The sequence below is a fragment of the Streptomyces sp. LaBMicrA B280 genome, assembly GCF_049222185.1.
GTDB lineage: Bacteria > Actinomycetota > Actinomycetes > Streptomycetales > Streptomycetaceae > Streptomyces > Streptomyces murinus.
Genome location: NZ_JBMJCT010000033.1, coordinates 283,422 through 339,818 on the forward strand (window position 1 = coordinate 283,422; position 56,397 = coordinate 339,818).

Consider the following 56,397-nt stretch of genomic DNA (forward strand, 5'->3'; position numbering starts at 1 on the left):
GCGGGGGCCTGCGCCGCCGCCCGGGTCGACACCGATCTCGATCTGCGCGCCGTGCGCGACCGCCACGGCACCGAACTCACCACCCGCCTGCGCGCGGACCTGCGCCGACTGGCCCCCGATCTGCTGCGCTGGCACATGCCCCGGATCGCCCCCGACGGACGCCTCCGCCCCGGCCTCACTCTCTCCCTCGCGCGGTACGGAGGTCACGGCGACGCCCCGCCCGTCCAGCTGGTGGTGCGGACGCCACCGGCCCGCGCGGCCGCCGGGCAGCGGATGTCCCTGGCCCTGTGGGAGGGGCCCGGCGACGGCGCCTTCGGGCACCACCCCCACCCGCATCCCGACCGGCGCTTCCGCCTCGATCTGCACCGGCACCTCTGGGACGGGGCGCGCAGCGGCGAACTGGCGCGGCGGTGCGGCCCGCCCGACCAGGACTCCCCTTGGGCGCACGCCACTTGGGCCGCCGAGGCGGAGCTGCTGCTGCGGGCCGAGGGACGCCCGCGCGGTGCCTTCACCGTACGGCTCGGTGCGCGCGGTCGCGCCGTACTCGAACTCGTCGCCCCCGACGACGCCCACGTCCCGGCGTTCCGGCCGCTGTCCTACGGCCTTCCGGCCCAGGAAGTCGCCGCGCTCCCGGTGCTCCCGGAGGCCGCGGCCCGGCTCCTGCCGGATCTGGAGCTGCTGCGGTCCGGGCTGATCACGGCCGGGCGGCTGCATCCGCTCGTCGCCGGGGCGCTGAGGGCCGTCGGCCCGCTCGCGCGTGATCCGGCCCGTGTCCCCGGCCCCGCCCCCGAATCCCACGATCCGCACCGCGTGGCGTGCCGGGGCGAGACGCATCGGATCCTGCTGCGGGACGGGGTGCTCACCGCGGTCGACCACCACCCCGCCGAACTGCGCCGCGAGGAACTGCTGGTGGCGCTCGGCGGCCCCGCGCTGCCGTGCCTGCGGGCGATCGACGCGGTGCACCGCGACCCGGAGGCGTTGCCCGCGGTACGGGAGCGGCTCGGCCACGGTGACATCGCCGGTGCGCTGGCCGTCGTCGAGGGGCTGCTCGGTCCCGCCGCGACGCTGCGCGACGGACCCCTGCGGCGGGAACTGGAGTCGGCGGCGGCCCGCCGTGTCGACCAGGGGGTCTTCCGCGCGGGGCTGGTCGCCGTGCACCCGGCGGCCCGGCGCGTCCCGGGAACCGGCCCCACCGAGCCGGACCACCGCCCCCGGCTCGACCGCCATACGCCGCGAGCGCTGCGCCGCAAGCGGGGCAGCCGCCCCCGGCCGCGCACCGGCCTGCTCTGACCCGCGCCGATCCTCCGTCCCGCTCCCCCCGCCGCCGCACCGCCCTGCCGACGGCGCACCCCGCGCACTCCCCGCACCACCACTCTCCGACCTCCGGGACGGCGGCCTCCCCCGTCCCCCTTCCCACCCAGGTGATGCCCATGACCTCCGCCACCCTCCTCCCCGCGCCGGTGTCCACCCCCACCGGCCCCCAACTCGCCGTGGCCGAGGACCTCTTGGCCCTCCTCCGTACGACCGCCACGGAGCCGCGCCCCGACGAGCAGCTCGAAGCGCTCACCCTGGCCGTCGCGGCCGATCTGCCCGTGCTGCTCTGGGGCGAGCCGGGCATCGGCAAGACCGCGGCGCTGACGCAGCTCGCCGCCACCCTCGATCTGCCGCTGACCACCGTGATCGCGAGCGTCCATGAGCCGTCCGACTTCTCGGGGCTGCCCATCGTGGGCGACGACCCGGAGGTGCGGGGCGTGCCGATGGCGCCGCCGCAGTGGGCCGTTCAGCTGGTACGGGCCGGACGGGGGCTGCTCTTCCTGGACGAGCTCTCCACCGCCACCCCGGCGGTCCAGGCCGCGCTGCTCCGGGTCGTCCTGGAGCGCAGGGTCGGCGCGCTCCAACTGCCGCCCGGGGTACGGATCGTGGCCGCAGCCAACCCGCGCGCCTCGGCGGCGGACGGCTGGGAGCTGAGCCCGCCGCTGGCCAACCGGTTCGTGCATCTGTACTGGGTGCACGACCGGGAGGTGGTGGTGCGGGGCCTCGGCGGGGTCTGGCCCCGGGCGGAGCTGCCCCGGCTGCTGCCGGAGCGGCTGCCGGAGGCGGTGGCGTACGCGCGGCGCGCGGTGTGCGGGTTCCTGGAGGCCAGGCCGACGCTGATCCACCGGCTGCCGAGCACCGAGACCCGGCGCGGCGGCGCCTGGCCCTCGCCGCGCAGCTGGGAGGCCGCGCTGACCCTGCTGGCCTTCGGCACGGCGGCCGATGTCTCCAAGGAGGTGCTGGCGCTGCTGGTGCGGGGCGCGGTCGGGGACGGCCCGGGGTTCGAACTCCTCGCCCATCTCGACCGGATGGACCTCCCCGACCCGGAATCGCTGCTCACGGATCCGGCGTCCGCCGAGCTGCCGGAGCGGGGCGATCTGCGGCAGGCGGCGCTGGAGGCGGTGGTGGCCGCCGTCGGCGCCCGGCCGCGGCGGGAGCGGTGGGAGGCGGGCTGGGCGGTACTCGTCCGCGCCCTGGAGACCGGCGCCCCGGACCTGCTGGTCGCCCCGGCGACGGCGCTGGCCACGCTGCGACGGGACGAGTGGGAGGTGCCGGAGGCGGTGGAACGCCTGGCCGGGGTGATCGGCCTCTCCCAACGGGTTGCCCGGTCAGTGGGGTTGGCCACCGGACCCGCCAAGTCGGCCACTCCTGCGGCGCCGTCGTTCACGTCGACCCCGCCGAGGCCGGCGCCCCCTTCGACCCCGCCCGCCAACTCCCCCCGAACGACGGGCACTCCTCGATGACGACGACACCCGCCGGTCACCCGCCCCGGAACCCCGTGCCGCGCCCGGTGCCCCCACCCCGCCCGGTACCCACCACCGCCCCGCGCCCCCCGGCCACCTCCGGCGCACCGGACGGCGGCGGCGCACCGTACAGCGGCGGCGCACCGTACAGCGGCGGCGGCCCCCGTCCCGGACTCCCCCTGGACATGGACAAGTTGCTCGCCGCCCGCCTGCACGCGGTGCGGGTGCGCCCCTACCTCGCCGCCGCCCTCTTCGCGCTGCACGTGGTCGAGGACCGCTCGGTGCCGACGATGGCGGTGGACGCGCACTGGCGCTGCTACGTCTCCCCCGGCTTCGTGGCCCGCACCCCGCTGGAGGAGCTGGCGGGTGTCTGGGTGCACGAGGTCTCCCACCTGCTGCGGGACCACCACGGACGCGGCGAGCGGTACGCCCGCGAGCACGAGGACCCCGGACCGGGGGAGCGCGGCGCCACGGCCGGGGGCCGGGCCTGGCTGCGGCTGCGGCAGAACATCGCCGCCGACTTCGAGATCAACGACGACATCTACGGCGACGGCCTCCCCCTCCCGGCCGGCGCGGTCCTGCCGTCCCTGCTGGGGCTGCCCGACGGGCTGCTGATGGAGGAGTACCTGCGGACGGCGTCGATGTCCGGCCTCACCGGGGACCTGGCCTGGCTGGACTGCGGCAGCGGCGCCGACGGGCAGCGGCGGCCCTGGGAGCTGGGGCCCGCCGGGGCGCACGGGCTGAGCGGACAGCAGCGGGACGCGATCCGCTTCCGGGTCGCGGAGGGCATCAAGGGCCGGCCGGGCGACGCACCGGAGGGATGGCGCCGGTGGGCGGACGAGGCGTTCCATCCGCCGCAGCCATGGCGGCAGTTGCTCGGCGCGGCGGTCCGTGCGGCGGCCGGTGCGCCGGGGGTGGGCGAGAACCACAGCTACCGGCGCCCCTCCCGCCGCTCGGCCGGTGTCCCCGGGGTGCTGCTGCCCAGCCTGCGCCGCAGCCCGCCCCGGGTGTGCGTGGTGATCGACACCTCCGGTTCGGTGAGCGACGCGGAGCTGGGCGGCGCGCTGCTGGAGGTGGCGGCGATCTCCCGGGCGGTGGGCGGGCGGCGGGACCTGGTCTCGGTGCTCTCCTGCGACGCGGCGGCCGGGATCGCCGTACCGCTGTGCCGCGCGGAGGACATCCCGCTGGTCGGCGGCGGGGGCACGGATCTGCGCTCCGGTTTCGCCCGGGCGCTGCTCTCCCGGCCTCGCCCCGATGTGATCGTCGCCCTCACCGACGGCCAGACCCCCTGGCCCGCCGCGCCCCCGCCCTGCCGTACCGTCGTCGGCCTCTTCCCCCGCCCGGCCCGCGCCACCGCAGAGGAGGACCCCGACTACGCCCCGGACACCCCGCCGCCCTGGGCCCGGGTCGTCACCATCGGCTGAGGGGGGCCCTCAGCTCACCACGTACGCGTTGTACACCGTGGTCGTGGAGCTGTCCCCGTGCGTGTCGGTGACCGTCGAACGCAGGCCGACACGGCCGGTGGCCGGGTTGTGCACGGCGATGGTCCACTTGCCGCCGGAGAGCTTCGCCGCGGTGGTGTGCCAGCTGCCGCCGCCGTCGGTGGTGTACCAGGCGCGCACGGACTTCACCCCGTCCGGCAACCGGGCCACCGAGCCGTCGCCGGTGCCGTCGCGCCGCATGCCGAGGTCGACGGACGTGGTCGAGCCGGGGACGGCCCGGTTGCGGGTGTCGAGCCCGTTCGGCCAGAACCGGGTGACGTAGTCACGGATCTCCTGGTTCTTGGCCGGGTCCGCGTAGAAGCGCAGGGTGAGGGTGGAGGTGGTCGACAGCGAACCGGAGGGCAGGCCGCGCCGGCCGACCTCGCTGAACGTGTACCAGCCCGCACCGGGGATCACCGGCTGCGCGCTCGGGGTGCTCGACGGGCTGAAGGCGTGCGAGTAGAGCGTCTTGCCCGAGTGGGTCAGCTTGACGGTGCCGGTGGCCAGCGTCCCGCCCGCGGGCAGGGTCGGGTCGGCGAACGGGTCGAAGACGTCGAGGTACAGCTGGTGGTACCAGGTGTACGGCATCGCCCCACCGGGCCCCCACACCGCGTGCCCGAGCGTCAGCGACGTCGTCTTTCCGGCCGCGTAGTTGTGAAACCCGTCGTAGACGAAATCGCGCGCCTGCTGGCTCACGCTCCACTGGCCGGGCGGGAGATGGGCGGTGAAGTAGTTCGGCAGGTCGCGCCGGAGGGACAGGTGGTTCGTGGACATCGGGCAGGAGTCACCGCTCGATATCTGGTTGTCGAACGAGAACCGCGCCGACCCGCTGTCCGGGCCCGAACGCGCGGACACCTTGAGCGCGGTCAGCCCGGACCGCTTCAGCGCCGCCGAAACCCCCGACGGCACACCGCCCTTGTGCGTGGCGGTCGCCAGCCAGACGTCACCGCCCGCCGCCGACGTCGGCTCGTACGTCGTGCCGTACGACAGCTCGTACGCCTTGCTGCTCGACGGGATGACGTACAGGTCGCCCGGCGCCGCCGACAGACCCATGACGGCCGGGCCGTTGTCGGCGGTGCAGACGTACGCGCTCACGCTGCGGTCGTACCCGCCGCCCGGACTCGGACTGAGGGAGACGCTGACCGGGCGCCCCTGACGTGCGTCGAACGTGGTCTTCGTGCTCCCGGAGACCGTCACGCTGTGCCCGCCGACCGTGCCCCGCCCACCGGTGGAGTCCGTGAAGGACGTGGCGAGTTCGTAGCTGCCGTCGGGCAGCGACGCCGCCTTGTTGCTGGTGATGTACCGGAAGTCGTACGTCTTGGTGTTGTAGACCGCCACCTGCGCGTACACCGGCTTGCCGCCGCTGTCCAACGTCGTGACGGTGAGCGACCCCTTGGCCGCCGCCGATGCCGTCGAGGCACCGGCGAGAAGAAGCGGCGCGAGTACGGTGACGACACTCGCGGCCGCGGTGATCCGCCGCATCTGACCCCCCAGTGGTACGCGACAAAAACGAGCCACGGTAACGCACGATGCCCACAGCCCGGACACCGGCCCGACCCGGCTCGGTCGGCCGGTTGCGAAGACCTGGAGACGGCCGGTTCGCCATGGGGCGGTGCGTTCACGAGGCGATGGCCGACATGGCCGACGGCCACATCGACAACGAAGAGCTGATCCGCGCCATGTTCAGCCGGGGTGGCCGCCGACAACGCGGCCCGGACGCTCATCGAGCACAACAGGGGCGCGGCCGTCTCCGCCTTCGCCGACCCGTTCTGGCGCCGCTACCACCGGCACGGGAACGGCTGGCTGACGGACCTCGCCGATGCCCGCAACCGTCTGTCGGCAGCTCGCTCTGGCTGCTGTAGGCGGGCCCGGGGCCGGCTCCCGCCACCGGGGAGCCGGGGCCGTGCCCCTGGTGCCGTCACCGCAGGATGCCCCAAGCTGGCCCGCATGGACTCGCTGCCGCTGCTCTCCACCCTGGCCGGTGCCGCGATCGGCATCGTCGCCACCGTCATCGCCGACCGGAACCGGTGGAAGCACGACGACGCCAAAGAGGCCCTGCGGCTGCGGCTCGACATCTACACGCAGTACACCACCACCGTGAAGGTCCTCGGCGAGACCCTGCGGGCCCTCGCCCAGCGCGAGCACCCGTCCGACGACGAGCGCGCCCTCGCGCTGCGCGAGGCGTTCCGGGACTCCGGCATCAGCATCGCCTCGGAACGGATGTGGCTCATCGCCCCCCAGCCCGTCGTCAAGGCGTCCAACGGCGTCTTCCACTGCCTGCGCCGCATCTGCGACGGCTACGCCACCGGCACCGCGGTCAGCAGCCCGGAGGACCGCGCCCGCTGGGGGGCCCGCGGCCAGGCGGCCGCCAGGATGCGCAAACTCATGCGCGAAGACCTCGGCGTCGGCCCGCTGGCGGAACGCCACAGCCCGCTCCTCGACGACGACTACGACGAGCCCCCTGGGCAGTGAGCGCGCGCCCAGGGGAATCCCCCACAAGCCCCCGCGCCCCCGGCCGATCGCGGCGCGCGGAGGCGTGCGGCGTCAGTGGGTGCCGGTGATCGGCCGGCGGTCGGGGCACAGGGAGTCCGGCTGCGCGTTCGCGGCCTGCCAGCCCTTGATGTCCACCCGCGTGCCGGGCCCGACGGCGTCGTACACCTCCTTGCCGGTCTCGTACGGCAGGACGAGGGAGCCGGAGGTGTTGCGGGCGACGCTGACGAAGCTCTCGGAGGGATCGAGGGCCCAGAACAGCAGCCGCTCGTGGTGATGGCGGTCGGTGAAGGTGACCACCCACCGCTTGAGCGGCGATGCCATGCCGCTGCCGGCCGGGCCGGGCGTGGTCAGCGTCGGGTACTTGGCGGTGACCGTGACCCTCGTCTCGCCGATCGGGCAGATGGGTACGGGCACGGCGATGCCGTACCCCTTGCCCTTGATGTCCAGGACTTCGGAGTTCAGGTCGACCGTCACCCGCTGGACGGGGGTACGGAACGGGGCGGCGGGCCGGGTGGTGCGGGTCACGGACGTCGCGGGAGGCGCGGCCGGCCCGGTGGGGGAGTCGAGGACACCGGTGGTGAGGACGGTGAGGGCCGCCGCCGCGAGGGCGGCGGTGGAGAGCGCGGCGCGCCGGTTGCGGCGCCGTCGTACCGCCTGGTCTCTGACCTGCGCGCCCGAGGTCGGGACCGGCGCCGTCCCCGCTTCGGCCAGGCGGCGGAAGCGGGCGTTCAGCTCCGACTCGGTCAGCGGCTGCGGGAGTTGCTGCTCAGGCACAGGCTTCCTCCGTCGGGTGCGGTGCTTCGCTCACGAGGTGAGCGGCGAGTGCGGTACGGCCGCGTGACAGGCGCGCCTTTATGGTGCCGGGAGCCGCGCCGGTCTCGGCGGCGATCTGCTCCACGCTCAGATCGCACAGGTGATGCAGTACGACCGCGGTCCGCTGGGCTTCCGGCAGGCGGCGCAGAGCGGTCACCAACGCCACGTGGTCCGGGCTCGGTTCGGACACCGCTCGCGGGGCGTGCTCGCCCCGGACCAGCTGCCACCAGTGGCGCGTTCGCCGCCACCGGCTCATCGCCAGACGGTGTGCCACCGTGCGCAGCCACGCCTCCGGATCCCGGTCGCCGTTCAGGACGGACGCACGCCTGTCCCAGGCACGGATGAACGCCTCCTGGACCACGTCCTGGGCCTCGGCCTGATCACCCGTCAGGGCGTACAACTGGCCGACCAGACGCGGGTAGGCAGCCGTGTAGAAGAGGTCGAACTCGTCTTCGGTCACCTGGTGGTGCTTTCTTCTTACGGCGCGGGGCGTGTGGGGTACCGCTGCCGTTGCGGCGGGGGTCATGCGGTCGTGGCGGCGCCCGCGGCGCTGTGGTCGAGCCACTGCTTCCAGGTCAGGTTCCAGTCGCCGTAGCCGTTCCCGGGGGCGACCGTGTCCTTGTTCGCGCCGGTGACCTTGATGACGTCGCCGACCATGACCCGGCCGTAGAAGCCCTTGGCGGTGCTGGTGGCGAGACCGACACAGCCGTGGGTGACGTTGCTGTGTCCGGCCGCCGTGTCGGCGTGCGGGTTCTGGTGCACGTAGGTACCGGACGCCGTCAGGTGCAGGGCCCAGTAGTAGTAGCCGCGGTACGTGTCGTTCGGGCCCATGCCCACGGTGCGGGAGTCCATGAACACCTTGGGCTGCTTGTCCATCACGACCATCGTCCCCTTCCAGGTGTCCAGCCCCGGCTTCCCCGCGGTGATCGGGACGCGGCTCGTCCTGCCGTCGGTGTCGACGGTCATCATGTCCGTCTTCGTGTCGACGGTGGCGACCAGCGACCGGCCGATGGTGAAGCGGCTCACGCCGTGCGAGCCGCGGCGCAGGGTGATCTTGGTGCCGGGCTTCCAGTACGTGCTGCTGGGCCGGAAGTCCACCCGCTGCCCGTCCAGCAGGTTCCGGTCCCGCACCCAGCTCCAGGCACCGGTCGTGCCGGACGAGGTCTGCACGCGCAGCCAGCTCTCCACGGCCTTGCGCTCGGCGGCGGGGACCGGCCGGGGGAAGGTGACGGAGATCGGCATGCCCACGCCGACCGTGTCCCCGTCGGATATGTGCACCTGCGCCCGCGCGAGCACGGCGGGTTCCGGTACGGACGGAGCCGGGCGGGCGCCGGACGCGCCGCCCCCACCGCCGTTTACGGCCTTCGCGGCGGACGACGCCTCGGCATCCGGTGTGCCGGCCGTCCGAACGCCGGTACCCGCGCTCGCCGAGCAGCCGACGGCCGAGAGCAGAGCGACACAGACCGCGACAGCGGCCCCGAGACGGCCGGCGGTCCGCCCCGTCGAACGGTTCGAGTACATGAGGGCTCCTGTGAGATGAGGTTGTCGACTCCTCTACGCACGGGCCCGGCACCGGGTTGCATCGCATCGGAACTTTTTCCACGAGGACAGCGAAAAGGCCCGGGTCTGCTGACCTGGGCCTTCTTTCATGGAGCGGGTGACGAGAATCGAACTCGCGCTCTCAGCTTGGGAAGCTGATGTTCTACCATTAAACTACACCCGCGTAAGTACGGACAAAGTTCCCGAGAACGGTCCCTGTCCGACGCTCGCTCACTGTACCTCATCGCAGGCTCCCGGTGCTCAAGGCCCGGGGGCCTGAGCGGGTTTCAGGGTGGGGATCCGGCTGCGGGGGGCGGGAGTTGGGGCGTACGGTGGGGGCGCTGGGAGAGGGTCCGGGTGGGGCCGGAGTGCCGCCTGGAGAGTCGTCTCTTTGATCCCGTAATGTGGCTTTTGTCGTCGGGTTGGTCGGCCCGACGAGGCTCTTGGGGAAGGGACTTAAGGGACTTGATGGAACGCACCGTCGTCCGCTGTGCCGATGGGCACGTCTTCAGCACCGCTTCGTTCCCGATGCAGCAGGCCGAGCGGCTCGGTCCCGGTCGGCTCATGCGGTGCCCTCGATGCGCGCGGCTCCGCAGCGTCGTACCGGTCGCCCTGCAGAAGCAAGGGTGAACGGCGAAGTCAGTACGCACGCGGGGTAGCCGCGTCGTCACCACCGGCGCGCGGAGTCGTCACGATTGTCATGGCTCCGCGCGCCTTGCGTATCCTCGCTACGTGCTTCTCTCAGACAAGGACATCCGGGCCGAGATCGACGCCGGGCGGGTACGGATCGATCCCTTTGACGAATCCATGGTTCAGCCGTCGAGCGTCGATGTTCGGCTGGACCGCTACTTCCGGGTGTTCGAGAACCACCGGTACCCGCACATCGACCCCTCCGTCGAGCAGACCGATCTGACGCGGCTGGTGGAGCCGGAGGGCGACGAGCCGTTCATCCTGCACCCCGGCGAGTTCGTGCTCGCGTCGACGTACGAGGTCATCTCGCTGCCCGACGACCTCGCCTCGCGGCTCGAGGGCAAGAGCTCGCTGGGCCGGCTCGGGCTGGTCACCCACTCCACCGCCGGGTTCATCGACCCGGGCTTCAGCGGTCACGTCACCCTTGAGCTGTCGAACCTCGCCACCCTGCCCATCAAGCTCTGGCCGGGGATGAAGATCGGCCAGCTGTGCCTGTTCCGGCTGTCCTCGCCCGCGGAGTTCCCGTACGGCAGTGAGCGCTACGGCTCGCGGTACCAGGGCCAGCGCGGGCCGACCGCCTCGCGGTCCTATGTCAATTTCCATCGGACCCAGGTGTGAGGGCATCCAGAACATGAGTGACGTGCGGGAGAATCTGACCTACGAGGCGTTCGGCGGCGCCATCCGCGAGCTGGCCCAGACCATCGCGGACGACGGGTACGAGCCGGACATCGTGCTCAGCATCGCCCGGGGCGGTGTGTTCGTGGCCGGTGGGCTCGCCTACGCCCTCGACTGCAAGAACATCCACCTGGTGAACGTCGAGTTCTACACCGGCGTGGGCACGACCCTCGAAATGCCGGTCATGCTCGCGCCGGTCCCGAACGTGATCGACTTCTCCGACAAGAAGGTCCTGATCACCGACGACGTCGCCGACACCGGCAAGACGCTCAAGCTGGTCCGCGACTTCTGCCTCGACACCGTCGCCGAGGTGCGCTCCGCGGTGGTCTACGAGAAGTCCCACTCCCTCGTGAAGTGCGAGTACGTCTGGAAGCGCACCGACGACTGGATCAACTTCCCGTGGAGCGTGCAGCCGCCCGTCGTGAAGCGGGACGACCAGGTGCTCGACGCCTGAGGAACCCCCAGGAACACGGGTACCCCTAGGAACACAGGCATGTGAGAGGGCCCCGGTGCCGTGACACCGGGGCCCTCTCACATGTCTGGCGAACCAGGGACTAGAACGTGCCCAGCTTCACGATCGACAGCAGCGCGATCAGCTGGATCGCCGACGCGCCCAGCGCCTTCGGCCACGGCAGGTCGTGGGAGCGGGACACCATCATGGTGAGCAGCGCGCCCGCGGCGAGCCAGGTGGCCCAGCCGAGTATCTGGACGAAGCCCGCGTCACCGCCGAAGAACATGGCGAAGACCAGGCGGGGCGCGTCCGTGAGGGCCGTGATCAGCATGGACAGGCCCACCGTGGGCTGCCAGGCGCCGTCGCCGCCGAGCTGGCGGGCCAGGGTGTGGGTGACCACGCCGAGGATGAACAGGCCGAGCACCATCACGACCGCGGTGATCAGCACGATCGGCACCGCGTTGGACAGCGTGGCGCCGATGGCCTCCTTGCGGGCCTCGTCGAAGCCGAAGACGGCGAGCAGGCCGTAGAGGAAGGTCACGATCAGGGCCGGGCCCCACATCGTGTAGTCCCGCATGCGCAGGAAGGTCGGGTCGGGGGAGAGGACGATCCCCCGCAGCAGTTCCTTCCAGTGCAGCGGCGGCCCCACCGGCGGGGCGGGCGCGGCGGCGGAGCCGGCCTGGTAGGTCGCGCCCTGGGTGTAGCCGGCGGCCTCGTCGATCGAGAAGGCCTGGGTGTGGCCCGGGGTGTTCGCCGCGTACGGGTCCGGCGTGCCGCTCCCGTAGCCGTCGTCGAAGTACTCCGGGCCGTCGTCCGCCGGACCCTGCTGGCCGTAGGGCCGGCCCTGCCGCGGGTGCGACTGCTGGCCGTACGGCTGTTGCCCGTACGACTGCTGGCCGTACGACTGCGGTGCGTGCGGGGGCTGCCCGTACGACTGCTGCCCGTACGAGGGCTGCGGCGGCTGCGGTGACGGGTAGCCGTACGACGGCCGTCCCGCGCCCTGTCCGGGCGCCTGGGGCCCCTGCTGCCCGTACGACGACGGGCCGCGTCGCCCGCCCGACGGGCCGGAGCGGCCGTACGACGGTCCCTGCGGCGCCTGCTGTCCCTGGGGGGTGCGGTCGTCCCGGCCCCCGCGTCCGATCCTGAATCCAGCCACGTCATCGAACGTACCTGGTCCCGGAGGGTGACGTGCCGGGCCCGGCGGTCCGGACCCGGCATTGCGGCCGACCTGTGACATCCCCTAAGGGGCCGTCAGCCGTTTCACCAGGGATGGTTCCGGGTTTGAACCGTCTCCGCCCGGTGAAGCGCCGCTCAGTCCGCGAAGACGGAGCCGAACTGCGGCGTCCCGGTCGTGGACACCCCGGCGTCGGCGGGCGACACCGCGCGGGAGCCGATCGCGGTGATCTTCTTGCCGTCGGAGGGCAGGTAGGTGACCGTGCCGTCGCCGCCGTTCTCGAACGAGCCCACCATCAGGTCGGCCTTGCCGTCGCCGGTGACGTCGTCCAGCTTGACGTCGGTGCCGAACAGGTCGTCCTTCTCGTCCTGACCGGGGACGTTCGTGGTGCTCTGGGCGAAGGACTGGGCGCCGGAGGCGGTGTTCACGCCGGACGCGGAGCCGTACAGGACGGTGACCATGCCGGTGTTCGTGACCCCGTTCAGGTCCTCCTCCGGGGCGCTGATCACGAGGTCCTGGTAGCCGTCGCCGTTGATGTCGCCGAGGTCCAGTTCCCAGCCGAAGGTGTCGCCCTTCTCGGAGGAGCCGGGGACGTTGCCGGTGTTCTGGGTGATGGCGGTGGTGGTGGCGGGCCCGGAGGCGGACCCGTAGGTGACGCTCACCTTGCCGCCGTCGGACGCGTCCGGGACGGCGGTGCCGTCGCTGTTCTTGGCGTCCCAGTCGGCGCCGGTGACGATGTCGCCGAAGCCGTCGCCGTTGACGTCGCCGATGGCGGTGATGATGCCGGGCTTGAGGGCCTTGGCGGCGGAGGCGTTCAGACCGGTCGAGGCGCCGGGCAGCCAGTAGTTGGTGTTCCAGTGGTGACTGGTCTTCGTCTCGAAGCCGTCGACCACGAGGTCGGTACGGCCGTCGCCGTTGACGTCGCCCGCGGTCAGGTTCAGCGGCCCGTAGGGGCTGCCGTTGGTCCCCGACCTGACCGGCGTCTTGACGGTCGTACGGCTGCCGGGCTTGCCGGCGGTGGTGAAGCCGCCCCGGTAGAGGTAGAGGCTGCTGTTGCTGCTGCCCACGACCAGGTCGGCCTTGCCGTCGCCGTCGAAGTCGCCGGCGGCCAGGGTCTCGCCCCAGTAGTCGTGGGAGGCGGGGGCCGGGTCGGCGACGTCGACGCCCTTGCCGGTCAGGCCGCTCTTGGAGCCCCACAGGATGGCGACGGCGCCGCCGTCGGTGTCGCTGCCGACCTTCTCGTGGGGGGTGCCGACGGCGAGGTCGTCGTAGCCGTCGCCGTTGAAGTCGGCGTACGCCAGGTCGCCGCCGAACTCGTCGCCGGCCTCGGCGCCACCGGGGACGCCGGCCGTGTTCTGGGTGAGCAGGGTGTGCTTGGCGCCGGATACGCCCGTCTTCGAGCCGTACATGACGACGACCGCGCCGGCGTCCTTGTGGCCGCTGACGTAGGCGGTGGCGGCGGAGGCGGCGAGGTCGCCGATGCCGTCGCCGTTGAAGTCGGCCTTGGCGACCCGGGTGGAGTCGGCGGCCGTGGCGGGGGCGGCGGCGAAGGTGAGCAGACCGCCCGTCAGCGCGGCCGCGGTGGCCGTCGCGAGGGCGAGTCTTCGGTGCAGGTGCATGCGTTCTCCTGCGGCGTGCGGAGGATGCCCGGCGGGCATCCGCAGTCGGTTGGGTGCGGATCGGCCGGGTACGTCCGGGGTTCGTGGTGCGTTGTCCCCGGGTTCACCGGCCGGTCGGCGATCAGGAGACGCGCGGTGGGGGGCAAGGGTTGTACGGGAGTTCGGTGAGCGCCGTTAAGTGTGTGATGTCCGTGGCGAGTTATCGGGTGCCCCTGCGGCGGGAGCGGGGCGGGTGGCGCAGGATGGACCCATGAGCGTAGTGAAGATCAATGTGCTGACCGTGCCCGCCGAGCAGCGGGAGGTCCTGGAGAAGCGGTTCGCCTCGCGGGCGCACGCGGTGGAGAACTCCGACGGTTTCGAGTGGTTCGAGCTGCTGCGCCCGGTCGAGGGCACCGACCAGTACCTCGTCTACACCCGCTGGCGCGACGAGGCGTCCTTCCAGGCGTGGATGGAGGGCCCGATGAAGGCCGCCCACCAGGGCGGCGGCGCCGCCGAGGGCGACCGCCCCAAGCCGGCCGCCTCCGGCTCCACCCTGTGGTCCTTCGACGTGGTCCAGCAGGCGGCCCCGAAGAACGCGTGACGCTCGGCGCTGGGCCTCGGCGGTTCTACGGGGCCCGGCGCCATGTCCTCCGAGCGTCGCGGCCGGTCTTGTACGGGCGGCCCGGTCGGCCGGGGTGCATGTGTTCCGGCCTGGCGGCCCAAGGGCGCGGCCACGGGCGCCTCGCGGCGTTCGTACGTGAGCGGACGGGTCGGTGGGGTGCGCGTGGTCCGGCCCGGTGGGACAAGAGCGCGCCACGGGGCGCCCCGTGGTGATCGCCGTGCGAGCGGATCGGCCGGGCGGCACAAGAGTGCGGACACGGGCGCCTCGCGGCGTTCGCGCCTGAGCGGGCCGGCCGGACTGGGCACCCGCCTCGGTCCGGCCGCACAAAGCCGACCGCGTACGGCGGCGGCGGTCGTGGTGCGGGTTCCCTCGGGTGGCCGACCCGTTCGATCGGCCGGTGCGCGCACCCGGCGCGCGGACGCCCCGATGCATCGGCTGACGGGGCCACGGGCGCACCCGGCCGGAGTTCCCGTCTCGGCCCCGTGCCTGCGGCCCGCGATCCCATCCCGGCTGGCCGCCGCCTCCGGTCTCGGGTCCCCTACCGGCCTGCGATCCCATCCCGGCCGCTCGCCCCTCGCCCCTCGCCGCTCCCGGTTCCGGCCATCGGTGGGCTTCCGGCCCGCGGTTCCGGCCGTCCGGACCGCCTCGGCTTTCGGCCCGCGACTCGTTTCCGGCCGTCCGGACCATCCCGGCTCCCGGTCTGCGGCCCCTTCCCGTGCGCCCGCCGCATCGGGTCTCCGGTCCCGGCCACCGGTCGGCTTCCGGCCCGCAGCTCACTTCCACCGTCCGGCCCGCCCACCCACCGGCCCGCGATCCTTTCCCGCCAGCCCGCCAGCGCGGCCCCCCCCGGCCAGCGCGTCCCTCCCCGCCCCGTGGGTTTACGAGCCCGGCACCCGCCAAGGGCGCACGGCAGCGACGCGGCCCCCCCGCCCCCCCCGAACACAACAACGCCCCCTGCCTGTGCGAAGCAGGGGGCGTTGTCGGGTTTCAGGGGGCCGCGGGGGCCGTCACTTGACCGGCTCGGGCTCCGGGGTGGTCTCGGACTCGGACTCGCCCGCCGGGTCCACCGGGGTCCGCACCGAGTCCAGCAGGAGCTGGGCGACGTCGACGACCTGGATGGATTCCTTGGCCTTGCCGTCGTTCTTCTTGCCGTTGACCGAGTCGGTCAGCATGACGAGGCAGAAGGGGCAGGCCGTGGAGACGATGTCCGGGTTGAGGGAGAGGGCCTCGTCCACGCGCTCGTTGTTGATGCGCTTGCCGATGCGCTCCTCCATCCACATCCGCGCGCCGCCCGCGCCGCAGCAGAAGCCCCGCTCCTTGTGGCGGTGCATCTCCTCGTTGCGCAGACCCGGGACCTTGCCGATGATCTCGCGCGGGGGCGTGTAGATCTTGTTGTGGCGGCCCAGGTAGCACGGGTCGTGGTAGGTGATGATGCCCTCGACCGGCGTGACCGGGACCAGCTTGCCCTCGTCCACCAGGTGCTGGAGCAGCTGGGTGTGGTGGATGACCTCGTAGTCGCCGCCGAGCTGCGGGTACTCGTTGCCGAGCGTGTTGAGGCAGTGCGGGCAGGTGGCGACGATCTTCTTCGCGGACTTCGGCTTGCGGGACTCCTCGGTGGCCTTGCCGTCGTCGTCCAGCTCCTCGCCGAACGCCGTGTTCAGGGCCATCACGTTCTCCATGCCGAGCTCCTGGAACAGAGGCTCGTTGCCCAGGCGGCGGGCGGAGTCACCGGTGCACTTCTCGTCGCCGCCCATGATCGCGAACTTGACGCCCGCGATGTGGAGCAGCTCGGCGAACGCCTTCGTCGTCTTCTTGGCGCGGTCTTCCAGCGCGCCCGCGCAGCCGACCCAGTAGAGGTACTCGACCTCGGTGAGGTCCTCGATGTCCTTGCCGACGACCGGGACCTCGAAGTCGACCTCCTTGGTCCACTCCAGGCGCTGCTTCTTGGCCAGGCCCCAGGGGTTGCCCTTCTTCTCCAGGTTCTTGAGCATCGTGCCCGCCTCGGAGGGGAAGGCCGACTCGATCATGACCTGGTAGCGGCGCATGTCCACGATGTGGTCGACGTGCTCGATGTCCACCGGGCACTGCTCGACACAGGCGCCGCAGGTGGTGCAGGACCACAGCACGTCCGGGTCGATGACGCCGTTCTCCTCGGCGGTGCCGATCAGCGGGCGCTCGGCCTCGGCCAGGGCCGCGGCCGGCACTCCGGCCAGCTGCTCCTCGGACGCCTTCTCCTCGCCCTCCACCGTCTTGCCGCCACCGGCCAGCAGGTACGGCGCCTTGGCGTGCGCGTTGTCCCGCAGCGACATGATCAGCAGCTTCGGGGACAGCGGCTTGCCGGTGTTCCAGGCGGGGCACTGCGACTGGCAGCGGCCGCACTCGGTGCAGGTGGAGAAGTCCAGCAGGCCCTTCCAGGAGAACTGCTCGACCTGGGAGACGCCGAAGACGTCGTCCTCGCCGGGGTCGGTGAAGTCGATCGCCTTGCCGCCCGAGGTCATCGGCAGCAGCGCGCCGAGCGAGGTACCGCCGTCGGCGTTGCGCTTGAACCAGATGTTCGGGAAGGCGAGGAAGCGGTGCCAGGCCACGCCCATGTCGGTCTTCAGGGCGACCGTGATCATCCAGATGAAGGAGGTCGCGATCTTCAGGGCGGCGAAGAAGTAGGTGAGGTTCTGGAGCGTGCCGACGCTCATGCCCTTGAACCAGGCGACGACCGGATACGAGATGAAGAACGACGCCTCGTAGCCGTCGACGTGGTGCTGGGCGCCCTCCAGGGCGTGCAGGGTGAAGATGCAGACGCCGACGATCAGGATGACGGCCTCGACGAAGTACGCCTGGCCGAAGTTCGAGCCGGCGAAGCGGGACTTGCGGCCCGGCTTGTCCGGCTTGCTCAGCTGGCGGATCGCGATCAGCACCAGGATGCCGAGCGTGGTCATGGTGCCGACGAACTCGACGAAGACGTTGTACGGCGCCCAGTCGCCGATGATCGGCAGGATCCAGTCGGCCTTGAAGAGCTGGCCGATCGCGTTGACGATCGTCAGCAGCAGCGAGAAGAAGCCCACCGCCACGAACCAGTGCGCCACGCCGACGATGCCCCAGCGGTTCATCCGGGTGTGGCCGAGGAACTCCTTGGCCACGGTGACGGTGCGCTGTGCGGGGTCATTGGTCCTGGTCCCGGCCGGTACGGGCTGGCCGAGACGCATGAAGTTGAAGATCTGGAGGAGGGCGCGGCCGAACAGTGCCACGCCGACCACGATCAGGACCAGCGACACGATGATCGCGGCGAGTTGCATGGGGGCTCCTGAGGGCGGCCTCGAATTGACCGAGCGGACATTACTAAGCGGTAACTTATGCGGTTCTCTGAGACTACCCCTATCTTCCGTCGCGCCGCAGGGGAGCGCGGGGTGATATGGGTCGCTGAGGGGCCGCCCATGGTGGCGTGCTGATCACCCTCAGGGCAATCTGATCGTGTTATTCATCCCGAATTGCTACTTTCACCCCTACCTTAGGGCTGTGCTCTACGGGATCGCCGCGGCCTCCGCCGCCCTGCTGCTCACCGCCGTCCTCGCGGCGCTGCTCCGGCTGCCCGCCCTGCGGGCGGGAGTCGTCGACCGGCGCCGGAGCCGTCCGCTGCCGCTGCTCGGCGGCCTCGCCGTCGTCACCGTCACCTCGCTGGTCGCCTGGACGGGTGAATGGACCCGGGTCGCCCCGCTGGGTGACGGGGTCGGCGGGCTGCTCCTGGCCGCCGTGGCGGTCGGACTGCTCGGCCTGGTCGCCGACGTCTGGCGGCTGCGCGGCCGGGTGATCGCCGCCGGTACGGCGGTGGCGGCGGCCTGCGTGGTGCCGTACGACGAGACGGGGGTGGCCGGGGGCGCGCTCGCCGTGGCCGGGATCGTCCTCGTCACGCTCGTCTTCCGGGGGCTCGACCACGCGGACGGTCTGGCCGGGACCGTGGGCGTGGTCACCGCCTTCGGGGCCGGGGTCTGCGCCGCCATCGAGGTGATGGACGGACTCGCCGTGCTGCTCAGCGTGTTCGCCGCCGCCCTCACCGGCTTCCTGATGCACAACTGGCATCCCGCCCGGGTCGGACTCGGCGCCTGCGGCTCGCTGTTCACCGGGTTCCTGCTGTCCTCCGGAGTCGTCTTCACCCGTGCGGGGTACGCGATCGGGCCGAGCGCGGCCGTGCTGTTCTGCCTCGGTGCCGTCGCCCTCGCGGACGCCGCCCTGGTGGTCCTCGTACGGCTGCTCGGGCGCCGCCCGTTGCTGCGGCGCGGCCCGGACCACCTGGTGCACCGGCTGCGGCGGTTCGGGCTCACCCAGCCGGGGGCCGTGGTGGTGCTCGGGGTGGGTGCCTTCGCCGCGGTGTTCGCGGGAGTGCTCGTGCATGCCGGGTGGGCGGGGGAGGAACTCGCGCTCTGGGTGGCGGGAGGAGCGGCCGTCCTGGTGCTCGTGCTGCTGCGGGCGCCCGTTCGGATTCCGGTCCAGCGACCTCGCCGTATGGCATCGACGCAGGTCAACGGGCGGTTGCGTGTAAGGAACGGATAAGACTTGAGTCTGGATGACTCAGGTCTGTTGACCCCAGCGGCCCGCTCGTGCACACTTGAGTCCGTTGCACTCAAGTCAGCTGGAGGAATCAACCATGGCACGTGCGGTCGGCATCGACCTGGGCACGACTAACTCCGTCGTCAGCGTTCTGGAGGGCGGCGAGCCCACCGTCATCACCAACGCCGAGGGTGCCAGGACCACGCCGTCCGTCGTCGCCTTCGCGAAGAACGGTGAGGTGCTGGTCGGCGAGGTCGCCAAGCGCCAGGCGGTCACGAACGTGGACCGGACCATCCGCTCCGTGAAGCGCCACATGGGCACGGACTGGAAGATCGAGCTCGACGGGAAGCAGTTCAACCCGCAGCAGATGAGCGCCTTCATCCTGCAGAAGCTGAAGCGGGACGCCGAGTCCTACCTGGGCGAGAAGGTGACCGACGCGGTCATCACCGTCCCGGCGTACTTCAACGACTCCGAGCGCCAGGCGACGAAGGAGGCCGGCGAGATCGCGGGCCTGAACGTCCTGCGCATCGTCAACGAGCCGACGGCCGCCGCGCTGGCCTACGGCCTCGACAAGGACGACCAGACGATCCTCGTCTTCGACCTCGGCGGCGGCACCTTCGACGTGTCCCTGCTGGAGATCGGCGACGGCGTCGTCGAGGTGAAGGCCACCAACGGTGACAACCACCTCGGTGGTGACGACTGGGACCAGCGCGTCGTCGACTACCTGGTCAAGCAGTTCCAGTCCGGTCACGGCGTGGACCTGTCCAAGGACAAGATGGCCCTCCAGCGCCTCCGCGAGGCCGCCGAGAAGGCCAAGATCGAGCTGTCCTCGTCCACCGAGACCTCGATCAACCTGCCCTACATCACGGCGTCCGCCGAGGGCCCGCTGCACCTGGACGAGAAGCTCACCCGCGCCCAGTTCCAGCAGCTGACGGCCGACCTGCTGGAGCGCTGCAAGACGCCGTTCCACAACGTCATCAAGGACGCCGGCATCTCCATCAACGAGATCGACCACGTCGTCCTCGTCGGTGGCTCCACCCGTATGCCCGCCGTGGCCGAGCTCGTCAAGGAGCTGACCGGCGGCAAGGAGGCCAACAAGGGCGTCAACCCGGACGAGGTCGTCGCCATCGGCGCCTCGCTCCAGGCCGGTGTCCTCAAGGGCGAGGTCAAGGACGTCCTGCTGCTCGACGTCACCCCGCTGTCCCTCGGTATCGAGACCAAGGGCGGCATCATGACCAAGCTGATCGAGCGCAACACCACGATCCCGACGAAGCGCTCCGAGATCTTCACCACGGCCGAGGACAACCAGCCGTCCGTGCAGATCCAGGTCTACCAGGGCGAGCGCGAGATCGCGGCGTACAACAAGAAGCTCGGCATGTTCGAGCTGACCGGTCTGCCGCCGGCGCCCCGCGGCGTCCCGCAGATCGAGGTCTCCTTCGACATCGACGCCAACGGCATCATGCACGTCACGGCGAAGGACCTCGGCACCGGCAAGGAGCAGAAGATGACCGTCACCGGCGGCTCCTCGCTGCCGAAGGACGAGGTCGACCGCATGCGCGAGGAGGCCGAGCGCTACGCGGAGGACGACCACAAGCGCCGCGAGGCCGCCGAGACCCGCAACCAGGGCGAGCAGCTCGTCTACCAGACCGAGAAGTTCCTCAAGGACAACGAGGACAAGGTCCCGGGCGAGGTCAAGACCGAGGTGGAGTCCGCCATCGCCGAGCTGAAGGAGAAGCTCAAGGGCGAGGACACCGCCGAGATCCGCACCGCCACCGAGAAGGTCGCGGCCGTCTCGCAGAAGCTCGGCCAGGCGATGTACGCCGACGCCCAGGGCGCGCAGGCCGCGGGCGACGGTGACGCCGGTGCCGGCCAGGCCAAGGCCGACGACGACGTCGTGGACGCCGAGATCGTGGACGACGAGCGCAAGGACGGTGCCGCGTGACGGAGGAGACCCCGGGCTTTGACGAGAAGCCCGACGTCCCCTCCGGCGCCACCCCTGACGACGCCGAGTCGAAGGCCGCCCCCAAGGAGGGGGCGGCCCCGGCCGGGGACGCGAACGCAGACGCCGGTCTGGTCGCCCAGCTGGACCAGGTACGCACCGCGCTGAACGAGCGCACCGCGGACCTCCAGCGGCTCCAGGCCGAGTACCAGAACTACCGCCGCCGGGTCGAGCGGGACCGGGTCACGGTCAAGGAGATCGCCATCGCGAACCTCCTGACCGAGCTGCTGCCCGTGCTCGACGACATCGGCCGCGCACGGGAACACGGCGAACTGGTCGGCGGCTTCAAGTCGGTGGCCGAGTCGACCGAGGCCACCGCGGCCAAGCTGGGCCTCCAGCAGTTCGGCAAGGAGGGCGAGCCCTTCGACCCGACCATCCACGAGGCCCTGATGCACAGCTACGCGCCGGACGTCACCGAGACGACCTGCGTGGCGATCCTGCAGCCCGGGTATCGCATCGGCGAGCGCACCATTCGCCCCGCGCGGGTGGCCGTCGCCGAGCCGCAGCCGGGCGCGCAGGCCGGGAAGCCGGAGAAGGCGGGCAAGGCCGAGGGCGCCGAGGAGAAGTCCGAGGCGGCCGACGACAAGGAGAACGGTGGCCCGGAGGAGGGCTGACGTAATCACAGCGGACGGGAAGGAGGGACGTCGGGGATGAGCACCAAGGACTTCATCGAGAAGGACTTCTACAAGGTCCTCGGCGTCCCCAAGGACGCCACCGAGGCCGAGATCAAGAAGGCGTACCGGAAGCTCGCGCGCGAGTTCCACCCGGACGCCAACAAGGGCAATGCCAAGGCCGAGGAGCGCTTCAAGGAGATCTCCGAGGCCAACGACATCCTCGGCGACCCCAAGAAGCGCAAGGAGTACGACGAGGCGCGCGCCCTGTTCGGCAACGGCGGCTTCGGCCCCGGGCCGGGCGCCGGCGGCGGCAACTTCAACTTCGATCTGGGCGACCTCTTCGGAGGCGGCGGCACCGCCCAGGGCGGCGGCTTCGGCGGCGGGCTCGGCGATGTCTTCGGGGGCCTGTTCAACCGGGGCGGCGCGGGCGGGGCGACCCGTACGCAGCCGCGCCGCGGCCAGGACGTGGACACCGAGGTCACCCTCAGCTTCACCGAGGCGATCGAGGGGGCCACGGTGCCGCTGCGGATGACCTCCCAGCAGCCCTGCAAGGCCTGTTCCGGCACCGGCGACAAGAACGGCACGCCCCGGGTGTGCCCGACCTGCGTCGGCACCGGCCAGATCGCCCGGGGCTCGGGCGGCGGCTTCTCGCTGACCGACCCCTGCCCCGACTGCAAGGGCCGCGGTCTGATCGCCGAGAACCCCTGCCCGGACTGCAAGGGCAGCGGCCGCGCCAAGTCCTCGCGCACCATGCAGGTCCGCATCCCGGCGGGTGTCACCGACGGGCAGCGGATCCGGCTGCGCGGCAAGGGCGCCCCCGGCGAGCGGGGCGGCCCGGCAGGCGATCTGTATGTGACCGTGCACGTGGGCGAGCACCCGGTGTTCGGCCGCAAGGGCGACAACCTCACGGTGACCGTCCCGGTCACCTTCGCCGAGGCCGCGCTCGGCGGCGAGGTGCGGGTGCCGACCCTCGGCGGCCCGCCGGTCACCCTGAAGCTGCCCCCGGGCACTCCGAACGGCAGGACCATGCGGGCCCGCGGCAAGGGCGCGGTCCGCAAGGACGGCACCCGCGGCGACCTCCTGGTCACCGTCGAGGTGAGTGTCCCGGAGGACCTGTCGGGGAAGGCTCGTGACGCACTGGAGGCGTATCGCGAGGCGACCGCGGGCGAGGACCCGCGGGCGGAGCTGTTCGAGGCCGCGAAGGGAGCTTGAGCGTGATGGAAGGCCGGCGGCGCAATCCGTACGAACTGACCGAGGAGACCCCGGTCTACGTCATCTCGGTGGCGGCCCAGCTCTCCGGACTCCACCCGCAGACGCTGCGCCAGTACGACCGCCTGGGCCTGGTCTCCCCGGACCGCACCGCGGGCCGGGGCCGGCGCTACTCGGCCCGTGACATCGAACTGCTCCGCCAGGTGCAGCAGTTGTCGCAGGACGAGGGCATCAACCTGGCCGGCATCAAGCGCATCATCGAACTGGAGAACCAGGTCGCCGCGCTCCAGTCCCGCGTCGTGGAGCTGGAGTCGGCCCTGGACGGCGCGGCGGCCACCATGCGCCAGCGCGAGGCCGCCGTGCACGCCTCCTACCGGCGGGACCTGGTCCCGTATCAGGAGGTCCAGCAGACCAGCGCGCTGGTCGTGTGGCGGCCCAAGCGGTCCCCGCAGCAGGGCGACTGAGCACCCGCCCCACCACGCACGGCGAAGGGCCCGCGGACGCATCCCGTCCGCGGGCCCTTCGCCGTCCCCGGACCCGGCGGGCCCGGCGGCGGGCACGTCACGGGGCCCGTCACGGGCACAACCCATTCTTTGCCGCCTCGTGAACTCCCCTTGGATGGACGGTCCGTAAAGGGTGTTTGGAGAGGTTTCCCCATTGCTTTCACATGTTGGACGGCGCGTAGTGTTGCCCACTCGTTAAGCAAGGCTTCTTGACGCCGGCTGTCGGCTCCGCGTTGTCTTTTCAGACACCTGGGTCCTCTAGCAGCACCCACGTCCGAAACACACGTGAAGTGAGCCCTCGTATGCGCCGTATCGCCCTGTCCGTGGCCGCCTCCGCGGCGACCCTCTCGCTGGCCGGCTGCGGCGTCCTGAACGCGACGGGGGACAGCACGAGCGCGAGCCCGGCCAAGGGCAACGACCTCACCGTGGGCCTGCTGCTGCCGGAGAAGACCAACACGCGCTACGACAAGTTCGACTACCCCATCATCAAGAGCAAGGTCGCCGACCTGACCGCCAAGCAGGGCAAGGTCGAGTACGCGAACGCGAACGCGGACGCGGCCAAGCAGTCCGGCCAGATGCAGAAGATGATCGACGACAAGGTCGATGTGATCCTGCTCGACGCCGTCGACGCGCACGGCATCGCGGGCGAGGTGAAGAAGGCCAAGGACGCGGGCATCCCGGTCATCGCCTACGACCGCCTGGCCGAGGGCCCGATCAGCGCGTACGTCTCCTTCGACAACGAGCTCGTCGGCGAGGTGCAGGGCCGCTCGCTGCTGGACGCGCTGGGCTCGAACGCGAGCACCGCCACGAAGATCGTGATGATGAACGGCTCGCCCACCGACCCGAACGCCAAGCAGTTCAAGGAGGGCGCGCTCTCCGAGCTGAACGGCAAGGTGACCATCGCGGCCAGCTACGACACCACGGACTGGAAGCCGGAGAACGCCCAGGCCAACATGGCGAAGGCGATCAGCCAGATCGGCGCGGGCAACATCGCGGGCGTCTACTCCGCCAACGACGGCATGGCGGGCGGTGTCATCAAGGCACTGAAGGCCGCGGGCGTCACCAGCCTGCCGCCGGTGACCGGCCAGGACGCCGAACTGGACGCCGTACAGCGGGTGGTGGCGGGCGAGCAGTACATGAGCGTCTACAAGTCCTACCCGGACGAGGCCGAGGCCGCCGCGCAGATGGCCGTCTCCAAGGTCCAGGGCAAGGACATCCAGTTCGACGCCCTCACCGAGGACAAGGTGGACAGCCCCACCACCAAGAACATCCCGTCCAAGCTGGTCCAGGTGAGCGCCCTCACGCGCAAGTCCATCAAGGACACGGTCATCGCGGACGGCATCTACACCGTGGACGACATCTGCACCGCCAAGTTCAAGGCGCAGTGCGCGGCGATCGGCCTGAAGTAGCAGGTCGCCGCACCGCGCCTCCCCGGCGGGCGCGGTGCGGCGGCGCGATCAACGATGCCCTCGTCCTGCGGGCGTCGCCACCGTCATCTTGTTGCAATGCGAGGGGCGGAGCCTGGGGGATACCCGGACGAAAGGGTCGCTAACGACCGCCGCGCCCTGGGGAGCCGTGTTGCGGACCCGGTCGGCGCCACGCATAGTTGCGCTGCGGAAGTGGCAGCACACCGGGGGTGGAATGCGCGATGGCCGGGCGGAGGGCGGAGCATCCCCACGGTGCCGACCAGCTGTGCGAGGCCGGGGACCGCGTGTACTCACGGGCGGTGCGCCGGGGCCGGGTGCCGCGCGTCGAGGCCGAGGCGGTGCCCTGCCTGCTGGAACTGGCCCTGCTGCACCCGGACCCCGACGACATGGACTGGCTGGTCCCCACCTCCCCGCAGGAGGTCATGACCCGGCTGCTGCGCGGGGTCTACGACGAGGTCAGTGAGAGCCAGCGCCGGGTGGGTTCGGCGGTGGCCGCCTTCGAGTGGTACGCCGGGCTCGGCCAGTTGCAGGCGCTCGCGGCGCCGGGCGGGGGCAGCGCGGTACGGGTGCTGGACGGGCTGTCCCGGATCCAGGCCGCGATGGACGAGGCGACGCAGGCGTGCACCACCGAGGTGCTCACCGTGCAGCCGGGCGGCATCCGCCGGGAGGCCGAGCTGACCGAGGGCCTGCACCGGGCGCTGGCCCTGCGCGGGCGGGGCGTGCGCATGCGGGACCTGTACACGCATGTGGCCCGGCACGGGCAGGGGCTGCTCAACTACCTGGAGCTGATGGGCGACACGGTGGAGGCCCGCACCCTGGACGAGGTCATCGACCGGCTCATCCTCTTCGACCGCACCGTGGCCTTCATCCCGGCGAACGCCGACCGCACCATGGCCCTGGAGCTGCGCCACCCGGCGCTGGTGGAGTACCTGGTGACCGTCTTCGAGCGGCTGTGGCGGCTCGCCATCCCGCTCACCGCGCCGCTGCCGGACACCGGTATCGAGGGCATCTCGCACCGCGAGCAGTCCATCGCGGCGCTGCTCGCCGAGGGCCATCAGGACGCGGTGATCGCCGAGCGGCTCGGCATCAGCGTGCGCACCTGCCGCGCGCACATCGCCCGCCTCTCGGAGACCCTGGGCGCGGCGAGCCGTACCCAGCTGGGGGTGCGCATCGCGCAGGCGGGCCTGGACGGCAGCGGCAGGGGCCTGCCGGCGGCCGCGCGCGACGCCTCGTTATGAGCCCGGCGCCTCGTCCGCCCGGCGCAGGATCTCCGACCGCGCGATGAGATAGCCCAGTTGGGCCCGGCTGACGCTGCCGAGGGCGGCGGAGAGCTTGGCGACATGCAGGCGTACGGTGCGCACGTTCATGCCCAGCCGGTCGCCGATGGCGGCATCGGTGTGGCCCTCCACCAGGAGGGCGGCGATGGCGCGTTGGCGCGGGGTGGCGCCGTCCGCGGCGGGGGCCGGCGGGCGCCGCGGGCCCATCGGCGTGGCCAGGTGCCAGAACCGGTCGAACATCGTGGCCAGGTGCTCCACGATCGCCGGCTGGCGGATCTCCAGGGCCATGGTGCGCTCGGCGTTGGCGGGTATGAAGGCCATCGTCCGGTCGAACACGAGCAGGCGCTCGGAGACCTCGTCCAGGGTGCGGGCCTCCAGGTCGCCGCGCAGATGCTCGTAGCGGGCCAGGACGGTTGGCGAGTGGCGCATGGTGTGCTGGTAGAGGACGCGGATCCGGGCGCCGCGGTCCAGCAGCGCCTGGTCGCGGTCGAAGGCGGCGGCGTCCAGTTCGGGGGTCATCCGGGTGTGGTCCACATGCGGCTGGATCGCCAGGAACTCCTCGCGGACCTCGGCCGCGGCGGCGGTGAGGATCTGGTTGATGCGGTCGACGCCGTTGTGCACCCGGACCACCGGGGTGCTGCCGGGCAGGCTGTGGGCCGTCCGCAGCAGGGGTTCGAGGCTCCGGGCGATACGGGTCTCCCGGCGGCGTTCGGCGGCGATGCGTTCGGCGGAGGCCCGCAGCAGCTCCTGAAGGGCCACCGAGGCGGCCACGGGCTCCAGCAGACGGGTGTCGGCGGCGGTCGGCTGGAGCAGCCCCAACCGCTGGAGGCAGGGCGCCGCCGCGGCGTCGGCGGCGTCGATCCTGCCCGCGCGCAGGGCGCGTTCGTACACCGTGCGGCCCTGCGCGCACAGCTCCTCGACGCCGTGTTCCTGGTGCGGTTCCGTCATCGTCGTCATCGTCGTCGTCATCAGCTCAGAGGTCTCGGTCCAGCATGCCCGACTGGGCGATGAGGAAGCCCAGTTGCGCCCGGCTGCCGCTGCCGAGCGCCTGCGCCAGCTTGGCGATGTGGGCGCGGCAGGTGCGCACGTTCATCCCGAGCCGGCGTGCGATGGCCTCGTCCACATGACCCTCCACCAGGAGCTTGGCGATGGAGTGCTGGACCTCGGTGATGCCGTCGGGCGCGGTCTCGTAGGGGGCGCCCGCGGTCAGCGGCACCGCGCGGTTCCACATGAACTCGAAGACCTTGATGAGGTAGCGGATGAGCCCGGGGTTGCGCAGCTCCAGGGCCACCTGCTGGTCGTCGCGGGTGGGGATGAAGGCGACCGACTCGTCGCAGATGATGAGCCGTTCGACCAGTTCGTCGATGGTGCGGTACTCCACCTTGCCGCTGGTGAGCTGGGAGACGTAGCCGATCTGCTTGAGGTTGTAGCGGACCGTGTGCTGATAGAGGGTGCGGATGTGCACGCCCCGCTCCACCAGGGCGGTGTCCCGCTCCAGGCCCTGGCGTACGTTGCGCTCGGTGAAGTGGTTGCTCGGTTGTACGGTGAGCACCGAGGAACGGCATTCGGTGGTGGCCAGGTCGAGCGCGGCGTTGATGCGGTCGCTGCCCTCCAGGACGGTGATCGAGTCGGTCACCGAGGCCGTCTGGGTGCTCAGCGCGAGGAACGGCTCGAAAATGTCGGAGAGTTCGACCGCCCAGCGCCGTCGATCTGCTATCTCGCGTTCGAGCGGCGAGAGCCGTTGGGCCAGCGCCACGGCCGGGGGCACCGGGCGCAGCCAGTCGGGGTCGTCCGGATCCGGGTGGAGCAGGGCGAACTCCATCAGGCAGGGAGCCGATGCCACGTCAGCACGGGAGACACGTCCGGTACGCAGGGCGTTGGCGTAAAGTCGGCCCCCTTCCTCGCACAGTTCGGTAACCGCATGGGGATGTACCGTATTGTGCCGATTTGAAGTCAAATCTCCACCCCCCAGGGTCCTGAACATGCAGGAACATGATGCACTGATTGTGTGGTCATGATGTGCCCGAATGAGCCATCGTCTTATCCGACGGGGGAAGAAGGGGACCTTCAAGTGAGGACGAAGTCGACCATGGGCAAGAAGATGATTCGCTCGGGGCTGGTCGCCACCTTCTCCGCCGTTGTGGCCCTTGGAGTGCTGAGTGGCCCCTTCGGTGCGAAGAGTGATCTGCGCGCAGACACGAAGTGGCCCTCGGTGGCGACGCTCGACGCGAACAGCGTGGTGCGCGCGGACACGAAGTGGCCCGGCGACACCAAGTGGCCCTCGGTGGCGGCGGCCGGCGTGACGAACGCCGTGCCCGCGGACAGCGAGTGGCCGACGGACACCAAGTGGCCTTCGGTAGCCGGGAGCTGATGTGACCACGCCACCCGACGACCGCTCCTTCCGCCGTGAGATGGCCACCGCCTACCGATCCGGCTGGCACTTCATCGATCTGGTGACCGCGATTCCCCACCCGGGGGACTCGCTGATGGTGACCGTCTTCGGTGAGCCGGTCGTCGTCACGCGCGACGACGAGGAGGACGTCAGGGCCTACCGGTGCCTGCGCAAGCCGCGTGGGGCGCCTCAGCCGGTGCGGTGTGCCATACGGTACGGAATGATCTTTGTGAACCTGGACCAGCGGGATCACCGGCTCACCGAGCCGGTGGAGTCCGACCTGAGAACAATCTCGGCCACCCCCCGCAGTGCCTGACGCGATTCCCCCGTCGTAAAAGATCGCTCAGGCGCTTCCCCCCGCAGCGGCGTCACCGTGACCTGAACACGGTGACGCCGCTGTTGTTCGTGCCGACATTTCGGGGTATGCCCCCACCCCGGCGGTGGCCGAAACGAATCGAACACGGCCGCCGTGACGTCGCTCGACCTCGACATCCCGGTCATCCCCGCCCCAGCGCCCGCTCCAGCGAGATCTCGATCACCACGCGGGCCGGGTTCGGCGTGGGCTCGCGGGTGTAGCGCTCGGCGTAGCGGCGCTCCGCCTCCCTGATCCGGTCCGGGTCCGCGGACAGCCGCGCCCGCCCCTCCAGCGTGGCCCAGCGGCGCCCGTCCACCTGGCAGACCGCGGCCGGGGCGCCCTCGGGCCCGGCGGCGCGGACATGGGCCGCCTTCGCGCTGGCCCCGTTGCAGATCACCCGGGCGAGGCGCGCCTCGGGGTCGTACGTCACCCCGACCGGCACCACGTGCGGACTGCCGTCCGGGCGGATGGTCGTCAGGGTGCACAGATGCCGCTCGCGCCAGAAGCCGAGATACGCCTCGTCCGGGGAACCCGGATCCACGGAATGGTTCGCCATGCCCGGAAACCTAGTCGCAGACCGGTGCGTGAGCAGCCTTGAGTGGAATAGACTCAACTTTATGTACGCTGGTTAAGTCAGCAGAGGGTTGCAGGGCTGAGGTTACGTCTAGGAGGAGAACGCACACGTGGACGCCGAGCTGACCAACAAGAGCCGGGACGCGATCAACGCGGCCAGCAGTCGGGCCGTGACCGAGGGACACCCGGACCTGACCCCCGCGCATCTGCTGCTGGCGCTGCTCGCGGGGCAGGAGAACGAGAACATCACCGACCTGCTCGCCGCCGTCGACGCCGACCAGGCCGCCGTGCGCGCGGGCGCGGAGAAGCTCCTGGCCGCGCTGCCCAGCGTGGCCGGTTCCACCGTCGCGCCCCCGCAGCCGAGCCGCGATCTGCTGGCCGTGATCGCGGACGCGGGCGAGCGGGCCAAGGACCTCGGCGACGAGTACCTGTCGACCGAACACCTGCTGATCGGCATCGCCGCCAAGGGCGGGGCCGCCGGTGAGCTGCTGCGGCGCGAGGGCGCCGAGGCGAAGAAGCTGCTGGAGGCCTTCAAGAAGGCCAGGGGAGGACGCCGCGTGACCACCGCCGACCCGGAGGGCCAGTACAAGGCCCTGGAGAAGTTCGGCACCGACTTCACCGCCGCCGCCCGCGAGGGCCGGCTCGACCCGGTCATCGGGCGGGACCAGGAGATCCGGCGGGTCGTGCAGGTGCTGAGCCGTCGTACGAAGAACAACCCGGTCCTGATCGGCGAGCCGGGCGTCGGCAAGACCGCCGTCGTGGAGGGGCTCGCGCAGCGGATCGTCAAGGGCGATGTGCCCGAGTCGCTGAAGGACAAGCGCCTGGTCTCGCTCGACCTCGGCGCGATGGTGGCGGGCGCCAAGTACCGCGGCGAGTTCGAGGAGCGCCTCAAGGCCGTCCTCGCCGAGATCAAGGACTCCGACGGGCAGATCATCACCTTCATCGACGAGCTGCACACGGTCGTCGGCGCGGGCGCGGGCGGCGACTCCGCCATGGACGCGGGCAACATGCTCAAGCCCATGCTCGCCCGCGGTGAGCTGCGCATGGTCGGCGCGACCACCCTGGACGAGTACCGGGAGCGGATCGAGAAGGACCCCGCCCTGGAGCGCCGCTTCCAGCAGGTGCTGGTCGCCGAGCCGACCGTCGAGGACACCATCGCGATCCTGCGCGGCCTCAAGGGCCGGTACGAGGCGCACCACAAGGTGCAGATCGCGGACAGCGCGCTGGTCGCCGCGGCCACCCTCTCCGACCGCTACATCACCTCACGCTTCCTGCCGGACAAGGCCATCGACCTGGTGGACGAGGCGGCCTCCCGGCTGCGCATGGAGATCGACTCCTCGCCGGTGGAGATCGACGAACTCCAGCGCTCCGTCGACCGGTTGAAGATGGAGGAGCTGGCGATCGGCAAGGAGACCGATCCCGCCTCGCTGGCCCGGCTGGAGAAGCTGCGCCGCGATCTCGCCGACCGGGAGGAGGAGTTGCGGGGCCTGACCGCCCGCTGGGAGAAGGAGAAGCAGTCCCTGAACCGGGTCGGCGAGCTCAAGGAGCGGCTGGACGACCTGCGCGGCCAGGCCGAACGCGCCCAGCGCGACGGCGACTTCGACAAGGCCGCCAAGCTGCTCTACGGCGAGATCCCGCAGCTGGAGAAGGAGCTGGAGGCCGCCTCCGAGGCCGAGGAGGAGGCCGCGCAGGACACCATGGTCAAGGAGGAGGTCGGCGCCGACGACATCGCCGACGTCGTCGGGGCCTGGACCGGCATCCCGGCCGGCCGGCTGCTGGAGGGCGAGACCCAGAAGCTGCTGCGCATGGAGGACGAGCTGGGCAAGCGGCTGATCGGCCAGGGCGAGGCCGTGCGCGCGGTCAGCGACGCGGTACGGCGCTCCCGGGCCGGCATCGCCGACCCCGACCGGCCCACCGGATCGTTCCTCTTCCTCGGCCCGACCGGCGTCGGCAAGACCGAACTCGCCAAGGCGCTCGCGGACTTCCTCTTCGACGACGAGCGGGCGATGGTCCGCATCGACATGTCGGAGTACGGCGAGAAGCACAGCGTGGCCCGGCTGGTCGGCGCGCCCCCCGGGTACGTCGGCTACGAGGAGGGCGGCCAGCTCACCGAGGCGGTGCGCAGGCGCCCGTACACCGTGGTCCTGCTGGACGAGGTGGAGAAGGCCCACCCGGAGGTCTTCGACATCCTGCTCCAGGTGCTGGACGACGGCCGCCTGACCGACGGCCAGGGCCGCACCGTCGACTTCCGCAACACCATCCTGGTGCTCACCTCCAACCTGGGCAGCCAGTTCCTGGTCGACCCGGTCGCGAGCGAGGAGGAGAAGAGGGAGCAGGTGCTGGAGGTCGTCCGGGCGTCCTTCAAGCCGGAGTTCCTCAACCGCCTGGACGACCTGGTGGTGTTCTCCGCGCTGACCAAGCCCGAGCTGGAGCGGATCGCGGGGCTGCAGATCGAGCGGCTGGGCCGGCGGCTCGCCGAGCGCCGGCTCGCCCTGGACGTCACGCCCGAGGCGCTGGCCTGGCTCGCGGAGGAGGGGATGGACCCGGCGTACGGCGCCCGGCCGCTGCGCCGCCTGGTGCAGACCGCCATCGGCGACCGGCTCGCCCGGGAGATCCTGTCCGGCGAGATCAAGGACGGCGACACGGTCCGGGTGGACCGCTTCGGCGAGGGCCTGCTGGTCGGCCCGGCGACGGGGAAGACGCTCTGACGCTCACACGGTGAACGCGCTGAACCGTACGAGGGCCCGGTTCGGGCCCTCGTACGTCACGTTCACCGTCACCGCGTCGGCGCCGCCTCGGAGTCCATGTTCGGACAGAGGCCGGCGCCGTCGTCGCACAGCCCGGTGCCGGGCGCGGGCCCGGACGGACAGGTCTTCGCCAGCCACGCCCCCACGTCCCGGCGGGGCATCCGGAACCCGGCCGCGTACGACGTGTCCAGCCAGCTCCGCACGGTGCACCGCGTGTCGTACGCGCCCTGCGGAAGCTGCCCGCCGCCGAACTCCAGCGCCTCGGCGCACGGCACCTTCTCCGGGCCGCCGCCCAGCGGACGGTCCGAGGTCGCCAGCCGCACCACCGCGCAGGCCACCCGGGCCGGCAGCGGCGCCGGGACCGCCGGCACCACCCCCGGCAGCACCCGTCTGCCGCGTCCCCGCCCCGCCGTATCGGCCCCCGTGTGTTCACCGGCCCGCCGCCCGGGCACTGGATCATGTCAGCCAAAGGCTGACAGGCCCCGTCAGGGCTTGCCACCCCCCTCCCCGCATGGGGGAGGATGGCGGGATCCGTACGAAGGGAAAAACACGGTGAGCATCGACCCGTCCTCGATTCCGAACTTCGGGGGCCAGCCCGAGCCGCAGCCCCAGGGACCGGGCGGCCCCGTCCTCCCGGACCAGGACCTTGTGAAGCAGCTCCTGGAGCAGATGGAGCTGAAGTACGTCATCGACGAGGAGGGCGACCTCGCGGCGCCCTGGGAGCAGTTCCGCACCTACTTCATGTTCCGCGGGGAGGACGAGCACGCCGTCTTCTCGGTGCGGACCTTCTACGACCGCCCGCACCAGATCGAGGACAAGGCCCAGCTCCTCGAGTCGGTCGACGACTGGAACCGCCGCACCCTGTGGCCCAAGGTCTACACCCACACGCACGACGACGGCACGGTCCGCCTCATCGGCGAGGCCCAGATGCTGATCGGCACCGGCGTCGACCTCAACCACTTCGTCTCGTCCACGGTCAGCTGGGTGCGCGCCGCGATCGAGTTCGACAAGTGGCTGGTCGAGCAGCTGGGCCTGGAGGAGGACGTCGACGGCACGGACAAGCCGGAGGACGGCGAGGCCGACTCCGGCGAGTGACCGGCCGTATCGGCTACAGCGGCGCGTTCCCCAGCACCAGCAGGTACGCGCCGTAGAGGTACGACAGCCCGGCCAGGGACGCGACCAGCACGGCCGCGTGCCAGGGCCGGGCTTTCGCCGTGCGGACCAGCGCGCGGGCCGCTGGCAGCAGCAGCGGGAAGGCCGGCAGCAGGAAGCGCGGCTTGGACTCGAAGGTGCCCGAACCGCCGAGCACGACCAGCAGCAGCACCCCGCTGTAGACCAGCAGCGGCAGCGGCGGCCGGTCGAGCGCCAGCAGCACGAACAGCACCACGCCCACGGCCACCAGCAGCAGCGCCATGGGGAACACCACCCGGCCGCCGTGCAGCAGCAGGGCGCGCACGAAGCGCAGCGAGCCGCGTCCGAGGTCGAACCGGGAGCCCCAGCGCGCCTGGACGTCGAAATAGCCGCCCAGCAGATCGCCCCGGCGCAGGCCCACCCACAGCAGGAACGCGGTCCAGCCCAGCGGGGCGAGCGCCGCGCCCGTCCACAGCCTGTGGGAAACCCGGCCGCGCCGCCGCCACACCTCGCGGGCGGCCGCGGCGAGCACGGCGGCGGCCACCGCGAACCCGTTCGGGCGGGCCAGCCCCGCGAGCGCCGCCAGGGATCCCGCCCACAGCCAGCGCCCGGTCAGCACCGCGTACAGCGACCAGACCGCGCACGCGGCGAGCACCGGCTCGGTGTACGCCATCGACAGCACCACCGAGTGCGGCAGCAGCCCCCACAGCAGCACCAGCGCGATGCCCACCGGCCGCCCGTACAGCAGCGTCCCCACCGCGTACAGGCCGGCCGCGGCCACCAGCGCCGCCGACCAGGACACCAGCAGCCCGGCCGCGCCCCCGCCGAGCGTGCTCAGCTCGCTCACCGCCCGCACCAGCGCCGGGTACAGCGGGAAGAACGCCAGATCGCTGTAGCCGTGCCGGCCCAGGGCATGGCCGTACCCGTGCGCCGCGATGCCCAGGTACCAGACCGAGTCCCAGGAGCGGTCCAGCAGGGCCAGCACCGGACGGCCCGCGGCCTCGGCGAGCAGGGCGAGGACGGCGGCACCGGCGAGCCGCGCGCCGAGGAACAGTCCTACGGCGACGCCGCTCGCCCTGAGCAGGGAGACGCGGGCGCGTTCCCCGGGCGCGGGTTCGGGAGCGGTGACGGGCGGCGCGAGAACGGTGCTGACGTGGGTCACACCTCCGCACCTTGCAAGGGCCGGACCCCGGATGCGAGCAGGGCGCGGCCAACCGGCGGCGAACCGTCCCTCACATGGCCCGCAGGCGCTCCGCCGCCTCGCGCAGCACGTCCTCGCGCTTGCAGAACGCGAACCGCACGAAGGGGGCGCCCGCCTCGCGGTCGTCGTAGAAGACCGCGTTGGGGATGGCCACGACACCGGCGCGCTCGGGCAGGGCGCGGCAGAAGGCGAAGCCGTCCTTCTCGCCGAGGGGGCGGATGTCGGTGGTGACGAAGTAGGTGCCCGCCGGCTTGAACACCTCGAAGCCCGCCGCCGTGAGCCCCGCCGACAGGATGTCCCGGCGCTCCCGCATCGAGCGCCGGAAGCCGTCGTAGTAGGACTCGGGCAGGGCGAGGGCCTCGGCCACCGCGTACTGGAAGGGGCCCGAGGAGACGTAGGTGAGGAACTGCTTGGCCGCGCGGACCGCGCTGACCAGGGCGGGCGCGGCCGTCACCCAGCCGACCTTCCAGCCGGTGAAGGAGAACGTCTTGCCCGCCGAGCCGATGGTCACCGTGCGCTCGCGCATGCCGGGGAAGGAGGCGAGGGGCAGATGCTCGGCGTCGTCGAACACAAGGTGCTCGTACACCTCGTCCGTCACCACCAGCAGGTCCCGCTCCACCGCGAGCTCGGCGATCGCGGCCAGCTCGGCGCGGGTGAGGACGGTGCCGGTGGGGTTGTGCGGGGTGTTGATCAGCAGCAGCCGGGTCCGGTCGGTGACGGCGGCGCGCAGCTCGTCCAGGTCGAGCCGGAAGCTGCCTTCGTGCGGGCGCAGGGTTACCGGCACCCGGCGGCCGCCCGCCAGCGCGATGCTCGCCGCGTAGGAGTCGTAGTACGGCTCCAGGGCCACCACCTCGTCGCCCGGCTCCAGCAGCGCGAGCAGCGCGGCCGCGATGGCCTCGGTGGCGCCCGCCGTCACCAGCACCTCGGTGTCGGGGTCGTACGACAGCCCGTACCGGCGCCGCTGGTGCGCGGCGATCGCGGTGCGCAGCTCGGGGACGCCGGGGCCCGGCGGGTACTGGTTGCCGCGCCCGTCGCGCAGCGCCCGTACGGCGGCCTCCCTGATCTCCTCGGGGCCGTCGGTGTCGGGGAAGCCCTGGCCCAGGTTGATCGACCCGGTGGCGACGGCGAGGGCGGACATCTCCGCGAAGATCGTCGTACCGAACTCGGCGAGCCTGCGGTTGAGGAGGGGGCGCGCGGTGGAGGTCATGCCGGCCATCCTGCGCCCAAGCTCTGGAGTTCCTCAACTCCGCTTTGGCGCTCGCCCCGGGTGGGCATCTCCGGGGCACCGCGCGCGGCGCGGGAAGGAACGAGGCGCCCACGGGGGGCGGCTTCGGGGGACCGGAAGAAGGTGGCGCCATGGATCCGTTCGTCATCGGGCTGGTGGGAGTGTTCGTCCTGTTCGTCGTCATCGCGCGGGTGTCCGGCAGGCGCGGCAGGGGCGGGGCGGGGCGGCGGGGCGGGCGCGCGGCGGGCTCGTCGGCGATGTTCGGCGGGGGCGGCGGCGACTCGGGCAACAGCTGGTGGGCCGGGGACGGCGGGTCGTCGTCGGGCGGACACCACGGGAGTCACGGCGGCCACCACGGGAGTCACGGCGGACACCACGGCGGCCACCACGGCGGCCACTCCTCCTGCGGCGGCGGGGGGCACTCGGGGCACTCCTGCGGCGGGGGTTCCTCGTGCGGCGGCGGGTCGTCCTGCGGTGGCGGCGGTGGCTGCGGGAGCAGCTGAGGCGGGCGGGCCGGGCGGCGGTGGGGAGAGGCCGGGGGCAGGAGTGCGGGTCGCTGGGACCGCGCCCGGCGTGCGCCGTGGTGGAACAGTTGAACTGTGAGCCCCCCGAGGGATGGAATGCCCCCGAAGTTGGGTAAAAACGCTGTGGCGGCCCCTCTGTTCATGATTCCCTCTAAAACGCCAATGCAGCCAACGCAGCCCCCAGGACGTCTCGCGGACGCCTCGTACCGGCCGGGCCGGCCGGGCTGACACGGCCATCTCCCCTCATTTGCGTGTTAGCGGAGCCGATCCATGCTCACGACCCTGAACACCACGTACAGCGATACGCGCGCTGCCGACCTCGCCTGGGCCCTGGGGCGCGAACCGCTTCCCGCCCTGGCCTCCCTCGACCTCGAACTGACCGGCGCCAAGCTTCAGTTGAGACTGCTCGGCGCCTCCCACCAGGTCCTGCTGGAGGAGGAGCGCGGCCTGTGCTCCGAGACCGTGGCCTGCATCCCCGGCTCCAGCACCCCGCTGCCGCTCGGCGTCGCCAAGCGCGTCGGCGACTGGGAGTACGAGTTCGCGGCGCGCGTCGAGATGCTCACCCCGGGCTCCTTCGCGGGCCGCGCCCAGGAGTTGCTCGCCCTCGTCGCCGAGCACCCGCACGGACTCGCGGGCGTCTTCCCGGGCAGCCCGCACGCGTTCACCGCGATGCTGGCCCAGCGGCACCAGGACCATGTGCACTGGCGCACCTGGCACGCCTACCCGCAGGACGGCCAACTCGTCGCCACCCGGACCCGGGTGGGGGCGCGGGCGCGCGGCGGGCGGCCCGGCCGGGACGCCGACGCGGCGTGGTCCGGGACGTCCGCCGCATAAACCCGGACGGGGCCGACCGCCCCCAGATCCACACCTGTGGGTGACGAAGCGTGCCCGTCAAGTGACGTAACGTCGCAGCGTGATCGAACCGCAGGCCCCCGCGCCCCCGGGCGCCCCGCCCTCCCGGACCGCCCCCGCCGGGCTGCCCGTCCGGCCCGGCACCGGGCGGTTCCTGGTCCTCGTGTGCGTCTTCGTCTGCGCGGCCTGCGGACTCGTGTACGAACTCGAACTCGTCGCGTTCGCCTCGTACTTGATCGGCGACTCGGTCACCCAGGCATCCGTCGTGCTGTCCGTGATGGTGTTCGCGATGGGCATCGGCTCGCTCGGCGCCAAACGGCTGCGCCGGCACACCGCCGTCGGCTTCGGCGCGGTCGAGACGCTGCTCGCCCTGGTCGGCGGGTGCAGCGCGATGGCCCTGTACGCGGTGTTCGCCTGGACCGGCGGCTGGGGCGGGCTGTGGGCCGAGGGCCCGCGCTGCCTGCTGGTCGCCTTCTCGCTCGCCATCGGCCTGCTCATCGGCGCCGAGGTCCCGCTGCTGATGGAGCTGATCCAGCGCATCCGGCGGCAGGACGCGCCCGCCGCCGTGGCCGACCTGTTCGCCGCGGACTACGTCGGCGCCCTCGTCGGCGGCCTCGCCTTCCCCTTCGTACTCCTGCCGTTCTTCGGCCAGTTGACCGGCGCGCTGCTCACCGGCACGGTCAACCTCGTCGCGGGCGGCGCCCTCGTCCTCGGCCTGTTCCGGCGCGATCTGACCCGCCGCGCCCGCTGGGCCCTGCTCCTCGTCGGCCTCACCGTCCTCGGCGTCCTCGCCTCGGCCGCCGCCCTCTCCGCCGACTTCGAACGCGCCGCGCGCCGGGCGGTGTACGGCACGGACGTCCGGGTCGCCGTGCAGACCGGGGTGCAGGAGGTCGTCCTCGCGGGCGGCACCGGCGGCCGCCCCCTCGACCTCTACCTCGACGGCCGGCTGCGCGTCGGCGGCCAGGACGCCCGCCGCTACCACGAGGCCCTGGTGCACCCCGCCCTCGCCGGACCGCACACCCGCGTCCTGATCCTCGGCGGCGGCGACGGCCTCGCCGCGCGCGAGGTGCTGCGCCATCCCGGCGTGCGCCGTGTCGACATCGTCGAACTCGACCCGGAACTCGCCCGGTTGGCCCGCCGCGACCCCGGCCTCGCCGCCGCCAACGGCCATGTCTACGCCGACCCCCGGGTCCGCCTCACCACCGCCGACGCCCTCAACTGGCTGCGCACCGCGCCCGGCGCCGCCTACGACGTGGTGATCTGCGACCTGCCCGACCCCGGCATCACCGCCAGCACCAAGCTGTACTCCGAGGAGTTCTACGGCCTCACCCGCCGCGTGCTCGCCCCCGGCGGCCGCCTCGTGGTGCACGCCGGGTCCGTCACCACCCGCCCCCGCGTCTTCTGGACGGTCGCCGCGACCCTGCGCGCGGCCGGACTCGCCGCCACCCCCTACCGCGTCCTCGGTCACGACCCCGGCTTCCCCGCGGGCCCCGACCGCTCGGCGGGCGCGCCCGAGGCACCGCACGACTGGGGCTTCCTGCTCGCCGCCCCCGGCCGTACCGCCCCGCCGCCGCGCCTGGATCCGGCGGTCCCCGCCGCCACCCTCACCCCGGCCGCCCTCGCGGCGGACCGGCGGGCGGCCGAGCGGGTCCGGACCGGGGGGCTGCCCGCCTCCACCCTGATCCACCCGCGGTACTGAGCGGGCGCCCCCTCCGGCGAGGGTACGAACCGGCCGCTCCTGGGTAGGCTCAGCCGACATGGAGCACCAGGTCTTCGTCCCGGTCTCGGCCGACCGCCTCGCCACGGCACTCGCCGACCCCGCGCGCGTCGCCCGGGCCGTCCCCGGGCTCCAGCAGGACGCCGGCGCCCCGCCCGTCGCCGGACGCCTCAAGCTGCGCGTCGGCGGGCACTCCGTCACCTATCGCGGCAGCGCGCGGGTGCTCGCCCGGGAGGACGGCGCCTACACCGTCGAGGGCGAGGCCACCGAGTCCCGCGGCACCGGCGTGGTCAAGCTCGCCCTCACCCTGCGCCTCGCGGACGCCGAGGGCGGTACGACGGTCACGGCCGAGGGCGGCGCGGATGCCTCGGGACGGATCGCGGAGCTTCCCGCGGACACGGTCGCCGCGGCGGCGGCCCGGCTGCTGACCCGGTTCCTTGAGGCGCTGGGGGAGCGGGCGGAGGAGCCCGGGAAGGAGGCGGAGGGGGCGGAGGAGGCGCCGGAGGCCGGGCGCGCGTCCGTCTTCGACACCGAGATTCCGCCATCCTCGCTCGACCCCGAGGCGGGCGACGCGGGCGACGCGGGCGCCGCGCGGGAGACGGCCGAGGGCGTGGAGAGCCCCGCGGACGACTTCACCGACACCGGTGTCCCGCCCGCCGAGGCGGCCCATGCCCGGCGCACGATGATCGGCCGCAGCGCGGAGGAGGTCGACCACGCCCCGCCCCGCGGCCGCTATGCCCCGGTACCCGCCCCGCAGACCGTCTCGGCGAACCAGGCACTCAAGTGGGCGGCCCCGGCGGCGGCGTTGGCGGTGGCGTCGGCGATCGTGGTGGGGCGGGCGCTGCGCAGACGCCGTTGACCGAACGCCCCGCGAGGGGGCGCGGGGCCGGGGCCGGTGTACGGCTCCGCCGCGTGGGCGCGATCAGCCACCGGCGACCCGAAGCCGTACATCCGACCGCGCCACCCCAGTACTGTCGTCCCGTGAGTAACGAAGACATCACGCTGACCGCGGGCGACGCGGAGGTGATCGTGCGGCCCGGGAGCGGCGGCCGCATCGGCGGACTGAGGATCGGCGGCACCCAACTGCTGCGGCAGGGCGACCGCTTCGGCTGCTTCCCGATGGTCCCCTGGGCCGGCCGCGTCCGCGACGGCCGGTTCCTGGACGGCGGCGTCGTCCGCCAGCTGCCCCTGAACTCCCCGCCGCACGCCATCCACGGCACGGCCCGCGACGGCGCCTGGCGCACCGCGCGCGTCACCGAGCACGAGGCGGTGATCACGCACGAGCTGACCGACCCCTGGCCGCACTCCGGCCGCGTCACCCAGATCGTGGCGCTCGCCGAGGACAGCCTGACGCTGACGATGGCCGTGGAGACGTACGACGACTCGTTCCCGGCGCAGATCGGCTGGCACCCCTGGTTCCACCGCACCCTCGACGGCGTGGACGTGGCCCTGGACTTCACGCCCGCCTGGCAGGAGGAGCGCGGCGCCGACCACCTGCCCACCGGCAACCGGATCGATCCGAAGCCGGGCCCCTGGGACGACTGCTTCGGGATGCCCGACGGCGTCGACGTCACCCTCACCTGGCCGGGCCTGCTGGAGCTGAAGGTGGCGAGCCGCGAGGAGTGGGTGGTGGTCTACGACGAGCAGGAGGAGGCCGTCTGCGTGGAGCCCCAGACCGGGCCGCCCAACGGGCTGAACACCTGCCCGCGCCTGGTCACGCCCCTGGAGCCGCTGGAGGCGACCACCACCTGGAGCTGGCGGCGCCTTTAAGCTGGGCGCCATGAGCGACGTACGGGCTGAGCTGCTTCAGCAGATCAAGGACAAGGCCGTGGTGCACGGCAAGGTGACCCTCTCCTCGGGTCTGGAGGCCGACTACTACGTCGACCTGCGCCGCGTGACCCTGGACGGCGAGGCCGCACCGCTGGTCGGCCAGGTGCTGCTGGACCTCACCGAGGACCTGGAGTTCGACGCGGTCGGCGGGCTCACCATGGGCGCCGACCCGGTCGCGGCCGCCATGCTGCACGCGGCCGCCGCGCGCGGACGCCGGCTGGACGCCTTCGTGGTCCGCAAGGCGGCCAAGGCGCACGGGATGCAGCGCAGGGTCGAGGGCCCGGAGATCAGGGGCCGCCGGGTCGTGGTGGTCGAGGACACCTCCACCACCGGCGGTTCCCCGCTGACCGCCGTGGAGGCGGTGCGCGAGGCCGGTGCCGAGGTCGTCGCCGTCGCGACCATCGTGGACCGGGCGACCGGCGCCGCCGAGAAGATCGAGGCCGGCGCGGGGGTGCCGTACCGTTTCGCCTTCTCGAAGGATGAACTGGGTCTGGACTGACACGCCCCTTTGACCTGGACTTGGGGGGCGACGTGCGTCACCCCCCGTCTGGAAGGATGGGGGACCGACGACGACGTCACCCACCAGGTCTAGGTCAGGGCCGTACGCAGAACCCACCCGCAACACAAGGAGCGGACAGATGCCCATCGCAACTCCCGAGGTCTACGCCGAGATGCTCGACCGGGCGAAGGCAGGCAAGTTCGCCTACCCGGCCATCAACGTCACCTCCAGCCAGACCCTGCACGCCGCGCTGCGCGGCTTCGCGGAGGCGGAGAGCGACGGCATCGTCCAGATCTCGACCGGTGGCGCCGAGTTCCTCGGCGGCCAGTACAGCAAGGACATGGTGACCGGCGCGGTCGCGCTCGCCGAATTCGCGCACATCGTCGCGGAGAAGTACCCGGTCAACATCGCGCTGCACACCGACCACTGCCCGAAGGACAAGCTCGACGGGTACGTCCGTCCGCTGATCGCCCTGTCCAAGAAGCGCGTCGACGCCGGTCTCGGCCCGCTGTTCCAGTCGCACATGTGGGACGGCTCCGCCGAGACCCTCGGTGACAACCTGGAGATCGCGCAGGAACTGCTGGAGCAGGCCCGCGCCGCCCGGATCATCCTGGAGGTGGAGATCACCCCGACCGGCGGTGAGGAGGACGGCGTCTCGCACGAGATCAACGACTCCCTGTACACCACGGTCGACGACGCGATCCGCACCGCGGAAGCGCTCGGCCTCGGCGAGAAGGGCCGCTATCTGCTGGCCGCCTCCTTCGGCAATGTGCACGGCGTGTACAAGCCGGGCAACGTCGTGCTCCGCCCCGAGCTGCTGAAGGAGCTCAACGAGGGCGTGGCCGCGCGGTTCGGCAAGGAGTCCCCGTTCGACTTCGTCTTCCACGGCGGCTCCGGCTCCAGTGAGGAGGAGATCCGCACCGCGCTGGAGAACGGCGTGGTGAAGATGAACCTGGACACCGACACCCAGTACGCCTTCACCCGCCCCGTCGCCGGGCACATGTTCGCCCACTACGACGGCGTCCTGAAGGTCGACGGCGAGGTCGGCGACAAGAAGTCCTACGACCCGCGCACCTGGGGCAAGCTGGCCGAGGCGGGCATGGCCGCGCGCGTCGTGGAGGCCACGCGGCACCTGCGCTCCGCGGGCAACAAGATCAAGTAAGCGCCCGGCGCCGTTCACGGCGTCCCTGGCGTACAAGGGCGTCCACGGCGTCCACGGCGGACTTGGCGGCTTTTCGAGCCGCCGGGTCCGCCGTATCGCTGTATATGTGGGGCATGCCCGAAGTCCGGCTCGGCTCCTCCCGCGGTACGTGGATCCTGCTCACCACGGTGCTCGGCTCCAGCATGGCCATGCTGGACTCGACCGTCGTCAATGTCGCGCTGCCCCGCATCGGCCGCGATCTGGACGCGAGCCTCGGCGCCCTCCAGTGGACCGTGAACGCGTACATGGTCACGCTGGCCGGGCTGATCCTGCTCGGCGGCTCCCTCGGCGACCGCTACGGCCGCCGGCGGATCTTCGTGCTCGGCGTGGTCTGGTTCGCCGCCGCCTCCCTGCTGTGCGGCATCGCGCCCACCTCCGGGCTGCTGATCGCGGCGCGCGCCCTCCAGGGCGTCGGCGGGGCACTGCTCACCCCCGGCTCGCTCGCGCTGATCCAGGCGTCCTTCCATCCCGACGACCGCAGCCGGGCCGTCGGCCTGTGGTCCGGGTTCGGCGGGATCGGCGCGGCGGTCGGCCCCTTCCTGGGCGGCTGGCTGGTCTCCGGGCCCGGCTGGCGCTGGGTGTTCCTGCTCAATGTGCCGCTCGCCCTGCTCTGCGTGCCGGTGGCCCTGCGCCATGTCCCCGAATCGGCCGACGAGAACGCGCACGGCCGTTTCGACGTGCTCGGCGCGGCGCTGGGCGCGCTGGCGCTTGCGCTGCTGACGTACGCGCTCATCGAGGCGCGGGAGGGCACGGCGGCGGTGGTGGTGAGCGCGCTGCTGGGCCTCGCCGCGGCGGCCGCGTTCGTGTACGTGGAGCGGCACCGGCCCGACCCCATGCTGCCGCCGGACGTCTTCGCCTCACGGCAGTTCACCGCGGTCAACCTGGTCACGCTGTGCGTGTACGCGGCCTTCGGCGGCTTCTTCTTCCTCACCGCGCTCCAGTTGCAGGTGGCGGTCGGCTGGTCGCCGCTGGTCGCGGGGACGGCGCTGCTGCCGACCACCATCCTGATGCTGCTGTTCTCCTCCGCCTCGGGCGCGCTCTCCGACCGCACGGGCCCCCGGCTGCCGCTCACCGTCGGACCGCTGCTGTGCGCGGCCGCGATGCTGCTGATGCTGCGGGTCGGGCCGGGGGCGGGCTATCTGACCGACGTGCTCCCCGCGCTGCTGGTCATGGGCGCCGGCATGGTCACCCTCGTCGCCCCCCTCACCGCCACCGTCCTCGCCTCCGTCGACACCGCCCGCGCGGGCGTCGCCAGCGGCATCAACAACGCGGCGGCCCGGGCGGCGGGCCTGGTGGCGGTGGCGGCGCTGCCCCTGCTGGCCGGGATGGGGGCGGACGCGTACCGCTCCGCGTCGGCCTTCGACGCCTCCTTCAACCGGGCGATGCCGATCTGCGCGGGCGTCCTGGTGCTGGGCTCGATCCTCGCGTTCTTCCTGGTCACCGGGCGCCCGACACCGGGATGCCAGCACCCGGAGCGGCATACGCACTGCTCGCTGACGGCTCCGCCGCTGGAGGGGGAGCGGGCCGATTCGTAGCCGCCCCCCAGGGGTTCTCCCGGACGCGGACGCCGGTACGCGAGACTGAACCCATGACCATTCACGAGAACCTGCTCGGCGGGCCGCCCCCGACCCACCTCCCCGATGACCCGGAACCCCGTGAGCAGCTGGCCCAGGGCACCGCGCCCGCGGACGTCGCCGCGCAGCACCCCACCTCCTCGCTCGCGTGGGCGCAGCTCGCCGACGACGCCTTCGAGCGCGGCTCCGTCGTGGAGTCGTACGCCTACGCCCGTACGGGCTACCACCGCGGCCTCGACTCGCTGCGCCGCAGCGGCTGGAAGGGCCACGGCCCGGTCCCCTGGGAGCACGAGCCCAACCGCGGCTTCCTGCGCGCCCTGCACGCCCTCGCCCGCGCCGCCCAGGCCATCGGCGAGCAGGAGGAGTACGAGCGCTGCAGCCAGTTCCTGAAGGACTCCTCGCCGACCGCCGCGTCGACCCTCGGCTGAGCACGGTCCGTCACCTGTGTGGCCCGTCTGGCAACAGGCGGGCCTTGCCGTACCCGGGGTGATTGCGGAGGATGCGAGTGGGGACCGGGGCCCCCGTGCCGGCATCGGCAGGGGCGGACCGCTACCCGTAGCAACAACAGGAGACAGCGATGTCCCAACAGGCTCACCCCCACGAGGCCGCTGAGCCCGAGACCCCGCATCTCGACTTCGCGGGCACGACGCCGTACGAGGACTACGTGCGCGCGGACCTGCTCACCCACCTCCAGCACACCCTCTCCGACGACCCCGGCGAGATGGTCTTCCTGGTCACCACCCAGGTGATGGAGCTGTGGTTCACGGTGCTGGTGCACGAGTGGGAGACCGCCGCGAAGGCGTTGCGCTCGGACGACGTCCCCACGGCGATCGCCGCGCTGAAGCGTTCCGTGCGCGAGCTGGAGGCCCTGAACGCCTCCTGGACCCCGCTCGCCGGTCTCACCCCCGCCCAGTTCAACTCCTACCGCGCCGCCCTCGGCGAGGGCTCCGGCTTCCAGTCGGCGATGTACCGGCGGATGGAGTTCCTGCTCGGCGAGAAGTCCGCGTCCATGCTGGTCCCGCACCGCGGCGCCCACCGCGCGCACGCGGAACTGGAGAAGGCGCTGCACGAGCCCAGCCTCTACGACGAGGTGCTGCGGCTGCTGGCCCGCCGGGGCCACGCGATCCCGGACGCGGTCCTGGACCGCGACGTCGCCCAGCGTCATGAGCCGGTCCCCGCTGTCGAGCAGGTCTGGGCGGAGGTCTACTCCGGCGACCAGGACGGCGAACTCGTCCGCCTCGGCGAGGCGTTGACCGATGTGGCCGAGCTGGTGTGGCGCTGGCGCAACGACCATCTGGTCGCCACCCGCCGCGCGATGGGCTCCAAGACCGGCACCGGCGGCTCCGCCGGGGTGGCCTGGCTGGAGAAGCGCGCCCGCAAGAACGTGTTCCCCGAGCTGTGGACGGCCAGGTCCTATGTCTGATCTCACCTTGCGGGCGAAGGAGTTGGACGCGGCGGACGCGCTGGCGCCGGTGCGGTCCCGCTTCGTCCTGGACGACGTCGTCTACCTCGACGGCAACTCGCTGGGCGCGCTGCCCGCACATGTCCCCGACCGGATCGCGGACGTCGTCCGCCGCGAGTGGGGTGAGCTGCGGATCCGCTCCTGGGAGGAGAGCGGCTGGTGGACCGCGCCCGAGCGGATCGGCGACCGGATCGCCCCGCTGGTCGGGGCGGCGCCGGGGCAGGTCGTGGTCGGCGACTCCACCAGCGTCAATGTGTTCAAGGCGGTCGTGGCCGCGGCACGGATGGCCGGCGAGGAGCGCACCGAGATCCTGGTGGACGCCGGCACGTTCCCCACAGACGGCTATATCGCCGAGTCGGCGGCACGCCTGACCGGGCGCACCCTGCGCGCGGTGACGCCCGCCGAGGTGCCGGACGCGCTCGGGCCCCGTACGGCGGCGGTGCTGCTCAACCACGTCGACTACCGCACCGGACGGCTGCACGACCTGCCCGCGCTCACCGCGGCCATCCACGCCGCGGGCGCGCTCGCGGTCTGGGACCTGTGCCACAGCGCGGGCGCGCTGCCGGTGGGGCTCGACGCGCACGGCGTCGACCTCGCGGTCGGCTGCACGTACAAGTACCTGAACGGCGGCCCCGGTTCACCGGCGTTCCTGTACGTCCGCCGCGCGCTCCAGGCCCGCTTCGACTCCCCGCTGCCCGGCTGGAACTCCCATGCGGAGCCCTTCGGGATGAAGCCGTCCTACGATCCGGCGCCGGGCGCGGTGCGCGGCCGGGTCGGTACGCCGGACATCCTCTCCATGCTGTCGCTGGAAGCGGCGCTCGACGTCTGGGAGGGCGTGGGCGTCGACGCGGTCCGCGCGAAGTCGCTCGCGCTGACCGACTTCTTCCTGGCGTGCGTGGCTCGGTACGCCGGGGACCGGGTCGAGTCCGTGACCCCGACCGCCCACGGCGAGCGCGGCAGCCAGGTCTCCCTGCGCTGCGAGAACGCCGGTGACGTCATGAAGCGGCTGATCCAAGCGGGCGTCGTGGGCGACTTCCGCCCGCCGGACGTGCTGCGCTTCGGCTTCACCCCGCTGTACACGAGCTTCGCGGAGGCGGAGCGGGCGGCGCGGGTGCTGGGAGCGGTGCTCGGCTGATTCCACCGGCCCGCACCCGCCCGCGGTCGTCGGCCGCGGGCGGGTGCGGACCGCGAGCGGGTGCGGGCCGGTCCCCACCCCACGTACGGGCACGTCAGGCGCCTGATACCGTTCCCCGCCAACGGCCGACGACCACCCCCACCTGGTCCGCCGCCCCCAAAAACGTTCCGTCGCTGAGAGGTTGGAGCATGCCGGACGACGCCGCCGCAGCCCGCGCCGCCGCCGAAGAGGAGTCGGCCTTCTCGCACGACCCGGTCGACCCCGACGCCACCGCCTCCTACGGCACCCACCCCGACCAGGTGATCGACTTCTACGCCCCCCGCACCCCAGGGGACACCCCGGCCCCGCTGGTCGTCGTCCTGCACGGCGGCGCCTGGCGCGCCCGCTACGACCGCCGGCATGTCACCCCCTTCGCCGACTTCCTGGCCCGCCGGGGCTTCGCGGTGGCCAACGTCGAGTACCGCCGCGGCGGCGACACCGAGCCCGCGGACGGCACCCCGCCCGCGGGCCGCTGGCCCGACACCTTCGAGGACGTCGCCGCCGCCCTGGACGCCCTCCCCGACCTGGCCCGTACGGCGCTCCCGGGGGCCGACGTCCGCCGTACCGTCCTCACCGGCCACTCCGCGGGCGGCCACCTCGCGCTGTGGGCCGCCGCCCGGCACGTCCTGCCCGCCGACTCCCCCTGGCGGCTGCCCGAGCCCGCCCCCCTGCGTGGCGTCGTCGCCCTCGCCCCGATCGCCGACTTCACGGTCGCGGAGCACCTGGCCGTCTGCGAGCACGCCTCCCTCCAACTCCTGGGCGGAACCGAGCACTTCGAGCGGCGCCTGCCCTACGCCGACCCCAGCCTCCTCCTCCCGACGGGCATCGCCACCACCCTCGTACAGGGCCGCGCCGACCTCGTCGTACCGGAAACGGTCAGCGAGGCGTACGCGGACGCCGCGGCGAACGCGGGGGAACCGGTGGGCCTGACCCTGCTGGCGGACGTGGGCCACTTCCCGCTGATCGACCCGGCGGCGGACGCGTGTGCCGCGGTCGCGGAGGAGATCGCGCAACTGGCCTGGTGAAGCGGATCGCACAGGCCGGACGGCGGCACCCGAGCAGGCGCGCCGGGGCCCCGGGTCATACCCGTAGTACCTGAGAACTACCCCCCAGGACAGCTCCCCGGCGGGACGCCGACGACGACTCCCGCTTTCTAACTTCCTTACCAGCGAAGCCCGATGGCCGGGCCCGCTGGAAGGAAGCCGTCATGGGGCGCCTCGCGCACCGTACCCGTCGTACCGTCGTCGCCGCCCTGCTCGCCGCGGCGCTCACCGTCCCCCTGTCCGCGGCCGCCCGTCCCGCCGTCCCGGCTCCGGCCCCCGCGGCCCTGCCGCCGCTCACCCCGGTGGTCGAGGAAGTCGACGATGCCGCGCAGCTTGGCGTTGTCCAGGCCGGTGGCGGCGAGCGCGTAGGCGCCGTCGATGGGCCCACGGCGACTCCCGGCGGGCCGCGGCGGACCGGGCCGTCGCCTCGACGCGGCGGCAGCTGCTGGCCTTCGACGGGCGGGGCGCGGGCCTGGCCACCGAGGTGTCCGGCGATCTCGTGCACGCCGGGCGCGTCGCGGTACTGGTCCCCGGCTCCGACACCTCCCTCGACACCTACCCCCGCTTCCACCGCGCGGCCGAGGCCCTGTACGAGGCGGCGAACCGGGGCCCCGGCCCCCGTACCGCCGTCGTCGCCTGGCTCGGCTACCGCACGCCCGGCACGGTCAGCACCACGGTCGCCACCACCACCCGCGCCGACGAGGCGGCACCGCAACTCCAGGCACTGGTAGGGAAGTTGCACGCACTCGCCCCGGCCGGCGCGCGCCTCTCCCTCGTCTGCCACTCCTACGGCTCCGTCGTCTGCGGGCGTGCCGCGCGCGGTCTCGACGATGTGGCCGACATCGCCCTGGTCGGCAGCCCCGGCACCGGCGCGGACGATGTGGCCGCACTCGGCACCCGCGCCCGCGTCTGGGCGGCGCGCGGCGGCGACGACTGGGTGGCGGACGTGCCGCACGTACGCGTCGACCTGCTCCTCGCCACCGTCGGCCTGGGCACCGACCCGGTCTCCAGGGCCTTCGGCGCCCGGGTCTTCGACGCGGGCCCCGCCGACCACAGCGGCTACTTCACCCCGGGCTCGGCCGCCCTCGCCAACCTGGCCCGGATCACCCGCGGCGAGACCTCGGAGGTCACCCGTGGCTGACAGCCCCGCGAACAAGGGGATCCGGCAGGCCGTACGGCAGGGCGCGCGGCGCGTCGACGAGGCCACGCCCGGCTCCCGCGACCGTGCCGTCGACGCCCTGCGGGCCTGCGCGATCCTCGGGGCCGTCCTCGGCCACTGGCTGGTCACCGCGCTGGTCGCGCACGACGGCGGGCTGCACACCGCCAGCCCGCTCGGGCGCATGCCCTGGCTGGCCCCGGTCTCCTGGATCTTCCAGACCCTCGCGGTGTTCTTCCTGGTGGTCGGGCATGTGGCCACCAAGAGCCTCGCCTGCGCGCGCGCCCGCGGGCTGACGTACGGCCAGTGGCTGCGCGCCCGGCTCGGCCGCCTCGCCCGTCCGGTCCTCGCCCTGCTCTGCCTGTGGACCGTGGTCGCCGCCGGTCTGCTGCTCGGCGGCGCGTCGGCGGACACCGTGCACACCCTCGTGAAACTCGCCCTGTCCCCGCTGTGGTTCCTGCTGGTCCTCGCCGCGCTGACCGCCGCGACCCCGCTCGTCGCCCGCCTCCACCCCCTGTGGCCGCTCGCCGTCGTCCTGCATGTGGACGTGCTGCGCTTCGGCCTGCACCTCGGCCCCTCCTGGCTCGGCTGGGCGAACCTGCCCGCCGGCTGGCTGGTCCCCTACACCCTGGGCGCCGCCTGGACCCGCGGCGAACTGGACACCCGCCGGGCGGGCCGGGTCCTGCTGGCCTTCGGTACGACGGCCACGGTGGGCCTCGTCTGCTGGGCGGGCTACCCCGCCAGCATGGTCGGCGTCCCCGGCGCGGCCATCTCCAACCTGGACCCGCCGACCCTCGCCGCCGTCACCTTCGGCCTCGCCCAGTGCGGCCTCGCGCTGCTGCTGCGCGACCGGCTGCGCCGCGCGATGCGCCGCCCGCTGCCGTGGGCGGCCGTGGCCGCGGTCAACCTCTCCGCGACGACGATCTTCCTGTGGCACCAGACCGCCCTGATGGCCACCACCGCCGCGACCCTCCCGGTCGGCCGCCTGCCCGGCCTGCACACCGCCCCCGACGGCCCCGCCTGGATCGCCGCCCGGCTCGGCTGGCTCCCGGTGTTCGCGCTGGTCCTGGCGGTGTGCTGGGGCGCGTTCCGGTCGTACGAACAGGGCGGCGCCGGTGCCGGTGCCGGCGCCGGTCGTCGGTGGGGGCGGGGGCGCGGGCGGCGCAGCAGGGTGGTCCGGGTGCACCGGGGTGCCGGGCACGCCAACGGGGCGGCGGGTGGCGGGGATACGGGGGCTGTCCCCCGTGTTCCGCGAGGTCACGGTGTCTAAGGTGGACGGCGTGACGGAATCGGGGGATCGTCAGGGGTCCGCACTGCTCGCGGACCGCGGGCGGCGGGGACTGTGGGTGCAGCGGGCGCTGGGGGCGCTGGCGGTGCTGCGCGACGATCTGTGGACGGCGCGCCGCGATCCGCTGCCCGTGTTCGTCTGGCTGCGCTGGCTGCCGCACGGACTGGTCTGCCTGGCCGCGTTCGGGGTCGCGGTCGGCGGCGTGGCACAGCTGGGGAACAACGGCGGGCTGAATCCGGGCGCCGCCTCCGCGATCGGCTTCGCACCGGCGGGCGCGGTCCTGCTCGCGCTGCGCCGCCCGGTCGCGGCCTGGTGGCTGTCCATAGCGGCGGCCGCGGTGTGCGCCGTCGTGGTGCGCGAACACCTGGGGAGCACACCGGGGGTCGTGTTCTCCTGGCCGTGGACGCCCGCCGGGATCATCGGTCACCTGCTGGTCCTGCTGCTGCTCGCGCTGCGGGTGCGCGCCCGGGTGGCGGTCGAGGCGCTGGTCCTGACCGCGCTGCTGACCTGGACCCTGGAAGGCGGCCTGGGCGCGGGCGGCTACCAGCCGACCGGGGTCGCCGCGGTGGTCCTGTCCGCGGTGGTCACGGTGCTCGGCATCGCCCTGCACGGCCGTCGGCAGGCACGTGACGAACTCGTCGAGCAGACCAGCCTCACCGCCGAGGAGCGGGCCCGGCGCACCCTCCTGGAGGAGCGCAGCCGCATCGCCCGGGAGCTGCACGACGTGGTCGCGCACCATATGTCGGTCATCTCCATCCAGGCCCAGGTGGCCCCCCACCTGGTGGAACGGCCCTCGCCCGAGCTGGTCGAGAACCTCACGGGCATCCGGCAGAACGCGCTGGAGGCACTGACCGAACTGCGCCGGGTCCTCGGGGTGCTGCGCTCCGCACACCCCGACGACCCCGAAAGCCCCTACGGGCTCGGCGCGCCCGGCACCGGCGCCGCCCCCGACGCCCCCCAGCCCACCCTGGCCCGGCTCGGCACCCTGATCGAGAACACCCGGGCCACGGGGCTGGACGTGAGCGCGGAGGTCCGGGGCGCGGTACGGCCGTACACCCCGGGCGTGGAGCTGTCGGCGTACCGGATCGTGCAGGAGGCGCTGAGCAACGCGCTGCGGCACGCGCCGGGATCCCGGGTGCGCGTCGAGGTCGTCCACGGCCCGGACGGGCTCCAGCTGGAGATAGCCAACTCCCGCCCCCGGCGCAAGGTCCCGCCCTCCCCGGGCGCCGGGCACGGACTGCTCGGCATGCGCGAGCGCGCGGCGATGCTCGGCGGCCGGGTCACCGCGACCGCGACCGCCCAGGGCGGCTTCACAGTCACGGCCTTCCTGCCCGGCGACGGCACCCCGTCCGACGGCCCGTCCGAGGACCCGTCCCCGGCCCCCTCGCCCCCGCCCCCGCTCCCGCCCATGTCCACCACAGGAGAGCAGACCCCATGACGAGCGGCGAAGGCCCCATCCGCGTACTCATCGCCGACGACCAGGAGATGGTCCGGCAGGGCTTCACCGTGCTGCTCAACGCCCAGCCCGGCATCGAGGTCGTCGGCCAGGCGGTGGACGGCCGCGAGGCGATCACGAAGTCCGCCGAACTGTCCCCGGACGTCGTCCTGATGGACATCCGCATGCCCGAACTGGGCGGCATCCAGGCCACGGAGCACATCGCCGTCACCCAACCCGCCGTCAAAGTACTGGTGCTGACCACCTTCGACCTGGACGAGTATGTGTACGACGCGTTGCGCGCCGGCGCCTCCGGGTTCCTGCTCAAGGACGCCTCCGCCGACAAACTCGCCGAGGCGGTACGGGTGGTGGCGGGCGGCGACGCGCTGCTCGCCCCCGGTGTCACCCGGCGCCTCATCGCCGAGTTCTCCCGCCTGCACGGCGGCCGCCGCACCCCCCGGCACCGGCGCGTCGGGGACCTCACCGAACGGGAGACGGAGGTACTGGCGCTGATCGCGCAGGGGCTGAGCAACGCGGAGATAGCGGGCCGGCTGGTGGTGGCCGAGCAGACGGTGAAGACCCATGTGGGCCGGATCCTGGTGAAGCTGGGGCTGCGGGACCGTACCCAGGCCGCGATCTTCGCGTACGAGTCGGGGCTGATCCGGCCGGGGGCGCGGTGAGGTCCGGATGCCCCGGGTAGTACCTGAGACGGAGGCCGGGGAACCCGACTCCAAGCGGACGACCGGACACCGTCCGCCGCTTACCGTTTCCCGTGTGACCGAGACGACGCCCCCGCACCCGACAGGACCGTTCGGGTCCGGCCGCCCGCGCAGCCCGGAGATCCGGCTGGCCGCGGATGCCCTCGCCGGGCTGCGGCAGGACCTGTTCCACGACGCCTTCGCCTACCGGCCGCTGCCCCCGCTGGGCCCCGACAGCCGCTTCGTGCGCCGCCGTTCGGGCCGGCCGCGGGAGTACGCGCCGTGGATCCCGCACGCCGTGGTGGTCCTCTTCGGCGTGCTGGCGATGTGGATCACCCTGTTCCACTCCGGCACCTCCACCGCGGCGGCCCTGATCTGCGGACTGCTGGTCCTGGCCCCGGTCCTGCTGACCCTGGTCCGCCCGGCCGGGGCGTTCTGGCTGTCCCTCGCGGCCTGCACGGTCACCGGGATGGTCACCGGGGGCGACTGGGTGAGCGGCATTTGGACGCCGGGCGGTTTCTTCTCCCACCTGGTGGTGCTCACCGTCGTGGCGATCCGCACCCGGCCGCGCACGGCGGCCTGGATGTGGGCGCTGACCGGCGCGTACAGCGTCTTCGACGCGAGCCTGTTCGGCCAGGCGTACGACCAGGGCGACATAGCCCAGATGATGTTCCTGTCCGCGCTGATCCTGCTGGTGGTCGCCGTGCGGCAGGTCCGCAAGGAGGCCGCGCGCGAGGTGACCGCGCAGCAGACGGTGACCGAGCACGAGCGCTCGCGGCGCACCCTGCTGGAGGAGCGCACCACCATCGCGCGGGAGCTGCACGACGTGGTCGCCCACCACATGTCGGTGGTCGCCATCCAGGCGGAGGCGGCGCCGTACCGGGTGGAGAACCCGCCGCCGGAGCTGGAGAAGGCGTTCGTCACCATCCGGGAGAACGCGGTGGCGGCCCTGACCGAGCTGCGCCGGGTCCTCGGGGTCGTCCGCGCGGAGGACTACGCGGCACCGGACGCCCCGCAGCCCACGCTCGCCGACCTGGACCGGCTGCTCGCCAATGTCCGCGAGGCCGGGCTCACCGTGGACAAGGCGGTGACCGGCGCGGTGCGCGAACTGCCGCAGGGGGTGGAGCTGTCCGCCTACCGGATCGTGCAGGAGGCGCTGAGCAACACCCTGCGGCACGCGCCGGGGGCGAGCGCCCGGGTGGAGGTCTCCTACGTCCTCGGCGGGCTCGGCCTGCGCGTGGTCAACGGCCCGCCGCCCGCGCCGAGCCTGCTGAAGCCGTCACCGGGCGCGGGGCACGGCATCACGGGCATGCGCGAGCGTGTCACCATGCTGGACGGCGAGATGACGACGGCCCGCACGACCGAGGGAGGCTACGAGGTGGCGGTGTTCCTCCCCGTGGCGACCCAGGCGGCCCCGGCGGCCCCGGCGGCCGAATCCGAGGGTGGCGCATGACGATCCGTGTCCTGATAGCGGACGACCAGATGATGGTCCGCGAGGGCTTCTCCGTCCTGCTGAACGCGATGCCGGACATCGAGGTCGTCGGCGAGGCCGTCAACGGCCGCGAGGCGGTGGAGCGGGTACGGCAACTCGCCCCGGACGTCGTCCTGATGGACATCCGCATGCCCGAGCTGAACGGCATCGAGGCGACCCGCGAGATCGTCGCGGCCGACGCCGCGGCGAAGGTCCTGGTGCTGACCACCTTCGACCTGGACGAGTACGTCTACCAGGCGCTGCGCGCGGGCGCCTCCGGCTTCCTCCTCAAGGACGCCTCGGCCCGCCGACTGGCCGACGGCGTACGGGTGGTGGCCGCCGGTGAGGCGCTGCTCGCGCCCTCCGTCACCAAGCGCCTGATCTCCGAGTTCTCCCGCCTCTCGGAGGTCCGCCGCCCCCTGCCCACCGCGCACGGGGCCTACGGCGACCTCACCGACCGCGAGACCGAGGTCCTCGTCCTGATCGCCCAGGGCCTGTCCAACGCGGAGATCGCCGAACGCCTGATGGTGGCCGAGTCCACGACCAAGACCCACGTCAGCCGCATCCTGGTCAAACTGGGTCTGCGCGACCGCACCCAGGCGGCGGTGTTCGCGTACGAGGCGCGGCTGGTGACGCCGGGCTGAGCCGGTGGCCTGGTCAGATCCGGTCCGGCGGGTTAGCGTCGGCGCATGTCAGGGCCTGTAGACCTCGCTTTCGATCCCTGGGACCCGGCGTTCGTGGCCGATCCGTACCCGGCGTACGCCGAGTTGCGGGCGCGCGGGCGGGTGGTCCGGTACGCGCCCACGGACCAGTGGCTGGTGCCGCACCACGCGGACGTCTCGGCGCTGCTGCGGGACCGGCGGCTCGGGCGGACGTACCAGCACCGCTTCTCGCACGAGGAGTTCGGGAAGAGCGCGCCGCCGGCCGCGCACGAGCCGTTCCGGACGCTCAACGATCACGGGATGCTGGACCTGGAGCCGCCGGACCACACCCGGATCCGGCGGCTGGTGTCGAAGGCGTTCACCCCGCGCACGGTGGAGCGGCTGAAGCCGTATGTGCGCGGCCTGGCCGACGAGCTGGTCGCGGGCCTGGTCCGGGACGGCGGCGGCGATCTGCTGACGGATGTCGCCGAGCCGCTGCCGGTGGCGGTGATCGCCGAGATGCTGGGGATCCCGGAGGCGGACCGGGGGCAGTTGCGGCCCTGGTCGGCGGCGATCTGCGGGATGTACGAGCTGAACCCGTCCGAGGACACGGCGGCGCGTGCGGTCCGCGCCTCGGTCGAATTCTCGGAGTATCTGCGGGAGTTGATCGCCGAGCGGCGCAGGCGTCCCGGGGACGACCTGATCTCCGGGCTGATCGCGGCGCACGACGAGGACGACCGGCTGACCGAGCAGGAGATGATCTCCACCGCGGTCCTGCTGCTCAACGCGGGCCACGAGGCCACCGTCAACGCCACGGTCAACGGCTGGTGGGCGCTCTTCCGCAACCCCGCCCAGCTGGCCGCCCTGCGCGCCGACCACCGCCTGGTCCCGACCGCGATCGAGGAGCTGATGCGCTACGACACCCCGCTCCAGCTCTTCGAGCGCTGGGTCCTGGACGACATCGAGATCGACGGCACGGTGATCCCGCGCGGCGCCGAGATCGCCATGCTCTTCGGCTCCGCCAACCACGACCCGGCCGTCTTCCCGGACCCCACCCGCCTCGACCTCGCCCGCGCCGACAACCCCCACATCTCCTTCAGCGCCGGCATCCACTACTGCATCGGCGCCCCCCTGGCCCGCCTCGAACTGACCGCCTCCATGACCGCCCTCCTGAACCAGACCCCCACCCTCACCCTGGCGAAGGAGCCGACCCGCAACCCGAACTTCGTGATCCGGGGGCTGGAGGGGCTGAGCGTGGAGGTGCGGTGACGGCACGCTGGTGCTCGCCTGACAAGGAGGGCACCATGACGGTTATGACGCACGCATCCCCGTTGACCGTGGAGGAATTCGAGAAGCTCGCGGCGCTCGCGGCGCGGGAGTTCGAGACCGTCAGGTTGGAGTTCATCAACGGACGGATCGGCATCAAGGGCATGACGGACGGCAGCCACGCCGAGATCATCAGGTGGCTGCAGGAGCGCTGCATGATGTCCGGCACCGATCTGTGGCTGTACGGGGGCGGGGAGGTGGGGCTGAAGGCGGAGAGCTGTCGCAAGGGCAGGGCGCTCCCCGACGCCGTGCTCGCGCCGCGCGGGACATTCGTCGGCAAAGGGAACTGGGCCGACACGGCGGACGTCGTGATGACGGTCGAGGTCACCTCGTACGACGCGGACACGCACCGTCGTGACCGGGAGGAGAAGCCCCTCGGGTACGCGGACGCCGGTATCCCCTCCTACCTGCTGATCGACCGGGACGACTGCTCGGTCACCCTCTACGGCGATCCGGTCCAGGGCATCGGATACCGCAGCGCCGAGAAGAAGCCCTTCGGTGCCAAGTTCTCCCTCCCGGAACCGCTGGGGATCGAGATCGACACCGAGGACCTCAAGCAGTACGTCGGCTGAGCGCCGCCCTCACCCCGCCACATCCCTCCTCCGCAGTCCCGCCAGCCCCACCCCCACCAGCACCACCGCGATCCCCGTGAGCGCCAGCAGCGGTGGCCAGTGCACCGGGCCGCCCGGCAGCTTGGGGAGGTGGGTGAAGGGGGAGAGGTCCAGCAGGGGCCGGGGGGCCTTCAGGGCGGGGCCGATCCAGCCGAGGAGGAGGACGGCACCGGCGACACCCCAGGCCGCAAACGCGCCGCGGGGCAGGACGCCGTAGAGCAGGACGGCGATGCCGCCGATGACCCAGATCGCCGGGAGCTGGACGAGGCAGGCGGCCAGCAGCGGGCCGGTGTCCTTGCCGTAGCCCGCCGCGAAGCCCAGACCGGTGAGCAGCATCAGCAGGGCCGCGCCGCCGAAGGCGATCACCAGATGCCCGGCGGCCCAGCGCAG

At 72.5% G+C, this 56,397-nt stretch carries 52 protein-coding genes and 1 tRNA gene (2 of these 53 running past the window's edge); 38 read left to right on the top strand and 15 right to left on the bottom strand.

The annotated features are described in order from the left end of the window. The 3 genes from ACLF5H_RS26245 to ACLF5H_RS26255 all read left to right on the top strand — a co-directional run. Window positions 1-1,290, top strand: the 3' portion of a protein-coding gene (locus ACLF5H_RS26245) for a hypothetical protein (RefSeq protein ID WP_421678474.1). 123 nt of this gene lie to the left of the window's left edge; 1,290 of the gene's 1,413 nt are visible here — the last part of the coding sequence; its start codon lies beyond the left edge, outside the window; its stop codon occupies window positions 1,288-1,290. Window positions 1,291-1,430: 140 nt separating this feature from the next. Beyond that, complete coding sequence (locus tag ACLF5H_RS26250; RefSeq protein ID WP_421678475.1) at window positions 1,431-2,777, top strand: AAA family ATPase; 1,347 nt, start codon at window positions 1,431-1,433, stop codon at window positions 2,775-2,777. Window positions 2,778-2,962: 185 nt separating this feature from the next. Beyond that, complete coding sequence (locus ACLF5H_RS26255; RefSeq protein ID WP_421678565.1) at window positions 2,963-4,201, top strand: DUF2201 family putative metallopeptidase; 1,239 nt, start codon at window positions 2,963-2,965, stop codon at window positions 4,199-4,201. A gap of 9 nt (window positions 4,202-4,210) precedes the next feature. Here the strand turns inward: ACLF5H_RS26255 and ACLF5H_RS26260 are convergent, their stop codons facing one another. Continuing rightward, window positions 4,211-5,740 (bottom strand): hypothetical protein, encoded by a 1,530-nt coding sequence (locus ACLF5H_RS26260; protein WP_421678476.1) that lies wholly within the window; start codon window positions 5,738-5,740, stop codon window positions 4,211-4,213. A gap of 210 nt (window positions 5,741-5,950) precedes the next feature. Between ACLF5H_RS26260 and ACLF5H_RS26265 the strand changes: the two genes are divergently transcribed. Beyond that, complete coding sequence (locus ACLF5H_RS26265) at window positions 5,951-6,730, top strand: hypothetical protein (protein WP_421678477.1); 780 nt, start codon at window positions 5,951-5,953, stop codon at window positions 6,728-6,730. A 72-nt stretch (window positions 6,731-6,802) separates the two neighbouring features. Here the strand turns inward: ACLF5H_RS26265 and ACLF5H_RS26270 are convergent, their stop codons facing one another. From ACLF5H_RS26270 to ACLF5H_RS26285, 4 genes are all read right to left on the bottom strand, one after another. Beyond that, a complete protein-coding gene (locus tag ACLF5H_RS26270) occupies window positions 6,803-7,525 on the bottom strand; it encodes a hypothetical protein (RefSeq protein WP_421678478.1) in 723 nt (240 codons plus the stop codon). Then, a complete protein-coding gene (locus ACLF5H_RS26275) occupies window positions 7,518-8,024 on the bottom strand; it encodes a SigE family RNA polymerase sigma factor (protein WP_421678479.1) in 507 nt (168 codons plus the stop codon). Before ACLF5H_RS26275 ends, ACLF5H_RS26270 begins: the two co-directional genes overlap by 8 nt. A gap of 62 nt (window positions 8,025-8,086) precedes the next feature. Beyond that, a complete protein-coding gene (locus ACLF5H_RS26280; RefSeq protein ID WP_421678480.1) occupies window positions 8,087-9,085 on the bottom strand; it encodes a L,D-transpeptidase in 999 nt (332 codons plus the stop codon). Between the two features lie 128 nt (window positions 9,086-9,213). Next, window positions 9,214-9,287, bottom strand: a tRNA-Gly gene (locus ACLF5H_RS26285). 548 nt (window positions 9,288-9,835) lie between these two features. Here ACLF5H_RS26285 and dcd point away from each other — a divergent pair. Continuing rightward, the gene (gene dcd / locus ACLF5H_RS26290) at window positions 9,836-10,411 is read left to right on the top strand and encodes a dCTP deaminase (protein WP_421678481.1); all 576 of its coding nucleotides are present in this window, start codon (window positions 9,836-9,838) and stop codon (window positions 10,409-10,411) included. 13 nt (window positions 10,412-10,424) lie between these two features. Then, entirely contained in the window at window positions 10,425-10,922 is a 498-nt protein-coding gene (locus ACLF5H_RS26295) for a phosphoribosyltransferase (RefSeq protein WP_421678482.1), read from the top strand. A gap of 100 nt (window positions 10,923-11,022) precedes the next feature. Here the strand turns inward: ACLF5H_RS26295 and ACLF5H_RS26300 are convergent, their stop codons facing one another. Both ACLF5H_RS26300 and ACLF5H_RS26305 read right to left on the bottom strand, forming a co-directional pair. Next, window positions 11,023-12,156, bottom strand: coding sequence for a YIP1 family protein (locus ACLF5H_RS26300; RefSeq protein ID WP_421678483.1), 1,134 nt, complete (start codon window positions 12,154-12,156; stop codon window positions 11,023-11,025). Window positions 12,157-12,230: 74 nt separating this feature from the next. Further along, a complete protein-coding gene (locus tag ACLF5H_RS26305; protein WP_421678484.1) occupies window positions 12,231-13,712 on the bottom strand; it encodes an FG-GAP and VCBS repeat-containing protein in 1,482 nt (493 codons plus the stop codon). Between the two features lie 250 nt (window positions 13,713-13,962). On the opposite strand from ACLF5H_RS26305, the gene ACLF5H_RS26310 reads away from it, so the two are divergent. After that, a complete protein-coding gene (locus ACLF5H_RS26310; protein WP_421678485.1) occupies window positions 13,963-14,292 on the top strand; it encodes an antibiotic biosynthesis monooxygenase family protein in 330 nt (109 codons plus the stop codon). Window positions 14,293-15,320: 1,028 nt separating this feature from the next. Here the strand turns inward: ACLF5H_RS26310 and ACLF5H_RS26315 are convergent. Further along, a complete protein-coding gene (locus ACLF5H_RS26315; RefSeq protein ID WP_421678486.1) occupies window positions 15,321-17,603 on the bottom strand; it encodes a (Fe-S)-binding protein in 2,283 nt (760 codons plus the stop codon). 220 nt (window positions 17,604-17,823) lie between these two features. On the opposite strand from ACLF5H_RS26315, the gene ACLF5H_RS26320 reads away from it, so the two are divergent. The 7 genes from ACLF5H_RS26320 to ACLF5H_RS26350 all read left to right on the top strand — a co-directional run bounded on the left by ACLF5H_RS26320 (window position 17,824) and on the right by ACLF5H_RS26350 (window position 25,842). Continuing rightward, window positions 17,824-18,855 carry an MraY family glycosyltransferase gene (locus ACLF5H_RS26320; protein WP_421678487.1) on the top strand — a complete coding sequence of 344 codons (1,032 nt, stop codon included), beginning with the start codon at window positions 17,824-17,826 and terminating at the stop codon, window positions 18,853-18,855. 94 nt (window positions 18,856-18,949) lie between these two features. Further along, window positions 18,950-20,794, top strand: a complete 1,845-nt coding sequence (gene dnaK, locus ACLF5H_RS26325; protein WP_421678488.1) for a molecular chaperone DnaK — start codon at window positions 18,950-18,952, stop codon at window positions 20,792-20,794. Then, window positions 20,791-21,465: a nucleotide exchange factor GrpE gene (gene grpE, locus ACLF5H_RS26330; protein WP_421678489.1), complete on the top strand. Its 675-nt coding sequence runs from the start codon at window positions 20,791-20,793 to the stop codon at window positions 21,463-21,465. Before dnaK ends, grpE begins: the two co-directional genes overlap by 4 nt. A gap of 36 nt (window positions 21,466-21,501) precedes the next feature. After that, entirely contained in the window at window positions 21,502-22,677 is a 1,176-nt protein-coding gene (gene dnaJ, locus ACLF5H_RS26335; protein ID WP_416484486.1) for a molecular chaperone DnaJ, read from the top strand. Window positions 22,678-22,682: 5 nt separating this feature from the next. Beyond that, the gene (locus tag ACLF5H_RS26340) at window positions 22,683-23,138 is read left to right on the top strand and encodes a heat shock protein transcriptional repressor HspR (protein WP_421678490.1); all 456 of its coding nucleotides are present in this window, start codon (window positions 22,683-22,685) and stop codon (window positions 23,136-23,138) included. A 341-nt stretch (window positions 23,139-23,479) separates the two neighbouring features. Then, window positions 23,480-24,586, top strand: a complete 1,107-nt coding sequence (locus ACLF5H_RS26345) for a sugar ABC transporter substrate-binding protein (protein ID WP_421678491.1) — start codon at window positions 23,480-23,482, stop codon at window positions 24,584-24,586. A 239-nt stretch (window positions 24,587-24,825) separates the two neighbouring features. Continuing rightward, entirely contained in the window at window positions 24,826-25,842 is a 1,017-nt protein-coding gene (locus ACLF5H_RS26350; RefSeq protein ID WP_421678492.1) for a LuxR C-terminal-related transcriptional regulator, read from the top strand. Here ACLF5H_RS26350 and ACLF5H_RS26355 read toward each other — a convergent pair. Beyond that, complete coding sequence (locus ACLF5H_RS26355) at window positions 25,837-26,829, bottom strand: LuxR C-terminal-related transcriptional regulator (RefSeq protein ID WP_421678493.1); 993 nt, start codon at window positions 26,827-26,829, stop codon at window positions 25,837-25,839. The genes ACLF5H_RS26350 and ACLF5H_RS26355 overlap by 6 nt on opposite strands. A 25-nt stretch (window positions 26,830-26,854) precedes the next feature. Then, window positions 26,855-27,865: a helix-turn-helix transcriptional regulator gene (locus tag ACLF5H_RS26360; RefSeq protein WP_421678494.1), complete on the bottom strand. Its 1,011-nt coding sequence runs from the start codon at window positions 27,863-27,865 to the stop codon at window positions 26,855-26,857. Window positions 27,866-27,970: 105 nt separating this feature from the next. On the opposite strand from ACLF5H_RS26360, the gene ACLF5H_RS26365 reads away from it, so the two are divergent. Continuing rightward, entirely contained in the window at window positions 27,971-28,252 is a 282-nt protein-coding gene (locus tag ACLF5H_RS26365) for a hypothetical protein (RefSeq protein ID WP_421678495.1), read from the top strand. A gap of 1 nt (window position 28,253) precedes the next feature. Next, entirely contained in the window at window positions 28,254-28,589 is a 336-nt protein-coding gene (locus tag ACLF5H_RS26370) for a hypothetical protein (RefSeq protein ID WP_085565785.1), read from the top strand. Between the two features lie 181 nt (window positions 28,590-28,770). On the opposite strand, the gene ACLF5H_RS26375 is transcribed toward ACLF5H_RS26370, so the two are convergent. Beyond that, on the bottom strand, window positions 28,771-29,184 hold the full coding sequence (locus ACLF5H_RS26375; protein WP_421678496.1) for a TIGR03618 family F420-dependent PPOX class oxidoreductase: 414 nt from the start codon (window positions 29,182-29,184) through the stop codon (window positions 28,771-28,773). 127 nt (window positions 29,185-29,311) lie between these two features. Here ACLF5H_RS26375 and clpB point away from each other — a divergent pair, with 127 nt between their 5' ends. After that, window positions 29,312-31,909 carry an ATP-dependent chaperone ClpB gene (gene clpB, locus ACLF5H_RS26380; protein ID WP_421678497.1) on the top strand — a complete coding sequence of 866 codons (2,598 nt, stop codon included), beginning with the start codon at window positions 29,312-29,314 and terminating at the stop codon, window positions 31,907-31,909. Window positions 31,910-31,977: 68 nt separating this feature from the next. On the opposite strand, the gene ACLF5H_RS26385 is transcribed toward clpB, so the two are convergent. After that, the gene (locus ACLF5H_RS26385) at window positions 31,978-32,322 is read right to left on the bottom strand and encodes a hypothetical protein (protein WP_421678498.1); all 345 of its coding nucleotides are present in this window, start codon (window positions 32,320-32,322) and stop codon (window positions 31,978-31,980) included. Between the two features lie 178 nt (window positions 32,323-32,500). On the opposite strand from ACLF5H_RS26385, the gene ACLF5H_RS26390 reads away from it, so the two are divergent. Then, entirely contained in the window at window positions 32,501-33,043 is a 543-nt protein-coding gene (locus tag ACLF5H_RS26390; RefSeq protein ID WP_086809020.1) for a YbjN domain-containing protein, read from the top strand. Window positions 33,044-33,056: 13 nt separating this feature from the next. On the opposite strand, the gene ACLF5H_RS26395 is transcribed toward ACLF5H_RS26390, so the two are convergent. Beyond that, the gene (locus ACLF5H_RS26395) at window positions 33,057-34,241 is read right to left on the bottom strand and encodes a hypothetical protein (protein WP_421678499.1); all 1,185 of its coding nucleotides are present in this window, start codon (window positions 34,239-34,241) and stop codon (window positions 33,057-33,059) included. Window positions 34,242-34,311: 70 nt separating this feature from the next. Beyond that, window positions 34,312-35,496 (bottom strand): pyridoxal phosphate-dependent aminotransferase, encoded by a 1,185-nt coding sequence (locus ACLF5H_RS26400; RefSeq protein WP_421678500.1) that lies wholly within the window; start codon window positions 35,494-35,496, stop codon window positions 34,312-34,314. Window positions 35,497-35,636: 140 nt separating this feature from the next. Here ACLF5H_RS26400 and ACLF5H_RS26405 point away from each other — a divergent pair, with 140 nt between their 5' ends. The 20 genes from ACLF5H_RS26405 (at window position 35,637) to ACLF5H_RS26500 (ending at window position 55,968) form a co-directional block, all read left to right on the top strand. Then, window positions 35,637-36,008, top strand: coding sequence for a hypothetical protein (locus ACLF5H_RS26405; RefSeq protein ID WP_421678501.1), 372 nt, complete (start codon window positions 35,637-35,639; stop codon window positions 36,006-36,008). A 291-nt stretch (window positions 36,009-36,299) separates the two neighbouring features. Continuing rightward, window positions 36,300-36,863, top strand: a complete 564-nt coding sequence (locus ACLF5H_RS26410) for a DUF2617 family protein (protein ID WP_421678502.1) — start codon at window positions 36,300-36,302, stop codon at window positions 36,861-36,863. Between the two features lie 79 nt (window positions 36,864-36,942). Beyond that, a complete protein-coding gene (locus ACLF5H_RS26415; RefSeq protein WP_421678503.1) occupies window positions 36,943-38,580 on the top strand; it encodes a polyamine aminopropyltransferase in 1,638 nt (545 codons plus the stop codon). A gap of 58 nt (window positions 38,581-38,638) precedes the next feature. Next, entirely contained in the window at window positions 38,639-39,457 is an 819-nt protein-coding gene (locus ACLF5H_RS26420; RefSeq protein WP_421678504.1) for an SRPBCC family protein, read from the top strand. A gap of 122 nt (window positions 39,458-39,579) precedes the next feature. Next, window positions 39,580-40,368, top strand: coding sequence for an aldose 1-epimerase (locus ACLF5H_RS26425; RefSeq protein WP_421678505.1), 789 nt, complete (start codon window positions 39,580-39,582; stop codon window positions 40,366-40,368). A gap of 10 nt (window positions 40,369-40,378) precedes the next feature. After that, window positions 40,379-40,927 carry an orotate phosphoribosyltransferase gene (pyrE, locus tag ACLF5H_RS26430; protein WP_037658405.1) on the top strand — a complete coding sequence of 183 codons (549 nt, stop codon included), beginning with the start codon at window positions 40,379-40,381 and terminating at the stop codon, window positions 40,925-40,927. A gap of 139 nt (window positions 40,928-41,066) precedes the next feature. Then, window positions 41,067-42,089 carry a class II fructose-bisphosphate aldolase gene (fbaA, locus tag ACLF5H_RS26435; protein WP_421678506.1) on the top strand — a complete coding sequence of 341 codons (1,023 nt, stop codon included), beginning with the start codon at window positions 41,067-41,069 and terminating at the stop codon, window positions 42,087-42,089. A 113-nt stretch (window positions 42,090-42,202) separates the two neighbouring features. Next, window positions 42,203-43,663, top strand: coding sequence for an MFS transporter (locus tag ACLF5H_RS26440; RefSeq protein ID WP_421678507.1), 1,461 nt, complete (start codon window positions 42,203-42,205; stop codon window positions 43,661-43,663). Window positions 43,664-43,716: 53 nt separating this feature from the next. Further along, window positions 43,717-44,130 (top strand): DUF3151 domain-containing protein, encoded by a 414-nt coding sequence (locus ACLF5H_RS26445; RefSeq protein WP_111583180.1) that lies wholly within the window; start codon window positions 43,717-43,719, stop codon window positions 44,128-44,130. 149 nt (window positions 44,131-44,279) lie between these two features. Beyond that, window positions 44,280-45,125, top strand: a complete 846-nt coding sequence (locus ACLF5H_RS26450; protein ID WP_421678508.1) for a tryptophan 2,3-dioxygenase family protein — start codon at window positions 44,280-44,282, stop codon at window positions 45,123-45,125. Beyond that, window positions 45,118-46,299, top strand: a complete 1,182-nt coding sequence (gene kynU, locus ACLF5H_RS26455) for a kynureninase (protein ID WP_421678509.1) — start codon at window positions 45,118-45,120, stop codon at window positions 46,297-46,299. Before ACLF5H_RS26450 ends, kynU begins: the two co-directional genes overlap by 8 nt. Before the next feature lie 188 nt (window positions 46,300-46,487). Continuing rightward, window positions 46,488-47,363 carry an alpha/beta hydrolase gene (locus ACLF5H_RS26460; RefSeq protein WP_421678510.1) on the top strand — a complete coding sequence of 292 codons (876 nt, stop codon included), beginning with the start codon at window positions 46,488-46,490 and terminating at the stop codon, window positions 47,361-47,363. 517 nt (window positions 47,364-47,880) lie between these two features. Further along, entirely contained in the window at window positions 47,881-48,522 is a 642-nt protein-coding gene (locus ACLF5H_RS26465) for an alpha/beta hydrolase (RefSeq protein WP_421678511.1), read from the top strand. Further along, window positions 48,515-49,807: an acyltransferase family protein gene (locus tag ACLF5H_RS26470; RefSeq protein WP_421678512.1), complete on the top strand. Its 1,293-nt coding sequence runs from the start codon at window positions 48,515-48,517 to the stop codon at window positions 49,805-49,807. The genes ACLF5H_RS26465 and ACLF5H_RS26470 overlap by 8 nt, the downstream gene beginning before the upstream one ends. 43 nt (window positions 49,808-49,850) lie before the next feature. Continuing rightward, window positions 49,851-51,263 carry a sensor histidine kinase gene (locus tag ACLF5H_RS26475; protein WP_421678566.1) on the top strand — a complete coding sequence of 471 codons (1,413 nt, stop codon included), beginning with the start codon at window positions 49,851-49,853 and terminating at the stop codon, window positions 51,261-51,263. Then, window positions 51,260-51,940, top strand: coding sequence for a response regulator (locus tag ACLF5H_RS26480; RefSeq protein ID WP_421678513.1), 681 nt, complete (start codon window positions 51,260-51,262; stop codon window positions 51,938-51,940). The genes ACLF5H_RS26475 and ACLF5H_RS26480 overlap by 4 nt, the downstream gene beginning before the upstream one ends. Window positions 51,941-52,034: 94 nt before the next feature. Then, the gene (locus ACLF5H_RS26485) at window positions 52,035-53,411 is read left to right on the top strand and encodes a sensor histidine kinase (RefSeq protein ID WP_421678514.1); all 1,377 of its coding nucleotides are present in this window, start codon (window positions 52,035-52,037) and stop codon (window positions 53,409-53,411) included. Further along, complete coding sequence (locus tag ACLF5H_RS26490) at window positions 53,408-54,073, top strand: response regulator (protein ID WP_421678515.1); 666 nt, start codon at window positions 53,408-53,410, stop codon at window positions 54,071-54,073. Before ACLF5H_RS26485 ends, ACLF5H_RS26490 begins: the two co-directional genes overlap by 4 nt. A gap of 45 nt (window positions 54,074-54,118) precedes the next feature. Next, complete coding sequence (locus ACLF5H_RS26495; protein ID WP_421678516.1) at window positions 54,119-55,339, top strand: cytochrome P450; 1,221 nt, start codon at window positions 54,119-54,121, stop codon at window positions 55,337-55,339. Window positions 55,340-55,374: 35 nt separating this feature from the next. Continuing rightward, the gene (locus ACLF5H_RS26500) at window positions 55,375-55,968 is read left to right on the top strand and encodes a Uma2 family endonuclease (RefSeq protein ID WP_421678517.1); all 594 of its coding nucleotides are present in this window, start codon (window positions 55,375-55,377) and stop codon (window positions 55,966-55,968) included. 9 nt (window positions 55,969-55,977) lie between these two features. On the opposite strand, the gene ACLF5H_RS26505 is transcribed toward ACLF5H_RS26500, so the two are convergent. Further along, window positions 55,978-56,397, bottom strand: the 3' portion of a protein-coding gene (locus ACLF5H_RS26505) for an ABC transporter permease (protein ID WP_421678518.1). It continues 1,185 nt past the right edge of the window; the window shows 420 of its 1,605 coding nt (coding positions 1,186-1,605); its start codon lies off the right edge, out of view — the gene reads right to left on this strand; it ends in the stop codon at window positions 55,978-55,980.

Bases quoted from the DNA above. Each gene is read 5' to 3' on its own strand.
- ACLF5H_RS26405 (WP_421678501.1), top strand. From the start codon at position 35,637: ATGGATCCGTTCGTCATCGGGCTGGTGGGAGTGTTCGTCCTGTTCGTC.
- ACLF5H_RS26350 (WP_421678492.1), top strand. From the start codon at position 24,826: ATGGCCGGGCGGAGGGCGGAGCATCCCCACGGTGCCGACCAGCTGTGC.
- fbaA (WP_421678506.1), top strand. From the start codon at position 41,067: ATGCCCATCGCAACTCCCGAGGTCTACGCCGAGATGCTCGACCGGGCG.
- ACLF5H_RS26460 (WP_421678510.1), top strand. From the start codon at position 46,488: ATGCCGGACGACGCCGCCGCAGCCCGCGCCGCCGCCGAAGAGGAGTCG.
- ACLF5H_RS26445 (WP_111583180.1), top strand. From the start codon at position 43,717: ATGACCATTCACGAGAACCTGCTCGGCGGGCCGCCCCCGACCCACCTC.
- ACLF5H_RS26450 (WP_421678508.1), top strand. From the start codon at position 44,280: ATGTCCCAACAGGCTCACCCCCACGAGGCCGCTGAGCCCGAGACCCCG.
- ACLF5H_RS26300 (WP_421678483.1), bottom strand. From the start codon at position 12,156: ATGTCACAGGTCGGCCGCAATGCCGGGTCCGGACCGCCGGGCCCGGCA.
- ACLF5H_RS26340 (WP_421678490.1), top strand. From the start codon at position 22,683: ATGGAAGGCCGGCGGCGCAATCCGTACGAACTGACCGAGGAGACCCCG.
- dnaJ (WP_416484486.1), top strand. From the start codon at position 21,502: ATGAGCACCAAGGACTTCATCGAGAAGGACTTCTACAAGGTCCTCGGC.
- kynU (WP_421678509.1), top strand. From the start codon at position 45,118: ATGTCTGATCTCACCTTGCGGGCGAAGGAGTTGGACGCGGCGGACGCG.
- ACLF5H_RS26345 (WP_421678491.1), top strand. From the start codon at position 23,480: ATGCGCCGTATCGCCCTGTCCGTGGCCGCCTCCGCGGCGACCCTCTCG.
- ACLF5H_RS26440 (WP_421678507.1), top strand. From the start codon at position 42,203: ATGCCCGAAGTCCGGCTCGGCTCCTCCCGCGGTACGTGGATCCTGCTC.
- ACLF5H_RS26260 (WP_421678476.1), bottom strand. From the start codon at position 5,740: ATGCGGCGGATCACCGCGGCCGCGAGTGTCGTCACCGTACTCGCGCCG.
- pyrE (WP_037658405.1), top strand. From the start codon at position 40,379: ATGAGCGACGTACGGGCTGAGCTGCTTCAGCAGATCAAGGACAAGGCC.
- ACLF5H_RS26280 (WP_421678480.1), bottom strand. From the start codon at position 9,085: ATGTACTCGAACCGTTCGACGGGGCGGACCGCCGGCCGTCTCGGGGCC.
- ACLF5H_RS26360 (WP_421678494.1), bottom strand. From the start codon at position 27,865: ATGTTCAGGACCCTGGGGGGTGGAGATTTGACTTCAAATCGGCACAAT.
- dnaK (WP_421678488.1), top strand. From the start codon at position 18,950: ATGGCACGTGCGGTCGGCATCGACCTGGGCACGACTAACTCCGTCGTC.
- ACLF5H_RS26420 (WP_421678504.1), top strand. From the start codon at position 38,639: ATGGAGCACCAGGTCTTCGTCCCGGTCTCGGCCGACCGCCTCGCCACG.
- ACLF5H_RS26295 (WP_421678482.1), top strand. From the start codon at position 10,425: ATGAGTGACGTGCGGGAGAATCTGACCTACGAGGCGTTCGGCGGCGCC.
- ACLF5H_RS26375 (WP_421678496.1), bottom strand. From the start codon at position 29,184: ATGGCGAACCATTCCGTGGATCCGGGTTCCCCGGACGAGGCGTATCTC.
- ACLF5H_RS26255 (WP_421678565.1), top strand. From the start codon at position 2,963: ATGGACAAGTTGCTCGCCGCCCGCCTGCACGCGGTGCGGGTGCGCCCC.
- ACLF5H_RS26410 (WP_421678502.1), top strand. From the start codon at position 36,300: ATGCTCACGACCCTGAACACCACGTACAGCGATACGCGCGCTGCCGAC.
- ACLF5H_RS26490 (WP_421678515.1), top strand. From the start codon at position 53,408: ATGACGATCCGTGTCCTGATAGCGGACGACCAGATGATGGTCCGCGAG.
- ACLF5H_RS26480 (WP_421678513.1), top strand. From the start codon at position 51,260: ATGACGAGCGGCGAAGGCCCCATCCGCGTACTCATCGCCGACGACCAG.
- ACLF5H_RS26250 (WP_421678475.1), top strand. From the start codon at position 1,431: ATGACCTCCGCCACCCTCCTCCCCGCGCCGGTGTCCACCCCCACCGGC.
- ACLF5H_RS26365 (WP_421678495.1), top strand. From the start codon at position 27,971: ATGGGCAAGAAGATGATTCGCTCGGGGCTGGTCGCCACCTTCTCCGCC.
- ACLF5H_RS26315 (WP_421678486.1), bottom strand. From the start codon at position 17,603: ATGCAACTCGCCGCGATCATCGTGTCGCTGGTCCTGATCGTGGTCGGC.
- ACLF5H_RS26355 (WP_421678493.1), bottom strand. From the start codon at position 26,829: ATGACGGAACCGCACCAGGAACACGGCGTCGAGGAGCTGTGCGCGCAG.
- ACLF5H_RS26495 (WP_421678516.1), top strand. From the start codon at position 54,119: ATGTCAGGGCCTGTAGACCTCGCTTTCGATCCCTGGGACCCGGCGTTC.
- ACLF5H_RS26500 (WP_421678517.1), top strand. From the start codon at position 55,375: ATGACGGTTATGACGCACGCATCCCCGTTGACCGTGGAGGAATTCGAG.
- ACLF5H_RS26400 (WP_421678500.1), bottom strand. From the start codon at position 35,496: ATGGCCGGCATGACCTCCACCGCGCGCCCCCTCCTCAACCGCAGGCTC.
- ACLF5H_RS26310 (WP_421678485.1), top strand. From the start codon at position 13,963: ATGAGCGTAGTGAAGATCAATGTGCTGACCGTGCCCGCCGAGCAGCGG.
- ACLF5H_RS26305 (WP_421678484.1), bottom strand. From the start codon at position 13,712: ATGCACCTGCACCGAAGACTCGCCCTCGCGACGGCCACCGCGGCCGCG.